Raw genomic sequence first — 56,548 nt, 5'->3', positions numbered from 1 at the left:
TGGTGCTGGATGCGGCCAAGACCGAAATTCGTTACAACTCGGAGTGGTGCGATCCGCTGGGCGCGCGCGGCATGATCCAGCTGTCCTCGCGCTACACCGTGGCGCGCATGATGGAACGTGACGATTTTTCCAAGCGCTTCAAGAACGGCACCCCGATTTCCGTGCATGAGTTCCTGTACCCGCTGATGCAGGGCTACGATTCGGTGGCGCTGAAGGCCGACCTGGAGCTGGGCGGCACCGACCAGAAGTTCAACCTGCTGGTGGGCCGCGAGTTGCAAAAGGATTACGGCCAGGAGCAGCAGTGCATCCTGACCATGCCGCTGCTGGAGGGCCTGGACGGCGTGGAGAAGATGTCCAAGTCGAAGAACAACTATATTGGCATCACCGAGCCGGCCAACACCATGTTCGCCAAGGTGATGTCGATTTCGGACGTGATGATGTGGCGCTACTACGAGCTGCTGTCGTGGCAGTCGGTCGAGCACATCGCGGGCCTGAAGCAGGCGATCGCTGGCGGCGCCAACCCGCGCGATGCCAAGGTGGCGCTGGCGCAGGAAATCGTGGAGCGCTTCCACTCGCGCCAGGCGGCCGAGGATGCGCTGGCCGACTTCGTCAACCGTTCCAAGGGCGGCATTCCGGATGATGTGCCGGAAGTGGCGCTGTCTGGCGCGCCGGTCGGTATCGGGCAGCTGCTGAAGCAGGCCAACCTGTGCGCGTCGACGTCGGAGGCGCTGCGCATGATCGACCAGGGCGGCGTGCGGATCGATGGCACTGTGATCTCGGACAAGGGCCTGAAAGTTGAAGCCGGTACCTTTGTGATGCAAGTGGGCAAGCGCAAGTTCGCGAAAGTGACCCTGTCGGCATGATCGGGCTGCTGCAGCGGGTGACGTCGGCCCAGGTCGTTGTGGATGGCGCAACGACCGGCGCGATCGATGGCGGGCTGATGGTGCTGGTCTGCGCGGAGAAGGGCGATACGGAGAAGGAGGCGGACCAGCTGCTGGCCAAGCTCTTATCGTATCGCGTGTTTTCCGATGATGCTGGCAAAATGAACAAGTCCGTGACGGATGTGGCGGGCGGTTTGTTGCTGGTGCCCCAGTTCACCTTGGCTGCGGATACCAATTCCGGCACGCGGCCGTCGTTCAGTCCGGCTGCCGCGCCGGCCGATGGCAAGCGCTTGTTTGAGTACTTTGTGGCGCAGGCGCGTTCGAAGCATCCGGTCGTTGGCACCGGGGTCTTCGGGGCGGATATGAAGGTGTCGCTGACCAATGATGGGCCGGTGACCTTCTGGTTGCAGGTCAATCCAAAAACTTAGAATGCTGGGGGCGAAGATGAAACTCTGGAGCGATTCCTTCGAAGACGGCGCCGCCATTCCGGGCGACTTCGCCTTCGCCGTGCGCGACGCGGCCACGAAAGTGCGCCTGTCCGCCAACAAGAACCCGCACCTGGCCTGGTCCGAAGTCCCAAGCGGCACCGCATCCCTGGTCCTGCTCTGCATCGACGGCGACGCCCCCACCGACGGCACCAACGTCAACAAGGAGGGCGCCACCCTGCCAGCGAGCATGCCGCGCGCCGACTTCTTCCACTGGTCGCTGATCGACATCCCGACCACCCGCAACAGCATCGCCGCCGGCGAGTTCTCGCAAAACGTCACGCCCAAGGGCAAACCAGCCACCCTGCACGCCCCCCTGCGCCACGGCATCAACGACTACACCAGCTGGTTCGCGGGCGACCAGGACATGGCCGGCGACTATTACGGCTACGACGGCCCATGCCCGCCATGGAACGACGAGCGCATCCACCATTACGTTTTCCGCCTGTACGCGCTGGACATCTCGCGCCTGGAGCTGGAAGGCCGCTTCACCTGCCAGGACGTGCTGCAAGCCATGCACGGCCACATCCTCGACGAGGCGCAGGTGATCGGCACGTACTCCTTATTTGAATGACCAGAATCCTCCTGATCCGCCACGGCGAAACCGCGTGGAACGCCGTGCGCCGCCTGCAAGGCCATACCGACATCCCCCTCAGTACCACCGGCGAGCGCCAGGCTGAAGCCCTGGCCCGCGCGCTGGCAAAGGAGCCGCTGGACGCCATCATCTCCAGCGACCTGGGACGCGCCGTGCAGACCGCCCAGGCGGTGGCCGCGCTGCATCCGCAGGTCCCACTGCATACCGACGCCGGCCTGCGCGAGCGCGGCTACGGCGCCTTCGAGGGCCTTTTATATACCGAGATCGCGGAACGCTACCCGATCGAGTTCGCGGAATGGCAGGCGAGGGACGTGGACGCGGTGATGCCGGCCGGCGAACGCGTGGCCGAGAGCTTCCGCCAGTTCTACCAGCGCTGCCAGGAAGGCATCGCGCGCTGGGCCGCCCAATACCCGGACCAGTCCATCCTGATCGTGGCCCACGGCGGCGTGCTGGAATGCGCCTACCGTGCGGCATGTGGCTTGTCGATCGACGGCCCGCGCGATTTCCAGGTGAAGAACGCCAGCATCAACCGATTTGCCTACGGTAACGGGGTGTTATCGCTCGTGCAATGGGGCGAGGTGGCGCACCTGGCGGCGGCGATGGACGACATTATCTAAAAAAGTGCTTAGTTTTTGGGCAGTGGATCGGTTAAAATAGCCCCCTTTCCCAAGTAGCATTACGGATTTTATAAGTGAAAATCGGACCCCACGAGCTCCGCAACAACGTCTTTGTCGCGCCTATGGCAGGTGTGACGGACCGCCCGTTCCGCCAATTGTGCAAGGAACTGGGCGCGGGCTACGCCGTGTCCGAGATGGCCGCTTCCAACCCGCGCCTGTGGGCCAGCGAGAAGTCCTCGCGCCGCACCGACCACACCGGCGAAATGGAGCCGAAAGCGGTGCAGATCGCCGGCGCGGTGCCGGAAGAACTGGCCGATTGCGCCAAGTTCAACGTCGACCGCGGCGCCCAGATCATTGATATCAATATGGGCTGCCCGGTGAAAAAGGTGTGCAACAACTGGTGCGGTTCCGCCCTGTTGCAGCACGAAGACCTGGTGCAGCGCATCCTGGAAGCGGTGGTGCCGGCCGTGAACGTGCCGGTCACCCTGAAATTCCGCACCGGCTGGGACCGCGAGAACAAGAACGCCCTGCGCATCGCCCGCATCGCCGAACAGGCCGGCATCCAGATGCTGACCTTGCACGGCCGCACCCGCGCCGACGGCTACACCGGCGACGCCGAATACGACACCATTGCCGCCGTCAAAGCGGCAGTGACCATCCCGGTGGTCGCCAACGGCGACATCACCACCCCTGAGAAAGCGCGTTTCGTGCTCGATAAGACCGGCGCCGACGCCGTGATGATCGGCCGCGCCGCCCAGGGACGACCATGGATCTTCCGCGAAATCGACCATTTCCTGCGCACCGGCGAGCATATGCCGGCGCCGCTGGTGGCCGAGGTGCGCAAGCTGATGGACGAACATTTGCAGGCCCACTACGCCTTCTACGGCGAATTCCTGGGCGTGCGCACCGCGCGCAAGCATATCGGCTGGTATGTGCGCGACCTCCCGGGCGGGGAGGAATTCCGGCAGGAGATGAACCGCCTCGAGTCGACCGCAGAACAACTGCGCGCAGTCGACAGCTTCTTCGAATCCCAATGGAAGTACGGCGAGCGGTTACAATACCGCCTCGCCGCAGAACCGCTGGCTGCGTAACACGCGCCGGCGTTGGCAAAAATTTAGCAAGATCGATAATAAAATGAGCAAAGAAAGCATTCAGGAAGTAGTCCAGAAAAGCCTGGAGGACTACTTCAACGACCTGGGCGAGCAGCAAGCATCGAACGTGTACGACATGGTAGTGATGACCGTTGAGCGTCCTATCCTGGAAGTGGTGATGGGCCGCGCCGACGGCAACCAGTCGCACGCCGCCCAGATGCTGGGTATCAACCGCAATACTTTGCGCAAGAAATTACAGGAACACGGCCTGCTCTGAGGCTGATTCCGCGTCCCGGTCCCTATTGGCCGCGACGGGCCGTGGGGCCGGTGGGTTTTGTACAGATTTCAACAACCTTCCCCCCATAGCTATGATCAAACAAGCTCTCATCTCCGTTTCCGACAAGACCGGCGTGCTGGATTTCGCCAAGGCCCTGTCGGCCATGGGCGTCAACATCCTGTCCACCGGCGGTACTGCGAAACTGCTGGCCGATAACGGCGTGCCGGTCACTGAAGTGGCCGACTACACCGGCTTCCCGGAAATGCTGGATGGCCGCGTGAAGACGCTGCACCCGAAAGTCCACGGCGGCATCCTGGCCCGCCGCGACTTCCCTGAGCACGTCGCCAAGCTGGAAGAGCACAGCATCCCGACCATCGACATGGTGGTGGTGAACCTGTACCCGTTCCAGGCGACCGTGGCCAAGGCCGAATGCTCGCTGGAAGACGCGATCGAGAACATCGACATCGGCGGCCCGGCCATGCTGCGCTCCGCTGCCAAGAACCACAAAGACGTGGTGGTGATCTGCGACCCGACCGACTACGGCGTGGTGCTGGCGGAAATGAAGGGCACCGACAACGCCCCAGGCTACGTGTCCTACGAAACCCGCTTCAACCTGGCCAAGAAGGTGTACGCGCACACCGCGCAGTATGACGGCGCCATCACCAACTACTTCTCCAGCCTGGGCCCGGACCGCAAGCACGAAACCCGCTCCGCCTACCCGGCAACCCTGAACGTGGCCTTCGAAAAAGTGCAGGACATGCGCTACGGTGAAAACCCGCACCAGTCGGCTGCCTTCTACCGCGACCTGGCGCCAGTGGCCGGCGCGCTGGCCAACTACCGCCAGCTGCAGGGCAAGGAACTGTCGTTCAACAACATCGCCGACGCTGATGCAGCGTGGGAATGCGTGAAGTCCATGGGCTCCACCGCCTGCGTGATCATCAAGCACGCCAACCCATGCGGCGTGGCCCTGGGCGCGAACGCACTGGAAGCCTACCAGCGCGCGCTGAAAACCGACCCGACCTCCGCCTTCGGCGGCATCATCGCCTTCAACGTGGAAGTGGACGGCGCGGCCGCCACCGAACTGGCCAAGCTGTTCGTGGAAGTGCTGATTGCTCCTTCCTTCACCGCCGAAGCGCGCCAGATCATGTCGGCCAAGCAGAACGTGCGCCTGCTGGAAATCCCGCTGGGCGACGGCGTGAACCCGATGGACTTCAAGCGCGTTGGCGGCGGCCTGCTGGTGCAGTCGGCCGACTCCAAGAACGTGCTGCAGTCGGAACTGCGCGTGGTGACCAAGCTGCAGCCTACCCAGCAGCAGCTGGCGGACCTGATGTTCGCATGGCGCGTAGCCAAGTACGTCAAGTCGAACGCCATCGTCTTCTGCGGCGGCAATATGACCCTGGGCGTGGGCGCGGGCCAGATGTCCCGTATCGACTCCGCACGCATCGCCTCGATCAAAGCGCAGAACGCCGGCCTGTCGCTGACCGGTTCCGTAGTCGCCTCCGACGCCTTCTTCCCATTCCGCGACGGCCTGGACGTGGTGGTTGATGCAGGCGCCACCTGCGTGATCCAACCAGGCGGCTCCATGCGCGACCAGGAAGTGATCGACGCCGCCGACGAACGCGGCGTAGTCATGCTGTACACCGGCACCCGCCACTTCCGCCACTAAGCACTAAGCACCAAGCAACTTTTGTCCACTATGGGGTCAGGAAGAAAAGTGGACAATTTTTGGTTGTAGGCAAAAAATGTCCACTTTCGTTCCTGACCCCAAAGTGGACATGTACAATCCGGGAATGATTATTCTCGGCATCGACCCTGGCTTACGCACCACTGGGTTTGGCGTTATCCAAAAGGTGGGCAACAAGCTGCGCTACATCGCCTCCGGCACCATCAAGAGCGGCGAGGGCGACCTGCCTGAACGTCTTAAAGTCATCCTCGATGGAGTGGCGCAAGTTGCCGCTACCTATAAGCCCGATTGCGCGGCTATCGAAAAAGTCTTCGTCAACGTCAATCCGCAATCCACGCTGCTGCTGGGCCAGGCCCGCGGCGCCGCGATCTGCGCGCTCGTCACGCACGAACTCAAAGTCGCCGAATACTCGCCGACACAGCTGAAACAAGCCGTGGTCGGCACCGGCCGCGCCACCAAAGCCCAGGTGCAGGACATGGTCGCGCGCCTGCTGGCGCTGCCCGGCCTGCCCGGCAGCGACGCCGCCGACGCCCTCGGCATCGCCATTTGCCACGCCCATAGTCAGGCCACGCTGTCCGTCGTCACCAACGTCCATCCCGCCCTGTCCGGCCTGCGCATGAAACGCGGCCGCCTGGTCGGCTAACCGTCTCCAAAGGAAGAACATGATCGGTCGCCTCACCGGCATCCTGCTTGAAAAGAATCCCCCGCAACTGCTGGTCGACGTACAAGGCGTCGGCTACGAAGTGGACGTGCCCATGTCCACTTTCTATAACCTGCCCGGTGTCGGCGAAAAAGTCAGCCTGTTCACCCACCTGACCATCCGTGAGGACGCGCACCTGCTGTTCGGCTTCGGCAATGCTGAAGAACGCGCCGTGTTCCGCCAACTGATCAAGATCAGCGGCGTCGGCGCGCGCACCGCGCTGTCGATCCTGTCCGGCCTCTCTATCGCCGACCTGGCGCAAGCTGTCACCCTGCAGGAAGCCGGGCGCCTGGTGAAGATTCCCGGTATCGGCAAGAAGACTGCTGAACGCCTGCTGCTGGAACTGAAGGGCAAGCTGGGCGCCGACATTGGCGCGGGCGGCGCACACCCGATCCACGATTCACAGGCCGACATCCTGAACGCACTGCTGGCGCTGGGCTACTCCGACAAGGAAGCCACGCTGGCGCTGAAGTCTGTCCCGGCCGGCGCCACCGTTTCCGATGGCATCAAGCAAGCGTTGAAAGCGCTGTCCAAAGGCTAAACGCCATCGTTCCCAGGCGGGGAGAAACGCGGCGCGGGAAGCGCAACGTGATACATTGCTGCGATCTTGAATGTTCAGGAGGCGATGGTGACAACAAGGTTGGACGAAAATGCATTGTGGACGATTCTCCGCATCGCGCTGGCCGGCTTGATTGCGGCGCACGGTTGGGCGCGTCTCCTGCATGGCGGGGTAGTCCCGTTCGGGGCCTGGCTGGACTCACAAGGCATCCCTTTCGGGGCGCCGATCGCCTGGTCCGTGACGATTATCGAGATGATCGGTCCGTTTCTGTTGATGGTAGGGCGGGGCGTTTTTCCCTTATCCCTCATTTTCTCGACTATTTACCTGGCGGGCATCGTGCTGGTCCATGCCAAGGAGGGCTGGTTCGTCGTTGGCTTGGGTAGAAACGGTGTCGAATACAGCGTGTTGCTGATCGTGGCGCTCTTGTGCGTGGGGCTTCGGCACTTCAACCTGCGCCGTCCCGTGACGAGTCCCTAGAGAATATGCCCATGCCCAACAAACCCTTAATCCTGGGTGCGCTCCTGAGCAGCGCAGCAGCACTCCTGCACGTTGGCTGCATCTATTTCGGCGCTCCCTGGTACCGCTTTTTCGGTGCTGGCGAGGAGATGGCACAGATGGCGGAGGCAGGCAGTTTGGTGCCTGGATTTATCACTGCCGGCATTGCGCTCATTCTGGGCATTTGGGCGCTATATGCGCTTTCAGCGGCCGGCGCCATTCGCCGCCTGCCCTTGCTGCGCACCGGCTTGTGCATCATTACCGGTATTTACTTGTTGCGCGGCCTCGCCGTCCTTCCAATTGCGCTGCTTCAGCCGCAGCACGCCACGGCATTTGCATGGTGGAGTTCTGCCATCTGCCTGGGTTTTGGCGCCATCCATCTGGTCGGCCTGTGGCAGCGCTGGCGGCCGATGTCGATCGCGAGGCATTGACGCATGAAGATAGCAAGGATCTCTGAACAAGACGCCGCCGCATTGGATCGCCTGGAGAATACCTTCACTTGCAACGAAGTCCTGGACATTTCCTTTACCGATGGCGAGTTCCGGCTGGACGTTCGCAGTGTTACACCGTTCTCCAAGTCCTATGATGCCGATGACTCCCTGGACGAGGACGTTGAGGCATACGGGGCATATATGGACGGCACCCTCGTTGGGAAGATTGAACTCACCGCCACCTGGAACGGTCTGGCGTCCATCGAGCACATCGTCGTCGCACGCAGCCAGCGCAAGTCAGGCGTCGCGACCGGATTGATCAACTTCGCAAAAGAATGGGCTGCCAGTAAACAGCTCAAGGGCATTCGACTGGAAACTCAAACCCATAATGTGCCTGCCTGCAGGCTCTATCTGCGCAACGGCTTCAAAGTAGGGGGAATGGACAGCTTCGTCTATCGCACGCAACCCGAGGTGGCGCATGAAACGGCGCTTTACATGTACTGGATTCCTGAGTAAAGCGTCGCCGATAGGGGAGGTTGGTTACAATGGCGTGGCTAATTAATCAACTGTTTGAGTGCAGCCAACCTGCATGTTTTTCTGCACATCCCCGCTCGCGCACTGGACTCTTGTCGTCGGTCGCAAATCAACCTAAAAAGCGAAGGGCGGCCTTAGCGGCACTGTTGTTGAATACTCCAAGCCAGCGAAAGGCGACACGCCTGGCGTGACGTTGATCACCGGGTTCATATCGGGCCTGAGGAGCTGCCTCCAGCGCTGGTGGAGGCAATCACTTCCGGAGCCGCCAGCAAGGACGATATGGGGCATTACGCCGACATGGCGCGGCGCTTGGGTATGGAGGGTGGGGCAAATGGGTGAGAACAAAACCAGGGCTACAGAGGCCAGCGTTGCGGAATACATCGCCTCGCGCGCGAACGGGCCGCAGCAGGCCGACTGCCAGGAGCTGATCGCGTTGTTCGGCAGGCTGACCGACGAGCCGGCGAAGATGTGGGGGCCAAGCATTGTCGGCTTCGGCGTCTACCGTTACACCTACGAGAGCGGGCGTAGCGGCGAGGCGCCGCTGGCGGGCTTCGCGGTCCGCGGCCGCGAGCTGGTGGTCTACCTGTTCTGCGAGGGCGAGGCACAGCAGGCTTTGCTGGCCCGTATCGGCAAACACAAGATGACCAAGTCCTGCCTGTACTTCAAGCGGCTGGACGATCTTGACCGCGTGGTGCTGGAGCAACTGGTCGTCAACTCCATCGCGGAGACGCGGGCGCGCTACGGCTAGCACTCTATAATGGCGCCACATTAAATAACAGGAACGTCGAATGTCCGTTGCCCCACAGGCGCTGTCCACGCACTCCCTCGCCACGCCACCGAATATCCTCCGCCGCCAGACCTTGGCACTGGTCATGCTGGTGATTTGCGGCGTCATCAACTACCTGGACCGGGCCACGCTGGCGGTGGCGAACGAATACATCCGCGCCGACCTGGGTTTGTCGCTGGGTGAGATGGGCGTGCTGCTGTCGGCGTTTTCGTGGAGCTATGCACTGTGCCAGCTGCCGGTGGGCGCGCTGGTGGACAAGATCGGGCCGCGCTGGCTGCTGGGCGCGGGGCTGGTGATCTGGTCGCTGGCGCAGGCGGCGGGCGGTTTTGCGGCGACCTTCGGCTATTTCGTGGTGGCGCGCATCGTGCTGGGCATCGGCGAGGCGCCGCAATTCCCGTCGGCGGCGCGCGTGGTGAGCAACTGGTTCCCGCTGCGTTCGCGCGGTACGCCGACCGGCGTGTATAACTCAGCCTCGCCGCTGGGCGTGGCGCTGGCGCCCTTGCTGCTGCCGCCGCTGATTGCGGCCACCAGCTGGCATTGGGCCTTCTTCGTGACCGGTGCCATGGGCCTGGTGGCGGCGGTCATGTGGGTGGCGTTGTACCGCGATCCAGTCAAGGAGCAGATGACGCCGCAGGAGCGCGCCTACCTGGAGGAGGGCGAGGGCAGCGAGGCGGCGCCCAAGACCAGCTTCGCGGCCTGGTGCGCCTTGTTCCGCTATCGCGTTACCTGGGGCATGATGCTGGGCTTCTTCGGCTCCGTGTACCTGAACTGGGTGTACCTGACCTGGCTGCCGGGCTACCTGCGCACCGAGCGCAAGATGGACCTGGCCGCGGCCGGCCTGGCCTCTGCGGTACCTTTCCTGTGCGGCTTTGCCGGCGCGCTGATCGCTGGCTGGGCTTCCGACCGCATTACGCGCCATGCGGCTTCGCCGATTTCCGGCCGCCGCAACGCGGTGGTTATCGCCACGCTGGGCATGGTGGCGTTCACCATTCCGGCGGCGCTGGTGCAGAGCAATGTCGCGGCGGTGGCCTGCATCTCGGTCGTGATTTTCCTGGCCAATGCGTCGTCGGCCTGCGCCTGGTCGCTGGCGACGGTGGCGGCGCCGCGCAGCCGCATCGCGTCGCTGGGCGCGATCCAGAATTTCGGTGGTTTCCTGGGCGGCGCCTTGGCGCCTATCCTGACCGGTTATATCGCGCAAAGCTGGTCGTTCGCGCCGGCCTTGCTGACCGGGGCTGGCATCGCTTTTGTCGGCGCCATGTCCTACCTCTTCCTGGTCAAGCAGCCGATCCCGGAAGCGTAATTTTTCGTGAGAATTGGGCCGGGGCCTGGCGGGTAGAATGCTGCTCGCTATGCATATCCGACCTTACCAAACCACAGACTGGCAGGCCATCTGCCGCGTCCACGACGCCGCCCGTGTTTACGAACTGGAAGCCAGTGGCCTTGCCGATGCTTTCCTGCCGCTGGAAGAAACCGGCGCGCAGGAGGGCTTGTTCGACGCCACCTTGCTGGTGGCGGAAATCGACGGTGCGGTGGCCGGTTTCGCCGGCTATACCGACGAAGAGCTGACCTGGCTCTACGTCGATCCCGTCCGTTTCCGCCAGGGCATCGGCCGCGCGCTGGTGATGGCGGTGCTGCGCGATGCGGGCAAGCCGCTGGCGCTTGACGTTCTCACCGGGAACGCGGCGGCACTGGCCCTCTACCTCTCGGCCGGCTTCACTATTATCGACACCATCAGCGGCAAGCTGGCCGGCAATGAGCAGTTCGCTGCGTCGGCGCACGTGCTGCGCTCCGCCTGATCTCACCTTTTAGGATTCACCTTGCTGGAAAAATCGCATTACCTGGTCAAAGAACACGTCGGCGTCCTCAAATTCTCCGGTACCTACGACATCATCGATCCCGAAACCCAGGCGCCTATCGGCGTTGCGCAGGAGCGCCTCGGCTTCCTGACCCATGCCTTGCGCCTGGTGATCGACAAGCGCATCCTGCCGACCACGGTGGCTATTGCCGAACAGGAGGACGGACCGGCCGTGCTGACCATACAGCGCGGCTTTACTTTGCTGCGTTCGCGCATCGATATCCTGGATCGCTCCGGCCAGGCCATCGGCTATTTCAAGTCCAAGCTGTTCAGCCTGGGCGGCGGCTTCCATGTCTATGACACGCGCGACCAACTGGTGGCGGAAGTGAAGGGCGACTGGAAAGGCTGGAACTTCAAGTTCATCGATGCCAACGGCAGCGAAGTCGGGACCGTTACCAAGAAATGGGCAGGCCTGGGCAAGGAGCTGTTCACTTCCGCCGACACGTATATGATTTCAATCGGCCAGGAATTCAAAGGCAAGGCCGGCTTGCTGCTGGCGGCCGGCCTGGCGATCGATATCGTGTTCAAGGAAGGCTAAGCATCAGCCGGGCCGCAGGATCACCTTGCGGCACTCCTCCTCCTTGCGGTCGAAGAGGCGGTAACCCTCGGCGGCCTGTTCCAGCGGCAGGCGGTGACTGATGATCGCGTTCGGGTGCAGCTTGCCCTGGCCGATGAACTCCAGCAGTTCGGGCATGAAGCGCTGCACGTGGGTCTGGCCCATCTTGAAGCTGATGCCCTTGTCGAAAGCGTCGCCGAACAGGAAGCCGTGGATAAAGCCGCTGTACACGCCCGGCACGCTGACCGTGCCGCCGCGCCTTACGGCCGCGATGCATTGGCGCAGGGCGGCGCCGCTGCTGCCTTCCAGCTTGATGGCGGTGAGCGCGGTTTCCAGTGCGCTGCCTTTGGCTTCGAAGCCGACCGCGTCGATCACGGCATCCACCCCGCGCGCGGCCGTGTTGTCGATGATGTACTCGGCCGGATCGACATGGTCGAAGTTGACCGGGATTGCGCCGTAGGCCTGGCGCGCAAAGTCGAGTCGGTAGCCGTTGTGGTCGACCATGAAGATGGTGTCCACGCCCAGCATGCGGGCGCAGGCGGCGGCCATCAGGCCGACCGGGCCGGCGCCGTAAATCGCCAGGCTGTCGCCTTGGCCGACGCCGGCATTCAGCACGGCCTGGTAGCCGGTGGGCAGGATATCGCTCAGGAACAGCACCTGCTCATCTTCCAGCGCGTCCGGAATGCGGATCGGGCCGACGTTGGCCTTGGGCACGCGCACGTATTCGGCCTGCCCGCCCGGCACGCCGCCGTACAGGTGGGAAAAGCCGAACAGGGCGGCCCCCGGGCGCAGGTTTTTCTTGTTCATGATGGCGCCGCGGTCGGGATTGGTGGTTTCGCAGGCGGAGAACAGCTGGCGCTCGCAGAAGAAGCACTGGCCGCAGGCGATGACGAAGGGCACCACCACGCGGTCGCCGCGCGCCAGGGTGGTGACGCCGGGTCCGGCATCCTCCACGATGCCCATGAATTCGTGGCCGAGGATATCGCCTTGCTTCATGGCCGGCACTTTGCCGCGGTACAAGTGCAGGTCGGAGCCGCAGATGGCGGTGGCGGTGATGCGCAGGATGACGTCGTCGGCGTCCTGCAGGATGGGATCGGGCACGGTGTCGACCTGGACCTCGTGCGCGGAATGGTAGGTAAGTGCGCGCATGAAAACCTCCTTGGGGTGGCATGGCGCCAGTATGGCGGCCTGCAGCGCCGGGGCTAGCGGCGCACGCGCCGTGAAGTCATGCGCGAATGTCCTACAACACGCGGCCGTGAGCGTGCTATTGTTGGACGGCTAACACGGGAAAGGTGGGTCGTATGCGCAAACTCGCTGGCATCTTTGGCGGGCCGGACGGCGCGGGCTGCAACAGCGGGCCGACGTTCCGGTACCGCCGGCGGGCCCCGGCATGAACCGGCGCCGGCTCCTGCTCGGCGCCGCCACGCATCTGCTGGCCTTGGGTGCCGGCTTTGCGCTGGGCGTCTACCTGCTGCCCATACTGATCGCACCCGCCGCGCCCAGCCCGGCGGCGGCGCGCAGCGAGGCGGCGGCGGCCCGCTTCAGCGGCATCTTCCGCCGCGACCTGGCGGACAGCGATGCGCTGCACTGGGGGGAGGGCAAGGTGTCGCTGACCGGGCGCGCGGTGGTGCTGGAGGGCGAGCTGGCGCCCGGGCCGGACTACAAGCTGTACTTGTCACCCGTCTACCTGGAAACCGAGGCCGACTTCCAGCGCCACAAGGCCAGCATGGTGCGGGTGGGAGAGGTGAGAACGTTCAAGAACTTCGTGGTGCCGCTGCCGCCCGGCGTCGACCCGGCTGGCTACACGACGGTGATTGTCTGGTGTGAAACTTTCAGCCAATTCATCACGGCCGCGCGATACCGCTAGCGGCCGCGCCAGCAGGTACAATGCTGGCATGAGCATCCAGACCGACAATTTCAGCGAACAGCGCATTATTGATGCGGCACCCTCCTCCCCCAACGAGGAGGCGATCGAGCGCGCCTTGCGCCCCAAGCACCTGGATGAATATGTCGGCCAGGCCAAGATCCGCAGCCAGCTGGAAATCTTCATTTCCGCCGCGCGCAAGCGGAGCGAGGCGCTCGACCATACCTTGCTGTTTGGCCCGCCGGGCCTGGGCAAGACCACGCTGGCCAACATCATCGCGCGCGAGATGGGCGTGAATATGCGCCAGACTTCCGGCCCGGTGCTGGAGCGCCCGGGCGACCTGGCGGCGATCCTGACCAACCTGGAGGCGAACGACGTCCTGTTCATCGACGAGATCCACCGCCTGTCGCCGGTGGTCGAGGAGATCCTGTATCCGGCGCTGGAGGACTATCAGATCGACATCATGATCGGCGAGGGCCCGGCGGCGCGCAGCGTCAAGCTGGACCTGCAGCCCTTCACCCTGGTCGGCGCCACCACGCGCGCCGGCATGCTGACCAACCCGCTGCGCGACCGCTTCGGCATCGTGGCGCGGCTGGAGTTCTACACCACCGAGGAACTGGCGAAGATCGTGACCCGCAGCGCCGCTTTGCTGAAGGCGAATATCGACGACGGCGGGGCGCTGGAAATCGCGCGCCGCGCGCGCGGCACGCCGCGTATCGCCAACCGCCTGCTGCGCCGCGTGCGCGATTACGCGGAGGTGAAGGGCAACGGCGACATCACGCGCGAGCTGGCCGATGCGGCGCTGCGCATGCTGGACGTGGACCACGCCGGCTTTGACGTGATGGACCGCAAGCTGCTGGAGGCGGTGCTGTACAAATTCGGCGGCGGCCCGGTCGGCATCGGCAACCTGGCGGCGGCCATCGGCGAGGCGGCCGACACCATCGAGGACGTGCTGGAGCCTTACCTGATCCAGCAGGGCTTCCTGCAGCGCACGCCGCGCGGGCGGGTGGCCACGGCCCAGGCCTACCAGCATTTCGGCGTGAACCCGCCGCGCACCAGCGCCACCGGGGATTTGTGGGATGCGTAAGGCGGCGGCGCTCGGCGTAGCGGCACTGGCGCTGGCGGCGCAATGCGCGGCGGCTGCGGTGCCGGTGCAGGGGTACGCCATCAAGGCGACCTACCCGCACGACCCGCAAGCCTTCACCCAGGGTTTGTTCTTCAAGGACGGCTTCCTGTGGGAGAGCACCGGCCAGTACGGTGCCTCCTCGGTGCGCAAGGTGGAGCTGGCGACCGGCAAGGTGCTGCAAAAGCGCGCGCTGCCGGAGAAGGTGTTCGGCGAAGGTATTGCGCCGCACGGCGACAGCATCGTCGGCATCACCTGGATGAACCAGGCCGGCTTCGTGATGGACCAGGGCAGCCTGTCGATCAAGGGCACTTTCAACTACATGGGCGAGGGCTGGGGCCTGACCAGCGACGGCGAGCGCCTGTACATGAGCGACGGCACGCCGGAAATCCGTGTTCTCGATCCCAAATCCTTCGGCGAGCAACGCCGCATCAAGGTCACCGTGGACGGCCAGCCGCTGGCCAAAATCAATGAGCTGGAGTGGGTGGAAGGACAGATTTATGCCAATGTCTGGCAGTCCGACCGCATTGCCCGCATCGACCCGTTCAGCGGCCGGGTGCTGGGCTGGATCGACCTGTCAGGCCTGGCGGCCACCGCCAAGGCGGGCAAGGATATCGACAACGTCCTGAACGGCATCGCCTACGATGCCAAAACGCGCCGTCTGTTCGTGACCGGCAAGCGCTGGCCCAAACTGTTCGAGATCGAACTGCGCCCCGCTAAAAAGTAGTAACTCTCGGTAGGCTTGCCTCATGCAGTTTTCCGCGCAAGAATAGGGTCAAACCCCGGGGCAAACCCCGTCTTTGCGGAGACTCGCCTTGCTTGCACGCTCCAGCAGCCTGTTCTGGAAACTGTTCCTGCCCATTGGCGTGTTGCTGGTCCTGTGTGGCGTGGTCGTTTCGGCATTATTGCCGGTCCTGATCAGGGGGAATGCCGAGCGTGACGCGGTGGACGCGGCGCAGGCCACGGTGCGCCAGTTCCTGGTGCTGCGCAAATACTACACGGAGAATGTGGCGGCGCGCGTGCTGGCACGGTCCGACCTGCTGGTCGATCCGGATTACCGCAACAAGGACAATGCGATCCCGCTGCCGGCCACCATGATCCACGACCTGAGCGCGCTGATGCAGGGCAGCGGCACGTCGGTCAAGCTGTACAGCCCCTATCCCTTCCCGCAGCGGCGCGAACGCGTCAGCGACCGGTTCGCGCAGGATGCCTGGAACTACCTGCAAAAAACGCCGCAAGGCGTGTTCTCCCGCACCGAAACCATTGATGGCAAGACCACCGTGCGCGTGGCGCTGGCCGACCGCATGAGCGCGCAGGCGTGCGTGGCCTGCCATAACAGCCATCCGCAAAGCCCCAGGACGGACTGGAAGCTGGGCGATGTGCGCGGCGTACTGGAAGTGAATTCGACGCGCGAGGCGGCCAGCGCGGCGCGCATCGCGAGCTGGGTGGTGATTGCGCTGGGGGCGATCCTGGTGCTGCTGGCGGTGGCGCTGCGCGTGTTCTACCAGCGCAATGTGGCGCGGCCGCTGCACCGTGCGCTCGATGCGGCGCGGGCGCTGGCCGCTTCGCGCGCCGGCCATGTGGCAGCGGTGCAGGCGGTGGCGGGCGGCAACCTGGAGCACGGCTTCACGCCGGCGCCCCTGCCGCCGCTGGACCTGCAAGGGGTGGCGCATGACGAGGCGGGCGACCTGCTGCATTCCGTGGCGGCGCTGGCGGAGGCGCAGCGCAGCTTCGACCAGGCCTTCGCGCAGATGACGCAGGCCCTGCGCGACAGCAACCTGGCCGAGCGCGAACGCGATTGGCTCAAGTCGAGCCAGAATGAATTGAACACGGTGATGCGCGGCGAGCAGGAGCTGGCCGCGATGGGGCAGCGTATCCTGACGTTTGTGGCGGAGCGGCTGGGGGCGCGCGTCGGCGCGCTGTATGCGGACGAGGGGCAGGGGCAGGGCATGCGGCTGCTGGCAGGCTATGGCCTGGCGCAAGGGCAGCATCCGGCGCTGGTGGTGCCGGGCGAGGGCCTGGCGGGGCAGGCCGTGCGCGATGGCCGGCGCATGCTGGTGGCGGAGGCGCCGCCGGGTTACCTGTCGATAGCGTCGGCGCTGGGCAGCGCGGGGCCGTCGGCGGTGCTGGTGCTGCCGCTGCAGCACGGGCGCAATATGGTGGGGGTGATGGAGCTGGGCGCTTTCCGCGCCTTCAGCGAAGTGGAGCTGGCCTTCGTCGACCTGTGCGCGGAGGCGATGGCGATCGGGCTGGAAGTGAACATCACGCGTCAGCGCACGCGTGCTTTGCTGGCGGAGACGGCGCAGCAGGCGGAGGAGCTGCGGGTGCAGCAGGAGGAACTGCAGCAGTCGAATGCGGAGCTGGAGGAGCGCGCTGACCAGCTGGAGCGGCAGCGCGAGGAGACCCAGCGGGTCAGCGCCTACAAGAGCGAGTTCATGGCGAATATGTCGCATGAGCTGCGCACGCCCTTGAATTCGATGCTGATCCTGTCCTCGCTGCTGAAGGAGAACAAAGGGCATAACCTGAGCGAGCGCCAGCTGGAGTACGCCGGTACGATCCACAACGCGGGGCGCGACCTGCTCAACCTGATCAACGATATCCTGGACCTGGCCAAGATGGAGGCGGGCAAGGTGGACCTGCATATCGAGCCGGTACCGCTGGCCGGCCTGTGCGACGAGCTGGCGGCGCAGTTCGCGCCGCAGGCGGAGCAGAAGGGGCTGGCCTTTTCGGTGGAGCGCTTGCCGGGCACGCCGGAGGTGGTGCCGATGGATGGGCAGCGGGTGCAGCAGGTGCTGCGCAACCTGCTTGCCAATGCGCTCAAGTTCACCCACGCGGGGAACGTGGCGCTGCGCGTGTCGGTGGTGGGGGAGCAGTTGTCGTTTGCCGTCAGCGACACCGGGATCGGGGTGGCGGCGGACAAGCAGGTCTCGATCTTCGAGGCGTTCCGCCAGGCCGATGGCAGTATCAGCCGGCATTACGGGGGAACGGGCCTGGGCTTGTCGATCTCGCTGCAGCTGGCGCGCAAGATGGGCGGGGCGCTGCATTTGCATAGCAGGGAGGGGGAGGGCAGTACCTTCACCTTCATGCTGCCGCTGCAGCCGGTGGTCGATGGCGCGGCCTGGCAGGATGGCGCGGCGTCCGACGGCGCGCGGCTTGCGGGCGGCTCGGGCGGCGCGAGCGCGCCGGCGGCCGGCGATGCGGCGGTGGGAGCGGGCATGGCGGGCCGGCGCATCCTGGTGGTGGAGGACGACCCCTTCTTCGCCCAGGTGCTGGCCGACTTTGTGCTTTCGCGTGGCTACCAGCCCATGGTGGCGAGCGATGGCGTGCAGGGCCTGGAGCTGGCGCGGCACGAGGCGCCGCACGCGGTGCTGCTGGACGTGATGATGGCGCGCATGGACGGTTGGGAAGTGATGCGCCAGCTGCGCGAAGACCCGCGCACCAGCCACCTGCCGGTGCATTTCATCACCTGCCTGGACGAGCTGCAGCGGGCGCGCGACCTGGGCGCGCTCGGCCTGCTGACCAAGCCGGCCAGCGTGGAGCAGCTGGCGGCGGTGTTCGACAGCATCGAGCAGGCTTGGGCGGCCACGCTGAAGCGGGTGCTGGTGGTGGAGGACGATGAGGGCCAGTTGAGCAGCCTGGCGGCGCTGCTGGCGGCGCGCGACGTGGAGGTGGTGCGCTGCCGGGGCGGCAAGGAGGCGCTGCAGCAGCTGCAGCACGGGCACTTCGACTGCATGGTGTTGGACCTGGGCCTGCAGGACATGAGCGGCTACCAGGTGCTGGAAGAATTGCACGCCCAGCCGCAGCTGCGCCAGCTGCCGGTGGTGATCCATTCCGGCCAGGACCTGGGGCGCGAGCAGCTGCGCCTGTTGAACCGCTACGCGCGCAGCGTCATCGTCAAGGGCAGCAAGAGCCCGGAACGCCTGCTGGGTGAAGTGCAGCTGTTCCTGCACAGCGTGGAGCAGGGCGGGCGCGCGGTGCAGCAGGAAGCGGCCGCGCTGGCCGGCAGCAAGGTGCTGGTGGTGGATGACGATATGCGCAACCTGTTCTCCCTGGCCAGCCTGCTGGGCGAGCGCGGCGTGCAGGTGGTGGAGGCGGAAAACGGCCTGGAAGCGCTGGAGAAGCTCAACGGCGAAGAGCGCTTCGACGTGGTGCTGATGGATATAATGATGCCGCAGATGAATGGTTATGAAGCAATGCGCCGCATCCGTGCCGAGCCGCGCTTCAAGGACCTGCCCATTATTGCGATGACCGCCAAGGCCATGCCCGGCGACCATCAGAAATGCCTGGAGGCGGGTGCCAGCGACTACCTCGCCAAGCCGATCGACACCACGCAGCTGCTGTCGCTGCTGCGGGTCTGGATAAGACGCCAAGGGGAAGCATGAACAGGACCATTCCAGTGCTGATGGTGGACGACCGCCAGGAAAACCTGACCGCGCTGGAGGCGCTGCTGGAGGATATGCCGCAGCCGCTGGAACTGGTGCCGGCCTTGTCCGGGCAGGAGGCCTTGCGCCAGTCGCTCAAGCGCGATTTCGCGGTGGTGCTGCTGGACGTGCAGATGCCCGACATGGACGGCATGGAAACCGCCGAACTGCTGCGCGCCAACCCGCGCACGCGCCACCTGCCCATCATCTTCATCACCGCCGGCCTGCACGACCGCGTGCGCCAGTTCGAGGGCTACGGCATGGGCGCGGTCGACTTCCTCACCAAGCCGATCGAGCCGGCCGTGCTGCGCAACAAGGTGGCGGTGCTGTGCGAGCTGTACGCCAAGGTGCAGGAGCGTACCCAGGCCCTGCACGAATCGGAGCGCCGCCTGCGCATGGTGATCGACAGTGCCAGCGAAGCCTTCATCGCCACCGATGCCAACGGCATCGTCACCGACTGGAACCACGCGGCGGAGCACCTGTTCGGCTGGCGCCGCGACGAGATGCTGGGCCAGCCGGCCGGCCGCGTGCTGTTGCCGGTGCGCGACGCCTGCAGCCAGCGCGCGCGCCATCGCAACGGGCGCGAGTTCGATGTCGAGCTGTCGCAATGGCAGGTGCCGCAATCGCAGCCGCCGACCTTCGCCGCGCTGGTGCGCGACATCACCCGGCGCAAGGAGGCGGAGGAGGCGCGCAGCTGCGAGCTGCGGCAAGCCTTGCAGCAGATCGTGGAGCAGGAAAAGATGGTGGCGCTGGGCGGCATCGTGGCCGGTGTGGCGCACGAGCTGAATACCCCGGTGGGCAACCTGGTGCTGCTGGCCACCGCCCTGCGCGACCGCGTGGTGGAACTGGCCGACAGCGCGCTGGCGGGCAAGCTGACGCGCTCCGGCCTGGTGGCCTCGGCCACCGAATGCCGCGCCGCCAGCGAAGTGCTGGTGCGCAGCGCCGACAAGGCGCGCGAGCTGATCGAGAGTTTCAAGAATGTGGCGGTGGACCAGACCAGCCAGCGCCGCCGCCAGTTCGACCTGCACACCTGCCTGCACGATATCCTGGTCACGCTGGGGCGCATGCTGCGCCAGGCCAATGTGGCGGTGGAGATGCAGGTGCCGCCCGGGGTGCTGATGGATTCCTATCCCGGCCACCTGGAGCAGATCCTCAATAACCTGATCGTCAACTCCATCCTGCACGGCTTCGAGGGGCGCGGCTGCGGCAAGGTGTCGCTCGCCGCCAGCGTGGACGGCGATCATGTGCGCCTGGTGTACAGCGACGACGGCGTCGGCATCGCGCCGGAGCTGCAACAGAAAATCTTCGAACCCTTCTTCTCCACCAAGATCGGCGCCGGCGGCTCGGGGCTGGGCATGTACATCGTGAACAACCTGGTGTGCGGCGCGCTGCAAGGCAGCATCAGCCTGGCAAGCGCGCCCGGGCAGGGCGTGCGCTTCGAGCTGCTTCTGCCGCTGACGGCCGCCTCAGGCGGCGCTGACCGGGAGCAGGGCGCCGTTGACGGCGCGGGCGGCGTCTGACAGCAGGAACAGCACCACCTGGGCCAGCGCCGGCGGGGCGACCCAGCGGCTGGTATCGGCATCCGGCATGGCGCTGCGGTTGGCCGGCGTGTCGATGATGCTGGGCAGGATGGCATTGACGCGGATGCCCTGGCCGTGGAGTTCCTCCGCCAGCGCTTCGGTCAGGCGCGCCACGCCGGATTTGGCGGCGGCGTAGGCGCCCATGCCGGCCTGCGCGCGCCCGGCGGCCATGGCGCCCACGTTGACGATGCTGGCGCGCCCCTGGCGCCGCAGGTACGGCAGGGCGGCCTGCGATGCCAGCAGGGCGGTGCGCACATTCATCGCGTACATGCGGTCCCAGGTGGCGATGTCGCCGTCGGCACTGTACTCCCAGGCGAAGCCGCCCGCCACGTTGACCAAACCATCCACGCCGCCGAAGTGCCCGGCCACGCGCTCCAGGCAGTGGCGCGCGGCCAGCGGGTCGTTCAGGTCGACGCCGCCGCAGGCCAGCACGCCTGGCGCCAGGCCGTCGGGCGCGGGCGCCTGGTCGACCAGCGCGACCCGGGCCCCGGCCGCCAGCAAGGCGTCGCCCACGGCGCGGCCCAGGGCGCCGAAGCCGCCCGTCACCACAATCCTCGGCTTATTCATCGCTATAGATCTTTCCGCCGAATTTCAGGGCAGTGTATTCGCGCTGCGATTGCAGCAGGGGATAGAACATCTGCTTGTCCCAGCGTTCTTCGCCGAACAGCTGGTCGTCGCGCAGCCCGACTTCGGCCGGGTAGCGGCGCGTGATGTGGGCGGTGCCGAACAGGATGTCCCAGAAGAACAGCAGGTTGCCGAAGTTGCCCTTGTAGTGGCCGATGCCGTCGGCGTTGGTCAGGGCGTGGTGGGCGCGGTGGGTGGCGGGCGTGGAGATGGTGCGCTCCACGATCCACATCAACGGCCGCAGGGCGCGCATGCGGTACAGCGGCTCGTCCCAGGCCCAGGCGCAATGCGCGCCCAGGATCACGGTCTGCTTCAGGGCGACATAGGCGAAATACTCCCAGCCGCAGCCCAGGTAGACCATGAAGCCGCTGAACCACAGGCCCGGCATCATCAGGTAGTAAAAGAAGTTGTTGCGATAGGTGATGCGGATGCTCATGTAGGCGGCCGAGTGGTGTGCGCGGTGCAGGGGCCACAGCAGCGGCGAGTGCGAAATGCGGTGCCACCAGTACTGGGTCATGTCGTCGCCCACCAGCAGCAGCAGGCCCCAGGCCCACCAGGGCAGTCCGGCCCAGGCGTCGCGCAGGCCGGGCGCCAGCCATTGGCCCAGGGCGTCGGTGGCCAGCAGCAGCACGGGCTGGGTCACCACCAGCAGGCTGATGGTCATCAGCAATTCCAGCGTTGTATCATTGGCGCTGGCGCGCACCGTGTCGCGATAGCGGCGGCTGGCGATTTCCGCTGTGGCCAGGCCGGCGATCACCATCGCCAGCAGCGCATACATCATGGTCTTGTCCATCGTTCGGGTCTCCTTTGCAGCCATGATGCAACGCCCGGCCCGGCAAGATTGTTCAATTTCGTGCAATTCAGGATCTTTCGCATGCATGTGTTTCAAAACAACCCGTGGTTCGCGGGCCTGCCAGCGGCGCAGGCGCAGGCCTTGCTGGCGCTGACCCGCCCGGTGCGCTTGGCGGCGGGCGAACCGTTGTACGTGCAGGGCTCTTTTTCCGGCACGGCGGACGACGGCTTCTGGGGCGTGCTGCGCGGCTCGCTGCGCCTGTCGGTGATGCATGAAAACGGCAACGAGGCGATCCTGGCCATGGCGGAACCGGGCAACTGGTTCGGCGAGACGGGGCTGCTGGAGGGTTCCGGCCGCACCGCCACGGCGACGGCGCAGGAGGAGACCGAGCTGCTGGTGGTCAGCGCCGAGCGTTTTGCGCTGCTGATGCAGGATGTGGTGTTCGCCAATGCGATTGCGCGGCTGGAGGCGCAGCGCTTGCGCGCGGCGCTGGGCATGATCGCCGACATGGCCTTGCATGGCACGCGGGCGCGCCTGGCGCGGCGCCTGCTGATGATGGCGCGCGGCGACCTGACCCTGGCCCCCAGCGCGCGCAGCGTCATCACCGCGTCGCAGGACCACATCGCCATGATGCTCGGCCTGGGGCGCACCACCTTGAACAAGGAACTGCGCGCGCTGGCGCGGGCCGGCGCGATCACCCTGCGCTACGGGCAGATCGAGGTGCGCGACCTGCAGGCGCTGCGCGCCGCCGCCAGCGCGGACTGAGGGCGGTGCGCCGGCCGGCGCGGCACTATTGGCGCGGCATCTCGGTGCCGGCCAGCTGCGACAGCACGGCGCGCGCCGTCTGCAGCACGCGCTGGGCGCCGGGCGACAGGGTGCGGCCGCGCAGGCGGATGGTGGCGATATCGGCCCACAGCGGCGGCAGGGCCACCGGCACCTGCACCAGGCGTCCCAGTTCGGCCGCCTCGGCCAGCGCGGCGTGGCTGGAAATCAGCAGCAGGTCGCATTCGGCCACCACGTCCACCAGGGTATGCACGCTGTCGCAGCTGAGCACCACCGGCAGGTCGCGCCCGGGCGGCAGGCGGAACAGCTTGTTCATCTGCACCATCAGCACGTCCGGGATGGTGGGCGCCGCCATGCCATAGGGCAGCAGCTCGGGCGGCGTGATATCGGGCCGCGCCAGCAGCGGGTGGCCGGGGCGGCAGTAGATGCCGCCGTACTGGCGGCACTCGTGGGTGATGATCAGATCCTCCGCCGCCTCAATCAGGCGCACGTCGGACATGAAGAACTCCATGTCCTCGGCGCGCAGGTGGTCCAGCAGGTAATTCGAGTTGTTGATCGAGACCGACATGATGATGCCCGGCTGTTCGGCGCGCACCTGGCGCAGCATGCGCGGCAGCAGCGCGCCCGAATGCAGGGGGCCGATGCCGAAGGCGACGCGGCCACTGTCTCCATTTCGCAACATATCCAGGTCGTGTTCCATATTGCGCACATCAAACAGCAGGCGCCGCGCGTGGTTGAAAAAGGCGGCCCCCGCCACCGTCACCGCCACATTGCGGTTGCCGCGGTCGAACAGCAGGAAACCCAGCTCCTCCTCCAGCGCCTGCACGGCGCGCGACAAGGCCGGCTGGCTGATGCTGACGCGCTCGGCAGCGCGCACGAAATTGCCCTCGTCGGCCACGGCCAGGGCATAGCGCAAGCGTTTGAAATCCATCGAACTCCTCTGGTATGCAAATTATGCATTTGACCGATACAAACAATGCATTGGACGAATAGTAGTGCCAAACACATACTCGTTTCAACGACAGCGTTATTAAAACGCGGCGCAATCTGGAGACACTGTGATGCAGGTTCAGAAATTCGACTATGTTGTCGTAGGGACGGACTCGGCCGGACGCGTTGCGGCGGCCGAGGTGCTGGACATCCAGCGCGCGGCCTTTGCGGCCGACATGCTGCCTTCCGCCGCCAGCCGGCGCGAGCGGCTGGACCGGCTGTACGCCCTGGTGGCAGACAACGAGCAGGCCATCCTGGACGCGATCAGCGCCGATTTCGGCGGACGCGCGCGGCAGGAGATGGTGCTGACCGAACTCTTCATCGTGCTGTCGGCGGTGCGCCAGCAGCGCCGCAAGCTGGGGCGCTGGATGCGCCCGCGCCGCGTGGCGACCCCCTTGCACATGCTGCCCGGCAGCAGCGAGCTGATGCCGCAGCCGCTGGGCGTGGTGGGCAATATCGTGCCCTGGAATTACCCCTGCCAGCTGGCGCTGCTGCCGGCGGCGGCCGCGCTGGCGGCCGGCAACCGGGTCATGATCAAGCCGAGCGAACTGACGCCGGCCTTTTCGCACCTGCTGGCGCAGCTGGCGGCGCAATATTTCAACCCGGCGGAACTGGCGGTGATCGAGGGCGGGGTGGAGGAAAGCCGCGCCTTCGCCGCGCTGCCTTTCGACCACCTGGTGTTCACCGGCTCCACCACCGTGGGCCGGCAGGTGGCGATCGCGGCGGCGCACAACCTGACGCCGGTGACCCTGGAGCTGGGCGGCAAATCGCCCGCCATCATCGATGAAAGCTGCGACCTGGCGGAGTCCGCGCCGCGCCTGGCCTTCGGTAAATTATTCAATGCGGGGCAGACCTGCGTGGCGCCCGATTACGCGCTGGTGCCGCGCGCGCGGGTGGCCGATTTCGTGCGCGAAGTCAGCGCGGCGGCGCTGGCCATGTATCCGCAATTCGCCGGCAACCAGCAATACACCAGCATCATCAGCGAACGCCATTACGCGCGCCTGCAGCAGCTGGTGCGCGACGCGCAGGAGCAGGGCGCCACCGTGGTGCGCCTGGGCGCCGAAGCGGAGCGCCCGCACGACGGCGAGCGGCGCATGGCGCCGGTGCTGCTGCTGGACGTGACGCCGGACATGGCCGTGATGCGCGAGGAAATCTTCGGCCCGCTGCTGCCGGTGCTGCCGTATGACACGCTGCAGCAAGCCATTGCCTTCATCAACGAACGCGAACGCCCGCTGGCGCTGTACTGGTTCGGGCGCGACCGCCGCAACTGCCAGCAGGTGCTGGGCTCCACCATTTCCGGCGGCGTCACCGTGAACGACGCGCTGTGGCATGCGGCGCAGGAGAACCTGCCCTTTGGCGGCGTGGGCGCGAGCGGCACCGGCGCCTACCACGGCGAGCATGGCTTCCTGGCTTTCTCCAAGCAAAAGCCGATCTACCGCCAGGCGCGGCTGAACGGCTTTGGCTTGTTCCGCCCGCCGTATGGCCGCGTGTTCGACACGCTGGCGGACTTCCTGAAGCGCCACATGTAATGGATAGCGCCATGCAAGGCTTGATGCAAGACCAGCCGCTGTTGATCTCCTCCCTGCTCGAGCACGCGGTGCGCGTGCACCCGCGCGCCGAGATCGTGTCGCGCCTGTGCGAAGGCACGCTGCACCGCAGCAGCTACGGCGCAGTGGCGCGCCGCGCCAAGCGCCTGGCCAACGCGCTGCAGGCGCTGGGCGTGGAGATGGGCGCCCGGGTCGGCACCCTGGCCTGGAACACGCACCGCCATATGGAGCTGTACTTCGCCGTGTCCGGCAAGGGTGCGGTGCTCAATACCATCAACCCGCGCCTGTTCCCGGAGCAGATCGAGTACATCGTGCAGCACGCGCAGGACCAGGTGCTGTTCTTCGACCTCAGCTTCGCGCCGCTGGTGGCGGCGCTGGCGCCGCGCCTGGCCTGCGTGCGCGCCTTGGTCTGCATGACGGATCGGGCCCATATGCCGCAAGGGCTGCCGCCCGGCACCCTGTGCTACGAGGAGCTGCTGGAAGGCGCCAGCGAGCACTATGACTGGCCGCAGTTCGACGAGCGCAGCGCCTCGGCCCTGTGCTACACCTCCGGCACCACCGGCAATCCGAAGGGCGTGCTGTACTCGCACCGCTCGACCTACCTGCACGCCATGGGCCTGTGCCTGGCCGGCACCGCCGCCATCTCGCAGCGCGACAGCTGCCTGGTGGTGGTGCCGCTGTTCCATGTGAACGCCTGGGGCATGCCTTACGCCGGCGCGCTGAGCGGCGCCAAGCTGGTCCTGCCCGGCCCGGCGCTGGACGGCGCCAGCATCTACGCCTTGCTGCGCGACGAGCGCGTGACCATGGCGCTGGGCGTGCCGACCGTGTGGCTAGGCCTGCTCAACCATGTGGAGGGCGAAGCGCGCCCGGCGCGGCAGGAGCTCTGTCTGGAGCGCCTGCTGTGCGGCGGCTCGGCGATCCCGCCGGTGATGTTCACGCGCTGCAGCAAAACCTTGGGCGCGACTTTAATGCAGGCATGGGGCATGACGGAGATGTCGCCGCTCGGCACCGTGTGCTCTTTGTTGCAATCACACGACAACGCCAGCGACGAAGAAAAGCTGCGCGTGCAGGCGCGCCAGGGCCGTCCGGTGTGCGGCGTGGAGCTGGCGCTGAAGGACGAAGACGGCAAGCGCCTGCCGCACGATGGCGTGACGGCGGGCCGCCTGATGGTGCGCGGACCGTGGATTTTGTCGGCCTATTACGGCAGCGATGCGCCGGTGCTGGACGAGGAGGGCTTCTTCGACACGGGCGATATCGCCAATATCGATGCCGACGGCTACCTGCAGATCACCGACCGCGCGAAGGACGTGATCAAGTCCGGCGGCGAATGGATTTCGTCGATCGATGTCGAGAACGCGGTGCTGGGCCACCCCGCTATTGCGGCCGCCGCGGTGATCGGCGTGGCGCATGAAAAATGGCAGGAACGCCCGCTGCTGGTGGTTGTCGCGCGTGAAGGTTGTTCCCCCACGCGCGATGAAGTGTTAGGCTACCTTGCCAGCCGCGTAGCTAAATGGTGGTTGCCGGACGATGTGGTGTTCGTCAGCGAATTGCCTTATTCCGCCAACGGCAAAGTGCAGAAGATGAAGTTGCGTGAGTTGTTTAAGCAGTATAAGAAAGCAGAATACAAAGCTGTACATAAACCAAAGGAGACACAAGGATGACGAGGAAGTACAACCGAACCATGGCCCTGGCTGTGGCGGCGGCGCTGGCAACCCCACTGGCGCACGCAGATACCTTCACCACCGACAACGGCCTGGAAGGGCGCTGGTCGCTCAGCGCTTCGGTCGGCACCAGCATCCGCATGAAGGATGCGGACAAGAACCTGATTTCCGTGGTCAACGGCGGCACGGCCGGCGCCGGCGCCGATGACGGTAACCTGAACTTCAAAAAGCATGACGCCTACTCCACCGTCGGCAAGCTGACCGGCGAGTTCGAGCTGAAAGGCGAGACCTACGGCCTGTTCATGCGCGGCTTCGCCTGGTATGACTACACGCTGAAGAGCCACAACATGCCGCACGGGAACTTCAACAACGGCTTCACCCCGGGCGCCAACCTGGACGACAGCAAGTTCGACAAGCTGTCCACCTTCGACGGCGCGGCCCTGGCCGACGCCTACGTGTTCGCCAACTACGACCTGGGCGGCAAGCCGGTCAGCGTCAAGCTGGGCAACCAGGTGATCAACTGGGGCGAGAGCCTGTTCGTGCCGGGCGTGAACGCCATGGGTGCCTTCGACACCAGCGCGGCGCGCCGTCCCGGCGCCCAGGTGAAAGAGATCCTGCGTCCGCAGCCGGCGCTGATGGCCAATATCGGCCTGGGTAACGGCATCTCGCTGGAAGCCTTCTACAACCTGCGCTGGCGCCAGAACGTGGTGGACGGCTGCGGCACCTACTGGTCGGCCGCCGACTCCCTGAACTGCAACAACGGCACCGTGCTGTTTGGCGACGCCACCAAGCTGAACGACCGTGGCCAGTACAACGGCGCGCCGTTCCTGGCCGCGCTGCCGGCCGCGCTCGATCCGGTGCTGGCTTCGCTCGGCCTGGCGCGCAATATGCCGCTCAACTTCCGCATGACCACCGCGCAGAAGATCGAGCCGAAGAAGTCCGGCCAGTTCGGCCTGTCGAGCCATTATTTCGCCGACTCCATCGCCACCGACTTCGGCATCTACTTCGCGCGCTTCCACAGCCACTCGCCGATCGTCTCGGTAGTCAAGCAGCCGTCGGCCCTGCCGTCGGTCTGGTCCGGCAAACTGGCGCAGCTGGTGAAAGCGGTGCCGCAGCTGGCGGCTTCGCTGGGCACCCTGGGCGTGCTGCCGGCGGGTAATATCGTGTGGGACTACAGCGGCGAGAACGTGAAAACCCTGGGCCTGTCGGCCGCGACCGAGTTGGGCGGCTTCTCGCTGTTCGGCGAAATCTCGCGCACCAAGGACATTCCGGTGCAGATCAACGCCATCGACATGCTGGTGGGCACCGCGCTCGGCATCGGCCCGCAGGCGCACTGGGGCGCCATCGCGCGCGACCCGAGCAAGCCGACCGGCTATGTGCTGCACGGTTACGACCGCAAGGACAAGACCCAGGCGCAAGTGTCGTTCATCCGCCAGTTCCCGCAAGTGCTGGGCGCCGACTCGCTCACCCTGCTGGGTGAAGTGGCCGGCCAGAAGTGGAGCGGCATCGGCGACCCGAACACCAGCACCCGCTACGTGCGCGGCTTCGGCTACAACTTCGGCCCGACCGCCGCGCTGAAAGGCACCTGCGGCCCGGCCGGCATCCAGCCGAACGCCGCCTACTGCGAGAACGAGGGCTACGCCACCAGCAGCGCCTGGGGCTACCGCCTGTCGGCCGAACTGCTGTTCCCGAACGCGATCGCCGGCGTCAACCTCAAGCCGCGCCTGTTCTTCTCGCATGACGTGAAGGGCTACGCCGCCGACAACCTGTTTGTGGAAGACCGCCAGACCCGCAGCATCGGCCTGCGCGCGGACTACAACCAGCGCTACTACGCCGATATCAGCTACACCAGCTATAACAAGAGCGCCAAGTACGACCAGTTCCACGACCGCGACAATATGTCGTTCGTGATCGGCGCCAACTTCTAACAGAGACATAGGAGACACTGCATGAAAATGATGAAGCAAAGCTTGCTGGCCGCTGCGCTGGCGTGCATCGCCGGCAGCGCCATGGCCGGCCTGTCGCAGGCCGAAGTGGACCGCCTGGGCAAGGACCTGACCCCGGTCGGCGCCGAGAAGGAAGGCAACAAGGCCGGCACCATCCCGGCCTGGACCGGCGGCATCACCAAGGCGCCGGCCGGCTTCGACGCCAAGAACGGCTACCTCGACCCGCTGCCGAACGAAGCGCCGCTGTACACCATCACCGCGGCCAATATGGACAAGTACAAGGACGTGCTGACCCCGGGCCAGATGGAAATGCTGAAGCGCTATCCCAGCTACAAGATGAATGTCTACAAGACCTACCGTACTGCCGGCTATCCGCAGAACGTGTACGACACCGTCAAGAGCGAAGCGTCCAAGGCCGAGCTGACCGGCGGCGGCAACGGCGTGACCGGCATCGCCCGCACCACCGTGCCGTTCCCGATCCCGAAAACCGGCGTCGAGGTGATCTGGAACCACCTGATGCGCTATCGCGGCGGCACCATCGAGCGCCACACCGCCGAATTCCCGGTGCAGACCAACGGCGCCTTCACGCCGGTGACCCGGACCGAGAAGGTCGCCTTTGCGCAGGGCATGGCCAATCCCGAGCCGAACCGCCTGCTGTACTACATGGCGACCCTGACCGGCCCATCGTCGGTGGCGGGCGACGCCCTGCTGGTGGTCGATCCGCTGGACCAGGTCAAGGAATCGCGCCTGGCGTGGACCTACAACCCAGGCCAGCGCCGCGTGCTGCGCGCGCCGAACGTGGCGTATGACTCGCCGGGCCAGGGCTCGGACGGCCTGCGCACCACCGACGACTACGACGGTTTCAACGGCGCGCCGGACCGCTACGACTGGAAGCTGGTGGGCAAGAAGGAGATGCTGATCTCCTACAACAACTACAAGCTGACCAACAAGGCCAACAAGTACGCCGACATCGTGCGCCCCGGCCACATGAACCAGGACCTGGTGCGCTATGAACTGCACCGCGTGTGGGTGGTGGAAGCGACCCTGAAAAAGGACAAGCGCCACATCTACGCCAAGCGCGTGTTCTACGTGGACGAGGACAGCTGGCAGGTTGCCCACACCGATGCCTATGACGGCCGCGGCGAACTGTGGCGCGTGCACGAAATCGGCGGCATCCAGTACTACGACGCGCAAGCCCATTACTTCGCCAACGAAGTGTTCTATGACCTGCAGGCCCGCCGCTACCTGCTGTCCGGCATCTCCAACCAGGAGAAGCCGATGAAATTTGGCGTGAAGCTCGACCCGTCGAACTTCACGCCAGATACGCTGCGCCGCTCTTCCAACTAAGAGCGGTGTAGCGGGTTTGGGGGTGTCTCTTTGGGCGCACGTCTTTGACCAGGCTGTGCGCCCTTTTTTTCGCAGGAAGAGCATGAATAAAGTTCTGATACAAGCCGGTGCCGCCTTGCTGGGCGCGCTGGTGGTTTTGCCGGCCGTGGCGCGCGACCCGCTGCAGACGCCGGCCCGCATGTCGGCGCGCGCGCCGAAGGCGATGCTGACGGCGATGGCGCTGGCCGGCCAGCGCACGGTGGCCGTCGGCGAGCGCGGCATCATCCTGGTGCGCGACGGTAACGAGAAGGCGGCCTGGGCCCAGGCCAAGGTGCCGGTGTCGGTCACGCTGACCGATGTGACGTTTGCCAACGGGCGTGACGGCTGGGCCGTCGGCCACGATGGCGTGATTCTTTCCACCAATGACGGCGGGGCGCAGTGGACGACCCGCTTTGACGGCAACAAAGCAAACACCCTGATGCTGGCGGACGCCAAGGCAGCGGTGGCGAAGGCGCAGGCGGCCGGCGGCGACACGCTGATGGACGCCGAGAACGCGCTCGGTGATATCGAAGCGGCGGCCAAATTCGGTCCGTCGCGCCCCTTGCTGGGCGTATGGTTCCGCGATGCCAAGACCGGCTACGCGGTGGGCGCATACGGCCAGGCCTTCCGTACCACGGACGGCGGCATCAACTGGACATCCATGGGCGCCGGCCTGCCGAACCCGGAAGGCCTGCACTACAACGCCATTGCGGGCGGCCCGGGCAACCTGCTGGCCATTGCCGGCGAGGGCGGCTACATCTACCGTTCACTGGACGGCGGCAACGCCTGGCAGCGCATTGAAACCGGTTACAGCGGCCAGCTGTACGGCATCCTCTTCACCGGCCGCAGCATGCTGGCCTACGGCTTTGGCGGCCACGTGTTCCGCAGCGAAGACGGCGGCGCCACCTGGCGCGAAACGCCGGCGGTGACGAAGAAGAGCCTGGTGGGCGGCGCTCTGCGCGGCACTTCCATCGTGCTGGCGGCGCAGGACGGCGCGCTGCTGCAAAGCGACGACGACGGCGCCAGCTTCCGCCTGGTGCGCCAGGGCGACGCCGTGGCCACGGCCGGCATGCTGGCCCTGAACGGCACGGTGCTGCTGTCGGGCGTGGGCGGCGTGCGCGCGGCCAAACTGGAGGGCGCGCAATGACCCGCGAGAACGACAAAACCTGCAAGATAGCGGAGGAGGGCCACCAGCGCTTCACCTCGATCGAGCATTGGCTGGAGCCGCGCCTGTTCCAGTACCGCTTTATCATCATGATCGCCTTCCTGGTCGTCTCGGCGGTCTTTGCCTGGCAGGCGGCGCTCCTGAAGCCGGACGCCAGCTTCCAGAAGATGGTGCCGGCGACCCATCCCTTCATCGCCAACTACCTGAAATACGAGAACGAGTTGCGCCCGCTGGGCAACAATATCCGTATCGCGGTGGAGGCGAAGAATGGCGACATCTACTCGAAAGAGTACCTGGACACGCTGAAGGCGGTGACCGACGAGGTGTTCTACATCCCGGGCGTGGACCGCGGCAACCTGAAGTCGCTGTGGACCCCGAACGTGCAGTGGATGGAGGTGACCGAGACGGGCCTGAACAGCGGCCAGATCATCCCGCAGGGCTTCGACGGCTCGCCGGCCATGCTGGACGAGGTGCGCGCCAACATCGCCCGTTCGGGCCGCATCGGCAGCCTGGTGGCGGCGGACCAGAAGTCCACCATCGTCCAGGTGCCGCTCTTGGAGATCGACCCGGACAAGGGCACCAAGCTCGATTACGGCGAGTTCTCCGAGCGCCTGGAGAAGCTGGTGCGCGACAAGTACGAGGCGCAGGGCGTGAAGATCCACATCGTCGGCTTTGCCAAGGTGGTGGGTGACCTGATCCACGGCGCCAAGGCGATCGGCATGTTCTTCGCCATCACCTTCGTCATGACCGTGGTGCTGCTGCTGTGGTACTCGCGCTGCTGGAAATCGACACTGGTGACGGTGTTCTGCTGCTCGCTGGCGGTGATCTGGCAGCTCGGCATCGTGCGCCTGCTGGGCTTTGGCCTGGACCCGTACTCGATCCTGGTGCCGTTCCTGACCTTCGCCATCGGCGTCTCGCACGCGGTGCAGAACATCAACACCATGGCCGCCGAGCGCCTGTCCGGCAAGTCCGACATGGAGACCGCCAAGCTGACCTTCCGCCAGCTGTTCATCCCGGGCACCATCGCGCTGTTGTGCGACGCGGTCGGTTTCTCGACCCTGCTGGTGATCGAGATCGGCGTGATCCGCGAGCTGGCCATTTCGGCCTCGGTCGGCGTGGCGGTGATCGTGCTGACCAAGATGTTTCTGCTGCCGATCCTGATGTCGTACGTGGGCGTGACCGACGCCTGCCTGCGGCACCAGGCCAAGAAGGCGCAGAGCGACCACCGCGTCATGCGCATGCTGTCGCGCTTTGCCGAGCCGAAGTTCGCCAAGTTCGCGGTGCTGGGCGCGCTGGCGGTGTTCGCCACCGCCTTCGCCCTGAACCGCGACCTGAAGATCGGCGACCTCGATCCGGGCGCGCCGGAACTGCGCGCCGACTCGCGCTATAACCGCGACAACGCCTACATCACCAGCCACTACTCGACCAGCTCGGACGTGTTCGTGGTGATGGTGAAGACGCCGGCCGGCGAGTGCGGCGCCTATCCGACGGCGGAAGTGGTGGACCGCTTCCAGTGGGAGATGGAGAACGTGCCGGGGGTGGAGTCCAGCACCTCGCTGTTCACCATCCAGAAGCGCATCATCGCCAACGTCAACGGCGGCAGCCTGAAATGGCAGGCGCTGTCGCGCAACCGCTTCGTGTCGAACTCGGCGCAGCGCATGATCCCGTCCGAGCTGTATAGCAACGACTGCTCGATGCTGCCGGTGCTGCTGTTCCTGACCGACCACAAGGCCGACACCTTGACCCGCGTGGTGCAGGCGGCGCAAGCCTTCGCCAAGGAAAACAACACGCCGCAGGCGGAGTTCATCCTGGCAGCCGGCAACTCGGGCATCGAAGCGGCCACCAACATCGTCATCAAACAGGCCGAACCGATGATGCTGGCGCTGGTGTACGCGATTGTGGCGCTGCTGGTGTGGTGGGAATTCCGCTCGCTGCGCGTGACCATCTGCATCATGGTGCCGCTGTACATCACCTCCGCGCTGTGCGAAGCCATCATGGCCCAGCTGGGGCTGGGCGTGAAGGTGGCGACCCTGCCGGTGATTGCGCTCGGTATCGGTATCGGTGTCGACTATGGCATCTATATCTACAACCGCCTGCAATGCTTCCTGGATCGCGGCATGGCGTTGAAGGAAGCCTACTTCGAAACGCTGAAGACCACCGGCGTTGCCGTGGCCCTGACTGGCGTGACGCTGGCGCTGGGCGTGCTGACCTGGGTCTGGTCCGACATCAAATTCCAGGCCGACATGGGCCTGCTGCTGATGTTCATGTTCCTGTGGAATATGGTGGGCGCGATCATCATGATCCCGGCCCTGGCCTCGCTGCTGCTGCCGCAGAAAAAGGCGGCCTAAAAAGAAACGCGGCGCCTGAAAAGGCGCCGCGTTTTTTTGGGGGGAGGGTGTCTGACCCTGCGGGTCAGACACCGGGGTACCGGTTTAATCCTGCCTTACCCAAGTCTGCGAACGACCCAGCAACGGCACGCCAATATACCCGCGCACCTCCAGCTTCTTGCCGCCATCCGCCAGTTTCAGCTTGCTCTTATAGACCTTGCCGTTATCCGGATCGAGAATCTCGCCGCCGGCATACTCCTTACCGTCCTTTTTCAGTCCGCTCATGAACACCATGCCGATAATCGGCTGGTTCTTACGCGCATCGGTGCACTTATCGCACACAGGGTTTTGCTCTTCGCCAGCGGCGCGGAACAGTTTTTCGATTTTCCCCTGCACCACGCCGTTTTCCTCGGTGATGCGGATTAGGGCCTTTGGTTTGCCGGTCACGTCGTCAATGTTTTTCCACAGGCCGACCGGGGAGGATTCTTGGGCAAAAGCCGGTGCGGCAGCCATCAAGGCTGCCGCGGCCAGCGCCACTGTGCGGGTTAAGCGCATAGGGGTGTCTCTTTTTTAGTTTGAGGGTGAACCAGTGTAGCGCAGCTTCCAGCGCGAAAGCGCACGGTCATGCGTTTTTTGAGGGTTGCCTCTAATTTGAGCGCCGGGACGAAAAAATGGGGACGTACCCCATTTTTCGCGCAGCGAAAAAGGGGTACGTCCCCATTTTTTGAGGAAGAGCTTAGGCGGGCAGCTTGGCCAGCTGTTCCTGCATCTTGGCCAGGGTGGCGCCGAAGTTGGCGACGCGTTCCTTTTCCTGCGCGACCACGGCGGCCGGGGCGCGGGCGACGAAGCTCTCCGAGGACAGCTTGCCGTTGGCCTTGGCGATCTCGCCTTCCAGGCGGGCGATCTCTTTCGACAGGCGCTCGCGTTCGGCCTTGACGTCGATCTCGACCTTCAGCATCAGCTTGGTGGTGCCGACCACGGAGACGGCGGCCGGCGATTCCGGCAGCGCGTCCACGATCTGCACTTCCGACAGCTTGCCCAGCATCTGGATGTAGGGCGCGAAGGCGGCCATCTTGTCCTTGTCGGCGCCGCTCGCTTCCACGATCAGCGGCACGCGCACGGACGGCGCCAGCTTCATTTCGCCGCGCAGGTTGCGGGCGGCGTCGGTCAGGCCTTTCAGCTCGCCCACCCAGGCTTCGGCGTCGGCGCTGATGGCCGCTTCGTTCGGCAGCGGGTAAGGCTGGGTCATGATGGACTGGCCTGCGCCGCCTTTGCCGGCCAGCGGCGCAACGGTCTGCCACAGCTGCTCGGTGACGAACGGGATGATCGGATGCGCCATGCGCAGGATCACTTCCAGCACGCGCAGCAGGGTGTGGCGGGTGGCTTGCTGCTGGCCCGGGGTGCCTTGCTGCACCTGGACTTTTGCCAGCTCCAGGTACCAGTCGCAGTACTCGTACCACACGAACTGGTAGATGGTGGAGGCGATATTGTCGAAGCGGTAGTCGGCAAAGCCTTTATGCACTTCCTGTTCGGCGCGGTTGAGGGCGGAGATGATCCACTTGTCGGCGGCCGACAGGTCGGCGTCGTTGGCGGAGCAGTCGTGGCCTTCGGTGTTCATCAGCACAAAGCGGGTGGCGTTCCACAGCTTGTTGCCGAAGTTGCGGTAGCCTTCGCAGCGGCCCAGGTCGAAGTTGATGTTGCGGCCCAGCGAGGCGTAGGACGCCATGGTGAAGCGCACGGCGTCGGTGCCGTAGGCCGGGATGCCGTCCGGGAATTCCTTGCGCGTCGCCTTTTCGATCTTGGCCGCGTCTTTCGGGTTCATCAAGCCGGTGGTGCGCTTGGCGACCAGGGCGTCCAGGCCGATGCCGTCGATCAGGTCGATCGGGTCCAGGGTGTTGCCCTTGGACTTGGACATCTTCTGGCCTTGCGAGTCGCGCACCAGGCCGTGCACGTACACGGTGTTGAACGGCACCTTGTTGGTGAAGTGGCTGGTCATGATGACCATGCGCGCGACCCAGAAGAAGATGATGTCAAAACCGGTGACCAACACCGACGATGGCAGGAAGGCCTTCAGGTCCGGCGTTTCGTTCGGCCAGCCGAGGGTGGAGAACGGCACCAGCGCGGACGAGAACCAGGTGTCCAGCACGTCGTTGTCGCGGGTCAGCGCGCCGCTCACGCCGCGCGCTGCGGCTTGCGCCTTGGCGTCTTCCTCGCTGCGGGCGACGTAGACGTTGCCTTGCTCGTCGTACCAGGCCGGAATCTGGTGGCCCCACCACAGCTGGCGCGAAATACACCAGTCCTGGATGTTGTTCAGCCACTGGTTGTAAGTGGTGCTCCAGTTTTCAGGGACGAACTTGATCTCGCCGCTGGCGACTTTTTCCAGCGCCACTTCGGTGATCGATTTGCCCGGGTTGAAGGTGCCTTCCGGCGCCGGCTTGCTCATGGCGACGAACCACTGGTCGGTCAGCATCGGTTCGATCACCACGCCGGTACGGTCGCCGCGCGGCACCATCAGCTTGTGCGGCTTGACTTCCACCAGGAAGCCTTGCGCGTCCAGGTCGGCCACGATCTGCTTGCGGGCGGCGAAGCGGTCCATGCCCTGGTAGGCGGCAGGGCCGTTCTCGTTGATCTTGGCGTCCAGGGTCAGGATGGACGGCATGTCCAGTTTGTGGCGCTGGCCCACGGCGTAGTCGTTGAAGTCGTGCGCCGGGGTGATCTTCACGCAGCCGGTGCCGAATTCCTTGTCGACGTATTCGTCGGCGATGACCGGGATCTCGCGGCCGACCAGCGGCAGCTTGAGCATCTTGCCCACCAGCGCGGTGTAGCGCTCGTCGGTCGGGTCCACCGCCACGGCGACGTCGCCCAGCATGGTTTCAGGACGGGTGGTGGCAACCACCAGGTGGCCGCTGCCGTCGGCCAGCGGGTATTTGATGTGCCACATGGAGCCGTCTTCTTCTTCCGACACCACTTCCAGGTCGGAGACGGCGGTGCCCAGCACCGGGTCCCAGTTGACCAGGCGCTTGCCGCGGTAGATCAGGCCTTGTTCAAACAGGCGCACGAACACTTCGCTCACCACTTGCGAGCGTTCGGCGTCCATGGTGAAGTATTCACGCTTCCAGTCGGGCGAGGTGCCCATGCGGCGCATCTGGCCGGTGATGGTGGAGCCGGATTTCTCTTTCCACTCCCAGACTTTTTCGACGAATTTTTCGCGGCCCAGGTCATGGCGCGACACCTTCTGCGCGTCCAGCTGGCGCTCCACCACGATCTGGGTGGCGATGCCGGCGTGGTCGGTGCCCGGGATCCAGGCGGTGTTGTGGCCCAGCATGCGGTGGTAGCGGGTCAGGCCATCCATGATGGTCTGGTTGAAGGCGTGGCCCATGTGCAGCGTGCCGGTGACGTTCGGCGGCGGCAGCTGGATGCTGAAGGACGGCTTGCTCAGGTCGAGGGAGGCTGCGTAGTAACCGCGCTTTTCCCACTCGCTGCGCCAGAACTGTTCAATGTCGGCAGGCTCGAAAGACTTGGCTAATTCCATGATTTGGGCTGTAAATTTGGCGAAAACTTTCATTATAAGGTAGATTGCCAGGGACATGAGTACCCGCACCGACCCATCCCCGCCAGCCGCGCCGCGCCGCCGCGGCCGTCCCGCCCGGGGCGAATCCGATAGCTTGAAGCCGCTGCTTATTGCCGTTTCGGCAAGGTTGTTCCGCGAACGGGGTTTTGACAACACCACGGTGCGCGATATCGCCGCCGCCGCCGGGGTGCAGGCGGGGTCGTGGTTCTATCACTTCAAGTCCAAGCAGGACATCCTGCAGGCGGTGATCGAGCAGGGCATGCAGCAGGCTTTGTCGCGCATCGAGCAGATTGCCGCGCAGGGCCTGGCGCCGCGCGATGCCTTGCGCGCCATGGTGCATGCGCATCTGGAGACCTTGCTGTCGCCGGGGCAGGATTTCGTGCACGTCATGTTGTATGAGTGGCGCGCCCTCGACGCGCAGGCGCAGCTGCGCATCGTGGCGGCCAAGGACCGCTATGAGGCCTTGTGGGACGCCGTGCTGCGTGAACTGCAGGCGTCCGGTGAATGGCCGGCGCCGGGCAAGCTGGACCGGCTGTGGCTGTTCGGCGCGCTGAACTGGTCGGCCCAATGGTACCGGCGCGAGGCCGGTGTCAGCATTGATGAACTGGCCGAGTCCGCACTCGGCTTCCTGCTCCGCTAGTCTTTCGCACTGCGTCTGCGGGAGGTGCTGAAAGTGGTGTTGCAAGGTGCTGAAAAGTGCTGAAATTTTGCGGCCAGCGCGGCTTCTCCCTCTGGGGGATATTTAAGCGCGCGCAATTTCAGCACTCGGGGATAAACGAAACTTTATTCGGTCGCTATCCTGGGCCGAACTTGCGGCATTGAAATGTTCTAAGTTTCGTTTGTTCTGAGGTGCTGAAATGGTGTTGCAAAGTGCTGAAAAGTGCTGAAATTTGAACTTGCGCTGAAAATCTCCCTCTAAGGGATTTTCACTCTCGGAGATTTCAGCATGTTCAGCCGACATTCTTTGGCGGTCACCCTGCCAACCCCACCAGCTTGCGCTACCTTGTCGAGATGCAGGCGCAAGCTGGGGCAGCGGGGCTAGCGGTAAAGGGCCTGGTGGTTAGCGCGCAGCACGTGCTTCTGGATCTTGCCGGTGGAAGTCATTGGCAGGGTCTCGACGATGGCGATGTGCTTGGGGATTTCGAAGCCGGCCAGGGTGGCGCGGCAATGCTCCTGCAGCGCGCCGGCATCGGCGCTCTGGCCCGGCTTCAGGCAGACGAAGGCCGTCACCGCTTCGATCCATTCGCTATGCGGCAGGCCGACCACGGCGGCCACGGCGACCGCCGGGTGGCCGAGCAGCGCTTCCTCCACGCGGATGGCGGGCACGTTCTCGCCGCCGGTCTTGATCAAGTCTTTCAGGCGGCCTTTGAAGTGCAGGAAGCCGTCTTCATCCCACATGCCAAGGTCGCCCGTGTGGTGCCAGCCGAAGCGGCGCGCGGCCGCCGTGGCCTCGGGGTCCTTGAAGTAGCCCAGCATGGCATTGGCGCCCCGGTGCACGATCTCGCCCACCTGGCCGGGGCCAAGCAGCGCGCCGTCGGCATCCATGAGCGCGGTGTCGTTGACCGGCGTGCTCTGGCCCCAGCAATTGCCGGTGCGCTGCAGTTGCTGCTCGGGGGGGAAGTAGACCGTCATCGGGAACATCTCGGTCTGGCCGCTGCCCAGGGCGAAGCGCGGGCAGAACTCCTGCATCAGGCGGCGTAGCAGTTCGGGCGCCATCGGGGCCATGGCGTAGATGGCCAGGCGCAGCGTGGACAGGTCGTGCTGCGCGCGCGCCGGATGCTGCAGCAGGGCGCCATACATGGCAGGCAGGGCGGCTATCACGCTGACCTTGTCGCGCGCCAGCGTCGCCAGTACGGCGGCCGGGTCGAAGCCGCGCGCGATCGAGATCGCAGCGCCGCACGCCAGGCCGGCGGCGGACATGCTGAACTGCGCGCAGTGGAATAGCGGGAGGATGGCCGACAGCACGTCCTGCGGCACGACGGAGATGGTCACCGCGTTCGACATGACAGCCGCCAGCACCGAGCGGTGCGAGTGCATGGCGCCCTTCGGGTTGCCGGTGGTGCCGCTGGTGTACATGATCAGTGCCAGGGCGTTCTCGTCGATCTCCAGCGCGGGCGGGCTTGGCGGCTGGCCGGCAAGGGCCTGGGCCAGCGTGCCCGCGCCTTCCGCGCCGGGGCCGCAGCGCACCAGCGGCACGCCCAGCGCAGGCAATGCGGCGCTCCATGCAGGATGGGCGCCAAGCTGCGCGTCCACCACCAGCAGGCGCGCTTCGGCGTGCTGCACGATGTAGGCCACTTCCGGCGGCGACAGCATGGCATTGACCGGCACCCATACCAGGCCGGCTTTCAGGATGCCGAAAGCCGCCACCATGAACTCCATGGAATTGGGGCTCAGCATGGCCACCTTGTCGCCGGGCTGCAGGCCGCTGGCGAGCAGGTGCTGCGCGAAGCGGTTGCTGTCCTCGTCCAGTTGGGCGTAGGACATGCTGCGGCCGTTCTCCAGCAGGGCCGGCGCGGATCCGTTGCGGCGCGCGCTACGGGAAACCAGCGTGCCCAGGGTGTCCTGCATGCGCTCAGTCATGGCCGGCCTCCACGAACAGGTCGATCATCGGTTCCACGCCGGGCGTCACCTGGTATCGGGAAAAGTCGGTGATGCCGCTGTCGCGTAATACATCTTCGTCGATGAAGAAGTTGCCGTTGGTGGCGCTGCTTTTCCTGGTCAGGATCAGATGGGCGGCATCGGCCATGATCTCCGGCGTGCGGCCGAACTGCGCGCCGCCGGGCAGGGCGACATTGAGGGCGGCCGTTGCGATGATGGTGCGCGGCCACAAGGCGTTCACGCCGACTCCGTCCTCCGCCAGCTGGGCCGCCAGGCCCTGCACGATCATGCTCATCGCGTACTTCGAGGTGGTGTAGGCGGCGTGGCGGGCGAACCATTTCGGGTTCAGGTCGATCGGTGGCGACAGCGTCAGGATGTGCGGGTTGCTGGCCTGCAGAAGATGCGGCAGGCAGTGCTTGGCGCAGGTGAAGGTGCCGCGCACGTTGATATCCATCATCAGGTCGAAGCGCTTCATCGAGGTGCTTTGCACGTTCGTGAGGCTGATGGCGCTGGCGTTGTTGACCAGTATGTCGATGCCGCCAAACTCGGCGACGCCCTTCTCGATGGCGGCGATGACTTGCTCGTCCTCCCGGATGTCGACTTGCAGCGGCAGCGCCTTGCCGCCGGCGGCGCGGATCTCCTCGGCGGCGGAATAGATGGTGCCCGGCAGGCGCGGATCGGGTTCGGTGGTTTTGGCGGCGATGATCACGTTGGCGCCATCGCGCGCCGCGCGCAAGGCGATCGCCTTGCCAATGCCCCGGCTGGCGCCGGTGATGAACAGGGTCTTGCCTTGCAGCGTAGTCATGGATGCTCCGTCAGGGGGTAATTTCCAGCAGCAGTTGTCCGGTCGCCACTTGCGCGCCGAGGGCCGTGGCGAGCGAGGATATTCTCCCGTCGCGCGTGGCAAGCATATTGTGTTCCATTTTCATCGCCTCCAACGCCAGCAACGGTTGGCCGCTGCTGACCTGGTCGCCGTCCCGCACGTGCAGCGCCACCACGCGGCCGTTCATGGGCGCGGCGATGCGGCCGTCGGCGGCGCCGTTGCCCGCTACGCGCGGCGGCGCGTCGCCCAGGTCGTCCAGCGCATGGTCGACGCCGTCCAGCAGGAAGAACAGGCGCTTGCCATCGGCGGCCCAATGCACGGTCGCCGGTTCGCCGTCGAGCGCCAGGCGCAGGTTTCCCGCGCCCGCGTCGCGCACCGCGTCGATTATCTCGGCGCGCACGGGCGCCGCTGCATTGGCGCAGGTAACGCGCCAGGTGTCGCGGCCGTCGGCGCTGGCGCGCGCCTGCTGTGCGGCGCCATCCAGCGTAAAGCGCAAAGGCACGGCCAGCGCGTGGCTGGAGCTCCAGCCTTGCAGCTCCTCCGGGTAGCGGCGCGCGTGGCGCTGCGATCGGTGCCAGGCCAGCAGCGCGGCTGCCGCCGGCAAGCTGCGCTCCGTCGCGGCGGCGTTGCAGCGCCGCTCGCGCGGCAGGTGCTCCGCGATGAAGCCGGTGGTGGCGCCGCCGGCGTCGAACACCGGGTGCGCCAGGCATTGCGCCAGGAAGGCGCGGTTGTTGGGCAGGCCCAGCAGCACGCATTCATCCAGTGCGCGCCGCAACTGGCGCAGGGCGTCTGCGCGGTCGCGGCCATGCGCCACCAGCTTGGCCAGCATCGAGTCGTAGTAGGGCGGCACTTGCACGCCATCGGCCAGCGCGTGGTCGCAGCGCACGCCGTTCGGCGCCTGCCAGCGTCGCACAGTGCCGCTTTGCGGCAGGAAGTCCTGCTGCGGGTCTTCCGCGCACAGGCGCACTTCGATCGCGTGCCCACCGGCCGCGCGGCGCGCGTCAAGTCCGGCCTGGCTCAGCGGCAGCGGCGCGCCGGCGGCGACCAGCAACTGCCACTCCACCAGGTCGATGCCGGTGATCGCCTCCGTCACCGCATGCTCGACCTGCAGGCGGGTGTTCATCTCCATGAAGTAGAACTGGCCGTCGCGGTCGAGTAGGAACTCCAGGGTGCCTGCGCCGACGTAGCCGATGGCGCGCGCCGCCGCCACCGCCACCGCGCCCATGCGTTGGCGCAGCTCTGGGCTGACGGCGGGTGACGGCGATTCCTCGATCAGCTTCTGGTGCCGGCGCTGCACCGAGCAATCGCGTTCGCCCAGATGGACCACGTTGCCGTGGCTGTCGGCAAAGACCTGGATCTCGATATGGCGCGGCTCGACCAGGGCGCGCTCCAGGATTACTTGGGCGCTGCCGAAAGCATGCTGCGCCTCGGAGCGCGCGGCCGCCAGTGCGGCGCCAAAGGCGGCCGCCTCGTTCACCCGCCGCATGCCGCGCCCGCCGCCGCCGGCGGCGGCCTTGATCATCACCGGATAGCCGATGCGCTCCGCCTCCTGTGCCATGCGCGCGTCGGACTGGTCGTCGCCCTGGTAGCCCGGCACGCAGGGCACGCCGGCATCCAGCATCAGGCGTTTGGCGCCGGCCTTGTTGCCCATGGCCGCGATGGCGGCGGCGGGCGGCCCGATGAAGGTCAGCCCGGCGTCGGCGCAGGCTTGCGCGAAGTCGGCGCGTTCGGCCAGGAAGCCGTAGCCGGGATGCACGGCCCTGGCGCCGGCTGCGCGCGCGGCGGCCACGAGGGCCGGGATGTTCAGGTAGGAGTCGGCCGGCGCCGGGCCGCCGAGGCGCAGCGCGCTGTCGGCCAGGCGCGTGTGCGGGGCGCCGCAGTCGGCGTCGGAGTAGACGGCAACGCAGCGGTAGCCCATGCGCCGCGCGGTGCGCATGACGCGCAGCGCGATTTCGCCCCGGTTGGCCACCAGGATGGTGTCGAAGCCGGTCACGCTTGGCGCCCCGGCAGGATGTCCATGTACTTGCAGATAATGCCCAGCATGACCTCGTCCGCGCCGCCGCCGATGGAGGTCAGGCGCGCGTCGCGGTAGAACTGCGACACCGGGTTCTCCAGCGTAAAGCCCATGCCGCCCCAGAACTGCAGGCAGCCGTCGGTGATCACGCGCGACAGGCGGCCCGCTTTCAGCTTGGCCATGGAGGCCAGCTCGGTCACGTCGGTGCCGCCGATATACATGCCGCAGGCGCGGTAGGTCAGGGCGCGCAGCGATTCGAGCTCGGTCTGCATTTCGGCCAGCTTGAAGTGCACCCACTGGTTATCCAGCACGCTGCCGTTGAAGATCTTGCGCTCGCGCGCGTAGGCGATGGTGGCGTCGATGCAGTTCTGCATCTGCTGCACGATATTGGCCGCGCACCACAGGCGCTCCTCCTGGAACTGCAGCATCTGGTAGGTGAAGCCCTTGCCCTCCTCGCCGATCAGGAAGCGCTGCGGCACGCGCACCTCGTCGAAGTGGATCAGGCCCGTGTCGGAGGAGTTCATGCCGATCTTGCGGATCTTCTTGCCCACGCTGACGCCCGGCGTATCCATCGGCACGATGATCAGCGATTTGTTGCGGTGCGCCGGACCCTCGCCGGTGTTGGCCAGGAGGCACATCCAGTCCGCCTGCAGGCTGTTGGTGATCCACATCTTGCTGCCGCTGATGACATAGTCGCCGCCGTCGCGGCGCGCCGTGGTGCGCACCGCCGCCACGTCGGAACCGGCGCCCGGCTCCGACACGCCGACGCAGGCCACCGCCTCGCCGCTGATGGCCGGCGCCAGGAACTCGCGCCGCAATTCGTCCGAACCGAAGCGCGCCAGCGCCGGCGTCGCCATATCGGTCTGCACCCCGATCGCCATCGGCACCCCGCCGCAGCGGATATGCCCGAGCGCCTCGGCCATCGCCATCGAGTACGAATAGTCCAGCCCCAGGCCGCCGTACGCCACCGGCTTGGACACGCCCAGCATGCCCAGCGCGCCCAGCTTGAGGAACACTTCCTTGGCCGGGAAGATCTCGGCCGCCTCCCATTCGTCCACATAAGGATTGATGTCGCTCTCGATGAAGCGCTTCAGGTTGCGCTGCAATTCCAGGTGTTCGTGGCTGTATTCCATGGGGTCTCCAGAGTTTGTTATGGGCGCGCCACGCCGAACTGCACCGGGTGCAGCGCGCGGCGGCGCGCCTCGTCGCACACGGCCAGCACGCAGGCCAGCACGGCGCGCGTGTCGCGCGGATCGATGACGCCGTCATCCAGCAGGCGTCCGGAAGTAAAGAAGGCGTCGGTCTGGCGCTCGAAGGTCTCTACCACGCGCGCGCGCATGGCGGCAATCGCAGCGTGGTCGACCTCCTGTCCCTTGCGCCGCATGCTGCCTTCCATCACGATGGCCATAGTGCCGGCGGCCTGCTCGGCACCCATCACGGCGGTGCGCGCATTGGGCCAGCTGAAACAGAAGTCGGGCATGAAGCCGCGCCCCGACATGCCGTAGTTGCCGGCGCCGAAGGAGGCGCCGCAATGCACGGTAATGCGCGGCACGTTGGCATTGGCCAGGGCCTGGATCATTTTCGAACCGTGCTTGATCATGCCGGCCTGCTCGTAGGCCTTGCCGACCATGAAGCCGGTGGTGTTCTGCAGGAACAGCAGCGGCGTGCCGGACTGGCAGCACAGCTGGATGAAGTGGGCCGCCTTGGTGGCGCCGGCCGGGTCGAGCGGGCCGTTGTTGGTGAGGATGCCGACCGGCTGGCCGCAAAGCGCGGCGTGGCCGGTCACGGTGGCGCTGCCGTAGCCGGGTTTGAATTCGAGGAAGGCCGAATCGTCCACGATGCGCGCGATCACCTCGCGCATATCGAGCGGCTTGCGCTGCTCGACCGGCGCCAGGCCGAGCAAGTCTTCTTGCGGAAAGCGCGGCGGCGCGTAGGCGGCGGCGCCGGCGGCCGGCAGCGCGGCGTTCCAGCCCAGGCTCGCCACCAGCTCGCGCGTGATGCGCAGCGCGTCGGCGTCATCTTCGGCCAGGTATTCGGCCAGGCCCGACACGGCGGCGTGCATTTCGGCCCCGCCCAGCTCCTCCTCGCTGGAGACTTCGCCGGTGGCCGCCTTCAGCAGCGGCGGCCCGGCCAGGAAAGCCTTGGCGCGCTCGCGCACCATCACCACATAATCCGACAGGCCCGGCATATAGGCGCCGCCCGCCGTGCTGGAACCGTGCACCACGCTGATCACCGGCAGCCCCGCCGCCGACAGGCGCGCCAGCCAGTAAAAGCCGCTGCCGCCGTGGATGAAGGTCTCCACCTTGTAGTCCAGCAGGTTGGCGCCGGCGCATTCCACCAGGTGGATGAAGGGCAGCTTCTGCGCCAGCGCCACCTGCTGCAGGCGCTGGAACTTCTCGATGCCCATCGGCTGCACCGCGCCTGCATCGATGCCCGAATCGTCCGCTACCACCATGCAGCGCACGCCGCTGACAAAGCCGATGCCGCCCAGCAGGCCGGCGCCCGGCACTGAGCGCTCCGGGTCGGGATGGTCCAGGCAATAGCCGGCCAGGGTCGCCAGTTCCAGGAACGGCGCGCCCGGATCGAGCAGGGCGGCCAGCCGTTCGCGCGGCAGCAATTGGCCACGCTTCGCGAACAGAGGCGCTGCGGCCGCCGACTTGTCGCGCGTGCGCGCCTCCAGCGCCCGCAGGCGTGCCAGCTGCGCCTCCAATGCAGTGCGGTTGGCGGCGAATGCCTCGCCTTGCGGCGCGACGCGGCTCTCCAGCGCCGGCATTACTCGTCCTCCAGCACGCGTGGCGTGGCCGCCAGGTGGAAGCCATTGAAGGCGGCGGTGGCGCCGGGCGCCTGCGGCCGCGGCATCGGCATGCCCGGCCGCACATTGGGCCGCCCGCCATCGACGCGCAAGGTGGTGCCGGTGATGAAGGCCGCCGCCTCCGACAGCAGGAAGCAGATGGCCGCCGCCACTTCCGACTCGGTGCCGAAACGGTGCAGCGGCACCGTGCGCGGGAAGGCGCGGATGGTGTCGCGCATGGCGGGCGGGTACTGGTCCATGCCGGAGGAGGCGATATAGCCCGGCGCCACCGCATTCACGCGCACCCCGTACTGCGCCCACTCGAAGGCCGCGGTCTCGGTCAGGCTCACCATGCCGGCGCGCGCCGCGCCCGAATGACCCATGTTCGGCATGCTGCCGAACATGTCGGCCACGATGTTGACGATGGCGCCGCCGTGCGCCGCCATGCTTTGCTCCAGGCACTCGCGCGCCAGCAGGAAGCCGCCGGTCAGGTTGGTCTGCAGCACCGCCTCCCAGCCTTTCTGCGAAATCTCGCGCAGCGGCGCCGGGAACTGGCCGCCGGCGTTGTTGACCAGGCCGTGCAGCGGCCCGTGCTCGGCCACCGCCCGCACCACCATGGCGCGCACCGCCTCCTCGCTGCGGATATTGCAGCTGTAGCTGTGCGCGGCGCCGCCGGCGGCCGCGATCTCGGCCTGCACGGCGGCCAGCTTGGCCTCGTCGCGCCCCACCAGCAGCACGCGCGCGCCCAGCGCCGCCAGCTCGTGCGCCGTGCAGCGCCCGATGCCGCTGCCGCCGCCCGTCAGCAGCACGGTGCGGCCGGCGAACAGGCCCGGTTTGAAAATGGATTGGTACATCGCGCTTCCTTTCAATGCCAGCCGAGCTGGCGCGCGGCCAGGTCGTTGAGGATTTCTTCGGCGCCGCCGCCGATCATGTAGACCTTGACGTCGCGGTAGACGCGCTCCGCCACCGTGCCGCGCATGCAGCCCATGCCGCCCAGTATCTGCACCGCGTGGTCGGCGCAAACCTGCATGGTCTGCGCCGCGAAATTTTTCAGCATGCACACCTGCGCCACCAGTTCCGCATCCGCGCCGCCGCCGCCATCCAGGCGCGCCACGATGCTGTCGATGAAGGCGCGCGTGGCTGCGATGCGGGTCGCCATCGCCACCAGCTTATGGCGCACCGCCTGGTGCTGCACCAGTGCCTTGCCGAAGGTCTTGCGCTGCAAGGCCCATTCGGAGGCCTCGTCCAGCGCCGCCTGCGCCAGGTAGCAGGCATGCATGGCCAGCATCAGGCGCTCGTCGTTGAAGTTGCGCATGAGGAGGGCGAAGCCCGCGTTCTCCGCGCCTAGCAGGTTAGCGGCGGGCACGCGGCACTGGTCGAAGTGCAGTTGCGCCGTGTCCGAGCACCACCAGCCCATCTTGCGCAGCGGCGTGCGCGTCAGGCCCGGTGTGTCGCCCGCTACCAGCAGCGCCGACACCCCGCCCGCGCCCGGACCGCCGCTGCGCACTGCGACCGTGATCCAGTCGGCGCGCATGCCGGAGGTGATGAAGGTCTTGCTGCCGTTGACGATGTAGTGGTCGCCGTCGCGTACGGCGCTGGTGGCCAAGTTGGCCACATCCGAACCGCCGCCAGGCTCGGTCACCGCCAGCGCGCTGACAGCCTGCCCGGCGTAAATCGCCGGCAGCACGCGCGCGCGCAATGCGGCCGAGCCGCCATGCACGATGGGCGGCGCGCCGATGCGGTGGCTGAACAGGGAAGCCAGCAGCCCGCCGCAGCCGGTGCGGCACAGCTCCTCGTTCAGCGCCCGCAACTGCGCGTAGCTGGCCGGCAGGCCGCCATCCTGTTCGGGAAAGCCGAGCGCCAGCAGGCCCAGTTCGCCCGCCTGGCGGTACAGCGCGCGCGGGAAGCTGCCCGCTTCCTCCCACTCGTTGACGTGCGGGCGCAGCGCCTTCTCGACGAAGCGGCGCACGCTCGCGCGCAAGGCTTCGGTATCGTCTTGCATCACATCCTCCGGCTGGTGAAATCGGGCGGCACGGCGATCGGCATGGCCAGCAGCCACTGCGCCATGCCCTTGCCGAGCGGATCATGGCGCAGCGACGCCATGCCGCCGCCGCCCAGCGCCTGCTCGCAGACAAAGTTAAAGGCATGGATGCCCGGCAGTTCATAGCGCGTCACCGCGCCCTGCACATACTCGCGCAGGTGGGCCGCCACCGCCTCCGCCGTCAGCTGCTGCTGCATCAGCGGCACGTCATCCGGATGGCGCGCGATGACGCCGATATTCGAGGTGTCCCCCTTATCCCCGCTGCGCGCCCAAGCCAGTTCGATCAGCGGCAACGTCCGCCGCGCGTTGCGCTCCGGGGGGCGCTCCTGGGGCGGGCATGCGGGCGGCATGGCGGGACCCGGGGGGGCAGCGGCGGCAGCGCTCGACACGGGCTGGACGGTGCTGCCGTCGGGGAGGTGGACTTGGGGCTGCACGCGCTGTTTGTCGAGCAGGAAGGCGTGCTGCTTGATGGCGGGCGTGACCGCCGGGCGGCCGCCGAAGCCGGTGGTGCCGGGGGCCCAGGAGGTGGCGGCGGGGGCGATCTCGCGGGCGAAAATCTCGAGCGCGGCGCGCTGCGGGTGGGCGACGGCCAGCCACAGCACGGCGCGCCCGAAGCCTTGCGCGTCGCCCAGCACGTCGATGTGGCTGGCGCTGTAGTCGGCCAGGCCGGCGCGGGCGAACATGGCGCGCGTGCGTTCGAGGATGGCATCGGCCGTGCGCCGCGCTTTGCGGCCGGCGTCGTGGCCCACGATGGTCAGCTGGGCGGCGCTGCGGAAGCCGTCGGCGTAGGTGGCGCTGACCTTGTAAGTGGGCGTGGGGGCGCTGCCGCGCGCGCCTTGCAGCAGCACGCGCTGCGGGCCGCTGGCTGTGATCGTGACGTGGCGGAAGTCGCACACGACATCGGGCAGCACATAGCGTGCCGGGTCGCCGATTTCGTACAGCAACTGCTCAGCGGCGCTGGCCGGGCAGACCAGGCCGCCCGTGCCGTCCGGCTTGCCAAGCTCGAAGCTGCCGTCGGCGCGGCAGTCGACGATGGGGTAGCCGCTGTTGGCCCAGTCGGGCACCGCTTCCCAGTCGGTGAACAGGCCGCCGGCGCCCTGGCAGCCGCATTCGATCATGTGGCCGGCCAGGCTGCCGCCAGCCAGGCGGTCGTAGTCGTCCGCGGCCCAGCCGAATTCGTGCAGCAGGGGGCCAAGGGTCACGGCGCTGTCGACGCAGCGGCCGGTGATGACCACGTCGGCGCCGCCCGCCAGCGCGGCTCGGATGGGCTGGGCGCCCAGGTAGGCGTTGGCGCTCAGCACGTTGGCGGGCAGCGCCTGGCCTGCGGCGCGCAGGGCCGGCAATTGAGACATGACGTCGTCGCCTTCCACCACGGCGATGCGCGGTGCCAGCCCCTGTTCGGCGGCCAGGGCGCGCAGGGCGGCGGCGCAGCCATGCGGGTTGATGCCGCCGGCATTGGCGACCACGCGCACGCCGCGCGCCAGGGCGTCGCCCAGCACGTCGCGCATGACGTCGATGAAGTCGGTGGCGTAGCCCAGCTCGGGCTGCTTGCGGCGGGCGCCGGCCAGCAAGGACATGGTGAGCTCGGCCAGGTAGTCGAAGACCAGGTAATCCAGGGCGCCGCCGTCCAGCAACTGGCGTGCGCCGAGCGCGCTGTCGCCCCAGAATCCTGCCGCGCCGCCGATGCGGACCGTCTGCCTGCCTTCGCGCAAAGCGCTCTCCCGGATAAATTAAATCAGTTGATTGAATAATTAAGGGTAACAGCGCCTTGGTGGCGCACGCAAGGGGCGTTGTGGCGGCGCGACGCTATCAGTTAGGAAGCAATTTGAAAGTCATTGTGTGCTAATGAAACTGCCGCTACATTGCCAATTTGTTAAAAACAGCGCTGGGCGTTTCCGGCCCCCCGGCGCTGCTGTGCGTGGCCGGTTTTCAGTCGATGGAGGAGCTATGGAACAAGTCGAACGCATCCTGGCGCAAGTGGTGGGCGAGGAGATCAGCGCGGAAGAACTGGAGGTGGTGGCGGGCGGCGACGAGAACTGGTGCACCCAGGCCGGCGGCTACTTGACGCAGGGCGCCAGCGCTTACGGCGATTACTGCGACTACGCTTGAGCGCGGAGCGCGCTGCGCCTGCCGCCCCGAACTGGGGGGGGCAGGCGCCGGCTGGGTGGCTTACGGCACCAGGGTGAAGTTGATGCCGGTAGCGTCGGTGGAGCTGATGTTGACCGCCGCGCTAGTCTGGGCGGCATAGCCGGTGGCGGCGGCGTGCACCAGGTAGCTGCCGCCGGTCGGCGTGGTAAGGGCCGGCGTGAACGTCAGCGGCAGCGCGCTGCTGTAGGCCACGTATTGCGGCGCTTGCAGGGGCAGCTTGCTGATGCTGTAGGCACCGCTACTGAGGTCGGCGTTGGCATAGCGCAGGGTTACCGTCGGGCCGCCATTGATGGCCTGGCGCGCCGAGAGGTAGGCCACCTCGGTGGTGCTGGCTGGCAGCAGGGCGGCGGTGCCGCTGATGTTGCCTTGCAGGCTGGGCTCGCCCAGGCCGAAAGGGGCCAGGGTGGTACTGAGTTGCACCATGCTGGTGGTCGAGGTGACCGGCACGGCGCCAATCACGTGGGCGGCGCGGTTGTCGGCCATGATCACCACGTCATAGTTACCCAGCGGCAGGCGCGACAGGACGAATTCGCCGCTGGCCGAGGGTACGGTGGCGGCCACGATAGTGCCGTTCTGCTGCGCGGTGACGGCGACATTGCTGCCGGCGAGGCCGGTGCTGACGTAGCCATTGATGCCGTTGAGCGCGGTCGGCACGACCTTGATCACGGGCTTCAGCGCGTATTTGCCGTTGCCCTTGGTGACAATCGATTTGCAGGCGTCAAAGTCCATCACCAGGTCGTAGCGGCCGCCGGCCGGGACATTGAAATTGGCGTTGAGCTTGATGCCGCTCTGGGCCGCGCTCGGCGTTTCCAGCGCGGTTTCGCTGCCGCCGGTCGGCACCACCGAGTTATTGTTATTGGTGCTTGGCTCCAGCAGCAGGCGCGCCTGGGTGTAGGTGCCCGATGGCAGCGATACCTGCCCCAGCGATTCCAGCACGCCGTTGGTCAGGTTGAGCAGATTGATCTTGCGCGCGGGCGATACGTTGAGGTCGGTCCAGCCGCTGTCGTTGTCGTTGGCGGTGGCGCTCTGGTGGACACGCACTTTGGAGATGGTGACGTTGACGGCGTCGAAGCCGCAGGCGGGGGCGTCGGTCAGCGAGACGCCCAGGATGCCGGCGGTCTGCGCCGGCGGTGGCGGCGTGGTGTCGCCGCTGCTGCCACCGCCGCCGCCACAGGCAGCGAGTAGGAGGGTGGAGGAGAGAAGGGAGAACCAGGAGACTGTCTTTTTCATGATGGGCCTCTCGTGTTATTTGTGCCCTTCCATTATGCGTTCCGGCTGGAAAAAATCTATGTGCGCTAGCGTACAGAGTTGCTAGCTTTTGGCAAGGAAGGTGGGGCGGGAAACCGGTTTCCCGGTTTCCCCGCTTATTACGGTTTCCCGCAAGCCACCCCTTGCAAGCGCTGATACGCCGCCAGCGCCTGCACCAGCCCATAGCCGAACCTCTCGTCACGCCCCTTGGCGCCGAGATCGAGCGCACTGCCCCCGAGCGCGCTGCGCACGTCCGCCTGGGTGCACTTCGGGAAGTGGCTCCACACCATGGCCGCCACCGCTGAGACGTGCGGGGTCGCCATCGAGGTGCCGTCATAGTAAGCATAGCTGTAAGGATCCACCGCCACTGCAGCTGTCTGCCCCAGCTTGCCCAGCAGCACAGTGCCATCGCTGTCGGACACGCTGACCGCCGGGATCTTGCTGGCCGTCGTGCCCAGGGTGCCGGAGAAGGCACCCGCGACGTTGTTGTAAATCACCGCGCCCAGGCCGCCGCTCTTTTCGCAGTTGGCCACCTTGACCCCGAAATCAATCGCGCCGCGCTGGATCAGGCACACCTTGCCCGCCACGCTGGTATTGATGGTGTCGCCGATGCCGAAGTTGGCCAGCGGCGCGCTGGCGCTGGCCTGGGCCGAGCCGTCCATGGCGCCGGCGGCAAAGGGGCTGCCGCCCACCGTCAGGCTGGGCCGGGCGCCGCTGCCCATCGGCACGGTGGACAGGACACCGACGCCGGGTGCGGCGATTTCCACTTTCTTGTTGTACTGCGAGAAGGTGGCCCAGGCCTTGTTGGCGTCGAGCGCGGCGACCGACATGACCGAGGCGTAGCCGGCCGGGTAAGACTGGGTGCGGTTGCCGTCGTTGCCGGCGGCGGCGATCGACAGCACGCCTTGTTGCGCCAGCTTGGCGAAGGCGGCGTCCTCGGTGCGGCTGGCGCGCGCGCCGCCGAGCGACATGCTGATGACGCTGGCGCCCTGGGCGCCGCACTGGTTGGCGGCGGCCGCCAGGGTGGACGAGTAAGCCCAGCCGTCGGCGCCGAACACTTTCACGATATGCAGCGGCAGCTTGCCCGCGCTGGACACGCCCAGCACGCCCTTGTTGTTGCTGAGGGCGGCGATGGTGCCGGCGACGTGGGTGCCGTGGTGGTTTTCATCGGTGTCCCAGCGCCCGGTGCCGGCGTCGTTCAGGCCGGCCATGCTGTTGCCGGACAGGTCTTCGTGCTGCGCATCGATGCCGGAGTCGATGATGCACACTTTGCGTCCCGTCGCCCCCTGCGGCAGGGCGGGCAACTGGTCGGCCTGCACCATGGGGATGCCGTACGGGATCATCTGCCCGGCATGCGCGGCGTCGGCGCTGGCCAGGGCGGTGGCCAGCGGATAGCGTTTGACGTCTTCCTCCACGTACAGGAAGTGCGGACTGTGCTGCAAGCCTTTCAGCGCGCGCGCCGGGATGGTCATGGCAGCCGCGTTCATGCCGAAGATGAAACGCGTGTCCTCGCCTTGGGCGGCGGCAATCGCGGCCTTGGCCTTGTCGCTCATCTTGGCGTCGAAGGCGACGATGACGCGGATCTTTTCGGGCGCGGCGGCCAGGGCCGGAACCGCCGCGCTGGCGGTGACGGTGGCGAGGATGGCGCTGCGCAAAATGGCGTTGCTCAGATGCATGATTGGCTCTCCCGGAAAAAGATGGCTGACCTCAGCCAGCGTAGGAGAAGGTCCGGCACGCCGCAATCGAATTATGCAAGTCGCGCGCGACTATCTGAGCAGCGTTGTATTTCGGGGCAGTTTACATTCTACGTTGCAAGAAAGTTGCCTACGGGCTGCAGCTGACGTTCCACGGCACGAAGTCGGTGCGCGCCGGCCGCACCGACAGGCGCAGCTCGCCGCCGATATCGCTGTGGTACACCAGCAGCGGCAGCTGGTCGCTGCCGCGCCCCAGCGCCGCCATGGCGAACTGGCGCGCGCGCATCGGTGCGCAACTGGTGTTGCCGGCCATGAGCAGGCGTGCGCGCTGCAGCATCTCGCCCTGCGCGGTGAGCAGCTTGAGCACTTCGATCTCGGCCAGGTTGGCGCGCAGTTCCACCATGCCCGCGGGCGGCATGCCGCAGCTGGTGGTGTGGTGCACCCACACGTGCTGGCTGCGGTCGACGCGCCAGCTGTCGTTGGCCTGCTGCGTGTAGCGCGTGCGCTCGACGCGGCACAGCGGCAGCACCAGGCGGATCGGCGGCGCGTCGCTGTTGGCGGTGGCGGCCAGCACGCTGGCGCCGGGGGCGCGCTCCATGCGCAGCGGCGGCGCCGGCGTGCCGGGCGCGCTGCGCTGCCAGAACTGCTCGAAGGAACGCTGCTCGGCCAAGGTCGGCGCGCGTACGCCGCCGGCCGGTGCTGCTGCCGCCGCTGTGGCGTGTGCAACAGCGGCCGCCAGGAATACTGCATATCTCATCCACTCTCCTTTCAATGCGCAACGATTATAGATATAATCCGCTCGCTACCGAAAGGTGGCACACGCTAGGGGTCCTGCGCGCTCAGTTTCATATGTGCGGCGCGGGTGAGAAATACCCTCCGAACCTGATCTGGATAATGCCAGCGAAGGGAAGCTTCAGGATACGCACGGCCGCGCCAGCACGGCGCCGCCGCGGCGCAACCTAACCTCCTTTGCTGGCTCCTGCGCCAACCAAGGAGCCAAATGAACGCCAATCCCAAATTCCTCGCCGAACAGGCCGAGGTAGATTCCGCAGCAGTCGCACCGCTGCCCAACTCCCGAAAAATCTACGTCACCGGCAGCCGCCCGGACTTGCGCGTGCCGATGCGTGAAATCAGCCTGCATGGCGAAAACGCGCCCGTTACCGTGTACGACTGCTCCGGCGCCTACACCGACCCGGACGCCAAGATCGATATCCGCTCCGGCCTGGGCACGCCGCGCGCAGCCTGGATCGCCGAACGCAATGACACCGAGTTGCTGGACGGCCCGAGCTCCGACTATGGCCGCCAGCGCCTGGCCGACGCCGAACTCGATGCGCTGCGCTTCAAGCTGCACCGCAAGCCGCGCCGCGCACTGGCCGGCCGCAACGTGACGCAGATGCACTACGCGCGCCAGGGCATCATCACGCCGGAAATGGAATACGTGGCGATCCGCGAAAACCTGCGCCGCAAGGAGTACCTGGCCAGCCTGCGCGCGCAAGGCGAGAAGGGCGCGCGCATGGCCGACCTGCTGGGCCGCCAGCACCGCGGCGAATCCTTCGGCGCGTCGATCCCCGACGAGATCACGCCGGAGTTCGTGCGCGACGAGATTGCGCGCGGGCGCGCCATCATCCCGGCCAATATCAACCACCCGGAGCTGGAGCCGATGATCATCGGCCGCAACTTCCTGGTCAAGGTGAACGCCAATATCGGCAACTCCGCCGTCACTTCCTCCATTGGCGAGGAGGTGGAGAAGATGACCTGGGCCATCCGCTGGGGCGGCGACACCGTGATGGACCTCTCCACCGGCAAGCATATCCACGAAACGCGCGAATGGATCGTGCGTAACTCGCCGGTACCGATCGGCACCGTGCCGATCTACCAGGCGTTGGAAAAGGTGAACGGCAAGGCCGAGGACCTGACCTGGGAAATCTTCCGCGACACCCTGATCGAACAGGCGGAGCAGGGCGTCGACTACTTCACCATCCACGCCGGCGTGCTGCTGCGCTACGTGCCGCTGACGGCCAACCGCATGACCGGCATCGTCTCGCGCGGCGGCTCGATCATGGCCAAGTGGTGCCTGGCGCACCACCAGGAGAACTTCCTGTACACGCACTTCGAAGACATCTGCCAGATCATGAAGGCCTACGACGTGAGCTTCTCGCTGGGCGATGGCCTGCGCCCGGGCTCGGTGTGGGACGCCAACGACGCGGCCCAGCTGGGCGAGCTGAAAACCCTGGGCGAGCTGACGCAAATCGCCTGGAAGCACGACGTGCAGGTGATGATCGAAGGCCCGGGCCACGTGCCGATGCAGCTGATCAAGGAGAACATGGACCTGCAGCTGGAGCAGTGCAGCGAGGCGCCGTTCTACACCCTGGGCCCCTTGACCACCGATATCGCGCCCGGCTACGACCACATCACCTCCGGCATCGGCGCGGCGCAGATCGGCTGGTACGGCACCGCCATGCTGTGCTACGTGACGCCGAAGGAGCACCTGGGCCTGCCCAACAAGGCCGACGTCAAGGAAGGCATCATCACCTACAAGATCGCGGCGCACGCGGCCGACCTGGCCAAGGGCCACCCGGGCGCGCAGATCCGCGACAACGCGCTGTCGCTGGCGCGCTTCGAGTTCCGCTGGGAAGACCAGTTCAACCTGGGCCTGGACCCGGACCGTGCGCGCGAGTACCACGACGAGACCTTGCCCAAGGACTCGGCCAAGGTGGCGCACTTCTGCTCCATGTGCGGCCCGCATTTCTGCTCGATGAAGATCACGCAGGAGGTGCGCGAATACGCCGCCAAGGGGATGCAGGAAAAGTCGATCGAGTTCGTCAAGAACGGCGCGCAGATCTACCGCGAGCAGCAGCCATGATCGAGATTGAACTGAACGGCGCGCCGCGCGCGGTGCCGCCGCAGCAGACGCTGGACGCGCTGGTGGCGTCGCTGCAGCTGGAAGGGCAGGCGCTGGCGCTGGCGGTCAACCGCCAGGTGGTGCCGCGCCAGCGCTGGCCGCAGGTGGCGCTGGCCCCGAATGACAAAGTAGATATCGTCCGCGCCATCGGCGGCGGCTGAAAGGATAACCATGCAGGACAAACCACTCATCATCGCAGGCACGGCATACCAATCGCGCCTGCTGGTCGGCAGCGGCAAGTACAAGGACCTGCCGCAAACGCGCGAAGCCACGCTGGCGGCGGGCGCGGAAATCATCACCGTGGCGATCCGCCGCGTGAATATCGGCCAGGACCCGAAGGCCCCCAGCCTGCTCGATTATGTGCCGCCGCATGAATTCACCATCCTGCCCAATACCGCCGGCTGCTACACGGCGAAGGACGCGGTGTACACGCTGCAGATGGCGCGCGAGCTGCTGAACGGCCACAAATTGGTCAAGCTGGAAGTGCTGGGCGACGAGAAGACCCTGTTCCCGAACATGCCGGAAACCCTGGTCGCCGCGCGCGAGCTGGTCAAGGACGGCTTCGACGTCATGGTGTACTGCAGCGACGACCCGATCCAGGCGCGCATGCTGGAAGACATCGGTTGCTGCGCGGTGATGCCGCTGGCCTCCCTGATCGGCTCGGGCATGGGCATCCTCAACCCCTGGAACCTGTCGCTGATCATCGAGCAGGCGAAAGTGCCGGTGCTGGTCGATGCCGGCGTGGGCACCGCCTCCGACGCGGCCATCGCCATGGAGCTCGGTTGCGACGGGGTGCTGATGAACACCGCCATCGCCGCCGCCGGCGACCCGGTGCGCATGGCGCGCGCCATGAAATTGGGTGTGCAGGCCGGGCGCGAAGCCTTCCTGGCCGGCCGCATGGCGCGCCGCTTCGCCGCGTCCCCTTCCTCGCCGATGGCCGGGAGGATCGCATGAGCGACCGGCCTTGCGTGCTGGTGTTCTC

General features: G+C 66.2%; 51 protein-coding genes and 1 riboswitch (2 of these 52 running past the window's edge). Of the genes, 34 read left to right on the top strand and 17 right to left on the bottom strand.

Features of this window, described 5'->3' with window-relative positions; genetic code table 11:
• From tyrS to GTP41_RS15960, 16 genes are all read left to right on the top strand, one after another.
• A protein-coding gene (tyrS, locus tag GTP41_RS16035) for a tyrosine--tRNA ligase (protein WP_161026575.1) crosses the window boundary here: on the top strand, positions 1–863 show its 3' portion. It extends 370 nt beyond the left edge of the window; the window shows 863 of its 1,233 coding nt (coding positions 371–1,233); its start codon lies off the left edge, out of view; the stop codon is at positions 861–863.
• A complete protein-coding gene (gene dtd / locus GTP41_RS16030; protein WP_161026574.1) occupies positions 860–1,309 on the top strand; it encodes a D-aminoacyl-tRNA deacylase in 450 nt (149 codons plus the stop codon). Before tyrS ends, dtd begins: the two co-directional genes overlap by 4 nt.
• A gap of 16 nt (positions 1,310–1,325) precedes the next feature.
• Positions 1,326–1,940: a YbhB/YbcL family Raf kinase inhibitor-like protein gene (locus GTP41_RS16025; protein WP_202419757.1), complete on the top strand. Its 615-nt coding sequence runs from the start codon at positions 1,326–1,328 to the stop codon at positions 1,938–1,940.
• Positions 1,937–2,578 carry a histidine phosphatase family protein gene (locus GTP41_RS16020; RefSeq protein ID WP_202419756.1) on the top strand — a complete coding sequence of 214 codons (642 nt, stop codon included), beginning with the start codon at positions 1,937–1,939 and terminating at the stop codon, positions 2,576–2,578. Before GTP41_RS16025 ends, GTP41_RS16020 begins: the two co-directional genes overlap by 4 nt.
• A gap of 74 nt (positions 2,579–2,652) precedes the next feature.
• On the top strand, positions 2,653–3,669 hold the full coding sequence (dusB, locus tag GTP41_RS16015; protein ID WP_161026573.1) for a tRNA dihydrouridine synthase DusB: 1,017 nt from the start codon (positions 2,653–2,655) through the stop codon (positions 3,667–3,669).
• Between the two features lie 43 nt (positions 3,670–3,712).
• Positions 3,713–3,946, top strand: coding sequence for a helix-turn-helix domain-containing protein (locus GTP41_RS16010; RefSeq protein ID WP_028102293.1), 234 nt, complete (start codon positions 3,713–3,715; stop codon positions 3,944–3,946).
• Between the two features lie 91 nt (positions 3,947–4,037).
• On the top strand, positions 4,038–5,612 hold the full coding sequence (purH, locus tag GTP41_RS16005; RefSeq protein WP_161026572.1) for a bifunctional phosphoribosylaminoimidazolecarboxamide formyltransferase/IMP cyclohydrolase: 1,575 nt from the start codon (positions 4,038–4,040) through the stop codon (positions 5,610–5,612).
• A 124-nt stretch (positions 5,613–5,736) separates the two neighbouring features.
• Entirely contained in the window at positions 5,737–6,273 is a 537-nt protein-coding gene (ruvC, locus tag GTP41_RS16000) for a crossover junction endodeoxyribonuclease RuvC (RefSeq protein WP_161026571.1), read from the top strand.
• 19 nt (positions 6,274–6,292) lie between these two features.
• Entirely contained in the window at positions 6,293–6,871 is a 579-nt protein-coding gene (ruvA, locus tag GTP41_RS15995; protein ID WP_161026570.1) for a Holliday junction branch migration protein RuvA, read from the top strand.
• A 66-nt stretch (positions 6,872–6,937) separates the two neighbouring features.
• A complete protein-coding gene (locus GTP41_RS15990) occupies positions 6,938–7,366 on the top strand; it encodes a DoxX family protein (protein WP_161026569.1) in 429 nt (142 codons plus the stop codon).
• Between the two features lie 11 nt (positions 7,367–7,377).
• On the top strand, positions 7,378–7,815 hold the full coding sequence (locus GTP41_RS15985) for a hypothetical protein (RefSeq protein ID WP_161026568.1): 438 nt from the start codon (positions 7,378–7,380) through the stop codon (positions 7,813–7,815).
• A gap of 3 nt (positions 7,816–7,818) precedes the next feature.
• Entirely contained in the window at positions 7,819–8,331 is a 513-nt protein-coding gene (locus GTP41_RS15980; RefSeq protein WP_161026567.1) for a GNAT family N-acetyltransferase, read from the top strand.
• A 349-nt stretch (positions 8,332–8,680) separates the two neighbouring features.
• On the top strand, positions 8,681–9,097 hold the full coding sequence (locus GTP41_RS15975) for a DUF1801 domain-containing protein (protein ID WP_161026566.1): 417 nt from the start codon (positions 8,681–8,683) through the stop codon (positions 9,095–9,097).
• Between the two features lie 40 nt (positions 9,098–9,137).
• Positions 9,138–10,436, top strand: a complete 1,299-nt coding sequence (locus tag GTP41_RS15970; RefSeq protein WP_161026565.1) for an MFS transporter — start codon at positions 9,138–9,140, stop codon at positions 10,434–10,436.
• Positions 10,437–10,473: 37 nt separating this feature from the next.
• Positions 10,474–10,932 carry a GNAT family N-acetyltransferase gene (locus GTP41_RS15965; protein WP_202419754.1) on the top strand — a complete coding sequence of 153 codons (459 nt, stop codon included), beginning with the start codon at positions 10,474–10,476 and terminating at the stop codon, positions 10,930–10,932.
• Between the two features lie 21 nt (positions 10,933–10,953).
• The gene (locus GTP41_RS15960) at positions 10,954–11,529 is read left to right on the top strand and encodes an LURP-one-related family protein (protein ID WP_161026564.1); all 576 of its coding nucleotides are present in this window, start codon (positions 10,954–10,956) and stop codon (positions 11,527–11,529) included.
• A gap of 3 nt (positions 11,530–11,532) precedes the next feature.
• On the opposite strand, the gene GTP41_RS15955 is transcribed toward GTP41_RS15960, so the two are convergent.
• On the bottom strand, positions 11,533–12,696 hold the full coding sequence (locus tag GTP41_RS15955; protein ID WP_161026563.1) for a zinc-dependent alcohol dehydrogenase: 1,164 nt from the start codon (positions 12,694–12,696) through the stop codon (positions 11,533–11,535).
• A gap of 241 nt (positions 12,697–12,937) precedes the next feature.
• On the opposite strand from GTP41_RS15955, the gene GTP41_RS15950 reads away from it, so the two are divergent.
• The 5 genes from GTP41_RS15950 to GTP41_RS15930 all read left to right on the top strand — a co-directional run bounded on the left by GTP41_RS15950 (position 12,938) and on the right by GTP41_RS15930 (position 20,475).
• A complete protein-coding gene (locus tag GTP41_RS15950) occupies positions 12,938–13,414 on the top strand; it encodes a DM13 domain-containing protein (protein ID WP_161026562.1) in 477 nt (158 codons plus the stop codon).
• Between the two features lie 28 nt (positions 13,415–13,442).
• Positions 13,443–14,498 (top strand): Holliday junction branch migration DNA helicase RuvB, encoded by a 1,056-nt coding sequence (gene ruvB, locus GTP41_RS15945; protein WP_161026561.1) that lies wholly within the window; start codon positions 13,443–13,445, stop codon positions 14,496–14,498.
• Positions 14,491–15,261, top strand: a complete 771-nt coding sequence (locus GTP41_RS15940) for a glutaminyl-peptide cyclotransferase (RefSeq protein ID WP_161026560.1) — start codon at positions 14,491–14,493, stop codon at positions 15,259–15,261. Before ruvB ends, GTP41_RS15940 begins: the two co-directional genes overlap by 8 nt.
• An 88-nt stretch (positions 15,262–15,349) precedes the next feature.
• The gene (locus tag GTP41_RS15935; RefSeq protein WP_161026559.1) at positions 15,350–18,916 is read left to right on the top strand and encodes a response regulator; all 3,567 of its coding nucleotides are present in this window, start codon (positions 15,350–15,352) and stop codon (positions 18,914–18,916) included.
• Complete coding sequence (locus tag GTP41_RS15930; RefSeq protein ID WP_161026558.1) at positions 18,913–20,475, top strand: sensor histidine kinase; 1,563 nt, start codon at positions 18,913–18,915, stop codon at positions 20,473–20,475. The genes GTP41_RS15935 and GTP41_RS15930 overlap by 4 nt, the downstream gene beginning before the upstream one ends.
• On the opposite strand, the gene GTP41_RS15925 is transcribed toward GTP41_RS15930, so the two are convergent.
• The gene (locus GTP41_RS15925) at positions 20,422–21,102 is read right to left on the bottom strand and encodes an SDR family NAD(P)-dependent oxidoreductase (RefSeq protein WP_161026557.1); all 681 of its coding nucleotides are present in this window, start codon (positions 21,100–21,102) and stop codon (positions 20,422–20,424) included. The genes GTP41_RS15930 and GTP41_RS15925 overlap by 54 nt on opposite strands.
• Entirely contained in the window at positions 21,095–21,952 is an 858-nt protein-coding gene (locus GTP41_RS15920) for a sterol desaturase family protein (protein WP_161026556.1), read from the bottom strand. Before GTP41_RS15920 ends, GTP41_RS15925 begins: the two co-directional genes overlap by 8 nt.
• An 81-nt stretch (positions 21,953–22,033) precedes the next feature.
• Between GTP41_RS15920 and GTP41_RS15915 the strand changes: the two genes are divergently transcribed.
• The gene (locus GTP41_RS15915; protein WP_161026555.1) at positions 22,034–22,717 is read left to right on the top strand and encodes a Crp/Fnr family transcriptional regulator; all 684 of its coding nucleotides are present in this window, start codon (positions 22,034–22,036) and stop codon (positions 22,715–22,717) included.
• Between the two features lie 25 nt (positions 22,718–22,742).
• Here the strand turns inward: GTP41_RS15915 and GTP41_RS15910 are convergent, their stop codons facing one another.
• The gene (locus GTP41_RS15910; RefSeq protein ID WP_161026554.1) at positions 22,743–23,666 is read right to left on the bottom strand and encodes a LysR family transcriptional regulator; all 924 of its coding nucleotides are present in this window, start codon (positions 23,664–23,666) and stop codon (positions 22,743–22,745) included.
• A 130-nt stretch (positions 23,667–23,796) separates the two neighbouring features.
• Here GTP41_RS15910 and GTP41_RS15905 point away from each other — a divergent pair, with 130 nt between their 5' ends.
• The 6 genes from GTP41_RS15905 to GTP41_RS15880 all read left to right on the top strand — a co-directional run bounded on the left by GTP41_RS15905 (position 23,797) and on the right by GTP41_RS15880 (position 33,757).
• Positions 23,797–25,254, top strand: coding sequence for a coniferyl aldehyde dehydrogenase (locus GTP41_RS15905; RefSeq protein WP_161026553.1), 1,458 nt, complete (start codon positions 23,797–23,799; stop codon positions 25,252–25,254).
• Positions 25,255–25,265: 11 nt separating this feature from the next.
• On the top strand, positions 25,266–26,933 hold the full coding sequence (locus tag GTP41_RS15900) for a long-chain-fatty-acid--CoA ligase (protein WP_161026552.1): 1,668 nt from the start codon (positions 25,266–25,268) through the stop codon (positions 26,931–26,933).
• Positions 26,930–28,861, top strand: a complete 1,932-nt coding sequence (locus GTP41_RS15895) for a DUF1302 domain-containing protein (RefSeq protein WP_161026551.1) — start codon at positions 26,930–26,932, stop codon at positions 28,859–28,861. The genes GTP41_RS15900 and GTP41_RS15895 overlap by 4 nt, the downstream gene beginning before the upstream one ends.
• A 21-nt stretch (positions 28,862–28,882) precedes the next feature.
• Positions 28,883–30,226, top strand: coding sequence for a DUF1329 domain-containing protein (locus GTP41_RS15890; protein WP_202419753.1), 1,344 nt, complete (start codon positions 28,883–28,885; stop codon positions 30,224–30,226).
• 82 nt (positions 30,227–30,308) lie between these two features.
• Complete coding sequence (locus GTP41_RS15885) at positions 30,309–31,391, top strand: WD40/YVTN/BNR-like repeat-containing protein (protein ID WP_161026550.1); 1,083 nt, start codon at positions 30,309–30,311, stop codon at positions 31,389–31,391.
• Entirely contained in the window at positions 31,388–33,757 is a 2,370-nt protein-coding gene (locus GTP41_RS15880; RefSeq protein ID WP_161026549.1) for an efflux RND transporter permease subunit, read from the top strand. The genes GTP41_RS15885 and GTP41_RS15880 overlap by 4 nt, the downstream gene beginning before the upstream one ends.
• An 84-nt stretch (positions 33,758–33,841) precedes the next feature.
• On the opposite strand, the gene GTP41_RS15875 is transcribed toward GTP41_RS15880, so the two are convergent.
• Together GTP41_RS15875 and GTP41_RS15870 are read right to left on the bottom strand one after the other, a co-directional pair.
• Positions 33,842–34,291 (bottom strand): DUF2147 domain-containing protein, encoded by a 450-nt coding sequence (locus GTP41_RS15875; RefSeq protein WP_161026548.1) that lies wholly within the window; start codon positions 34,289–34,291, stop codon positions 33,842–33,844.
• Positions 34,292–34,472: 181 nt separating this feature from the next.
• Complete coding sequence (locus GTP41_RS15870; protein WP_161026547.1) at positions 34,473–37,268, bottom strand: valine--tRNA ligase; 2,796 nt, start codon at positions 37,266–37,268, stop codon at positions 34,473–34,475.
• Between the two features lie 55 nt (positions 37,269–37,323).
• Here GTP41_RS15870 and GTP41_RS15865 point away from each other — a divergent pair, with 55 nt between their 5' ends.
• Complete coding sequence (locus tag GTP41_RS15865; protein ID WP_161026546.1) at positions 37,324–37,947, top strand: TetR/AcrR family transcriptional regulator; 624 nt, start codon at positions 37,324–37,326, stop codon at positions 37,945–37,947.
• A 398-nt stretch (positions 37,948–38,345) separates the two neighbouring features.
• On the opposite strand, the gene GTP41_RS15860 is transcribed toward GTP41_RS15865, so the two are convergent.
• Genes GTP41_RS15860 through GTP41_RS15825 form a run of 8 tightly spaced genes read right to left on the bottom strand, consistent with a single transcriptional unit; the run spans position 38,346 to position 49,286 of the window.
• Entirely contained in the window at positions 38,346–39,887 is a 1,542-nt protein-coding gene (locus tag GTP41_RS15860) for a class I adenylate-forming enzyme family protein (RefSeq protein ID WP_161026545.1), read from the bottom strand.
• The gene (locus GTP41_RS15855) at positions 39,880–40,710 is read right to left on the bottom strand and encodes an SDR family oxidoreductase (protein WP_161026544.1); all 831 of its coding nucleotides are present in this window, start codon (positions 40,708–40,710) and stop codon (positions 39,880–39,882) included. Before GTP41_RS15855 ends, GTP41_RS15860 begins: the two co-directional genes overlap by 8 nt.
• A gap of 10 nt (positions 40,711–40,720) precedes the next feature.
• Complete coding sequence (locus GTP41_RS15850; protein WP_229502910.1) at positions 40,721–42,664, bottom strand: acetyl/propionyl/methylcrotonyl-CoA carboxylase subunit alpha; 1,944 nt, start codon at positions 42,662–42,664, stop codon at positions 40,721–40,723.
• 53 nt (positions 42,665–42,717) lie between these two features.
• The gene (locus tag GTP41_RS15845; RefSeq protein WP_161026543.1) at positions 42,718–43,875 is read right to left on the bottom strand and encodes an acyl-CoA dehydrogenase family protein; all 1,158 of its coding nucleotides are present in this window, start codon (positions 43,873–43,875) and stop codon (positions 42,718–42,720) included.
• A 17-nt stretch (positions 43,876–43,892) separates the two neighbouring features.
• On the bottom strand, positions 43,893–45,515 hold the full coding sequence (locus tag GTP41_RS15840) for an acyl-CoA carboxylase subunit beta (protein ID WP_161026542.1): 1,623 nt from the start codon (positions 45,513–45,515) through the stop codon (positions 43,893–43,895).
• Positions 45,515–46,387: an SDR family oxidoreductase gene (locus tag GTP41_RS15835; protein WP_161026541.1), complete on the bottom strand. Its 873-nt coding sequence runs from the start codon at positions 46,385–46,387 to the stop codon at positions 45,515–45,517. Before GTP41_RS15835 ends, GTP41_RS15840 begins: the two co-directional genes overlap by 1 nt.
• Before the next feature lie 11 nt (positions 46,388–46,398).
• Positions 46,399–47,535 (bottom strand): acyl-CoA dehydrogenase family protein, encoded by a 1,137-nt coding sequence (locus tag GTP41_RS15830; protein WP_161026540.1) that lies wholly within the window; start codon positions 47,533–47,535, stop codon positions 46,399–46,401.
• The gene (locus GTP41_RS15825; protein ID WP_161026539.1) at positions 47,535–49,286 is read right to left on the bottom strand and encodes an acyclic terpene utilization AtuA family protein; all 1,752 of its coding nucleotides are present in this window, start codon (positions 49,284–49,286) and stop codon (positions 47,535–47,537) included. Before GTP41_RS15825 ends, GTP41_RS15830 begins: the two co-directional genes overlap by 1 nt.
• A gap of 235 nt (positions 49,287–49,521) precedes the next feature.
• Between GTP41_RS15825 and GTP41_RS15820 the strand changes: the two genes are divergently transcribed.
• Positions 49,522–49,683 (top strand): hypothetical protein, encoded by a 162-nt coding sequence (locus GTP41_RS15820; protein ID WP_161026538.1) that lies wholly within the window; start codon positions 49,522–49,524, stop codon positions 49,681–49,683.
• A 60-nt stretch (positions 49,684–49,743) separates the two neighbouring features.
• Here the strand turns inward: GTP41_RS15820 and GTP41_RS15815 are convergent, their stop codons facing one another.
• The 3 genes from GTP41_RS15815 to GTP41_RS15805 form a co-directional block, all read right to left on the bottom strand.
• Positions 49,744–50,952: a DUF4382 domain-containing protein gene (locus GTP41_RS15815; RefSeq protein ID WP_161026537.1), complete on the bottom strand. Its 1,209-nt coding sequence runs from the start codon at positions 50,950–50,952 to the stop codon at positions 49,744–49,746.
• Between the two features lie 137 nt (positions 50,953–51,089).
• A complete protein-coding gene (locus GTP41_RS15810) occupies positions 51,090–52,646 on the bottom strand; it encodes a S8 family serine peptidase (protein ID WP_161026536.1) in 1,557 nt (518 codons plus the stop codon).
• Between the two features lie 148 nt (positions 52,647–52,794).
• A complete protein-coding gene (locus GTP41_RS15805) occupies positions 52,795–53,421 on the bottom strand; it encodes a hypothetical protein (protein ID WP_161026535.1) in 627 nt (208 codons plus the stop codon).
• A 57-nt stretch (positions 53,422–53,478) separates the two neighbouring features.
• Positions 53,479–53,590, top strand: a riboswitch (TPP riboswitch).
• 74 nt (positions 53,591–53,664) lie between these two features.
• Here GTP41_RS15805 and thiC point away from each other — a divergent pair.
• The 4 genes in view from thiC to thiD are tightly spaced (at most 10 nt apart) and all read left to right on the top strand, a layout consistent with a single transcriptional unit that may run on beyond the window.
• Positions 53,665–55,527 carry a phosphomethylpyrimidine synthase ThiC gene (gene thiC / locus GTP41_RS15800; protein ID WP_161026534.1) on the top strand — a complete coding sequence of 621 codons (1,863 nt, stop codon included), beginning with the start codon at positions 53,665–53,667 and terminating at the stop codon, positions 55,525–55,527.
• Positions 55,524–55,727, top strand: coding sequence for a sulfur carrier protein ThiS (gene thiS / locus GTP41_RS15795; RefSeq protein WP_161026533.1), 204 nt, complete (start codon positions 55,524–55,526; stop codon positions 55,725–55,727). Before thiC ends, thiS begins: the two co-directional genes overlap by 4 nt.
• Positions 55,728–55,737: 10 nt before the next feature.
• A complete protein-coding gene (locus GTP41_RS15790; RefSeq protein ID WP_161026532.1) occupies positions 55,738–56,520 on the top strand; it encodes a thiazole synthase in 783 nt (260 codons plus the stop codon).
• Positions 56,517–56,548, top strand: partial view of a bifunctional hydroxymethylpyrimidine kinase/phosphomethylpyrimidine kinase gene (thiD, locus tag GTP41_RS15785; RefSeq protein WP_161026531.1) — the 5' end (the start) only. Its footprint extends 805 nt past the window's final position; the window shows 32 of its 837 coding nt (coding positions 1–32); the start codon lies at positions 56,517–56,519; its stop codon lies off the right edge, out of view. Before GTP41_RS15790 ends, thiD begins: the two co-directional genes overlap by 4 nt.

The organism is Pseudoduganella guangdongensis (genome assembly GCF_009857475.1).
GTDB lineage: Bacteria > Pseudomonadota > Gammaproteobacteria > Burkholderiales > Burkholderiaceae_D > Rugamonas > Rugamonas guangdongensis.
The sequence above is the reverse complement of the archived record's forward strand: the minus strand, read 5'-3'. Positions and strand labels throughout refer to the sequence as shown.

What these genes read in the sequence shown, in the direction of transcription:
- dtd (WP_161026574.1), top strand. Translation starts at nt 860, where the DNA reads ATGATCGGGCTGCTGCAGCGGGTGACGTCGGCCCAGGTCGTTGTGGAT.
- GTP41_RS16025 (WP_202419757.1), top strand. Translation starts at nt 1,326, where the DNA reads ATGAAACTCTGGAGCGATTCCTTCGAAGACGGCGCCGCCATTCCGGGC.
- GTP41_RS16020 (WP_202419756.1), top strand. Translation starts at nt 1,937, where the DNA reads ATGACCAGAATCCTCCTGATCCGCCACGGCGAAACCGCGTGGAACGCC.
- GTP41_RS16010 (WP_028102293.1), top strand. Translation starts at nt 3,713, where the DNA reads ATGAGCAAAGAAAGCATTCAGGAAGTAGTCCAGAAAAGCCTGGAGGAC.
- purH (WP_161026572.1), top strand. Translation starts at nt 4,038, where the DNA reads ATGATCAAACAAGCTCTCATCTCCGTTTCCGACAAGACCGGCGTGCTG.
- ruvC (WP_161026571.1), top strand. Translation starts at nt 5,737, where the DNA reads ATGATTATTCTCGGCATCGACCCTGGCTTACGCACCACTGGGTTTGGC.
- ruvA (WP_161026570.1), top strand. Translation starts at nt 6,293, where the DNA reads ATGATCGGTCGCCTCACCGGCATCCTGCTTGAAAAGAATCCCCCGCAA.
- GTP41_RS15985 (WP_161026568.1), top strand. Translation starts at nt 7,378, where the DNA reads ATGCCCAACAAACCCTTAATCCTGGGTGCGCTCCTGAGCAGCGCAGCA.
- GTP41_RS15980 (WP_161026567.1), top strand. Translation starts at nt 7,819, where the DNA reads ATGAAGATAGCAAGGATCTCTGAACAAGACGCCGCCGCATTGGATCGC.
- GTP41_RS15975 (WP_161026566.1), top strand. Translation starts at nt 8,681, where the DNA reads ATGGGTGAGAACAAAACCAGGGCTACAGAGGCCAGCGTTGCGGAATAC.
- GTP41_RS15970 (WP_161026565.1), top strand. Translation starts at nt 9,138, where the DNA reads ATGTCCGTTGCCCCACAGGCGCTGTCCACGCACTCCCTCGCCACGCCA.
- GTP41_RS15965 (WP_202419754.1), top strand. Translation starts at nt 10,474, where the DNA reads ATGCTGCTCGCTATGCATATCCGACCTTACCAAACCACAGACTGGCAG.
- GTP41_RS15955 (WP_161026563.1), bottom strand. Translation starts at nt 12,696, where the DNA reads ATGCGCGCACTTACCTACCATTCCGCGCACGAGGTCCAGGTCGACACC.
- GTP41_RS15950 (WP_161026562.1), top strand. Translation starts at nt 12,938, where the DNA reads ATGAACCGGCGCCGGCTCCTGCTCGGCGCCGCCACGCATCTGCTGGCC.
- ruvB (WP_161026561.1), top strand. Translation starts at nt 13,443, where the DNA reads ATGAGCATCCAGACCGACAATTTCAGCGAACAGCGCATTATTGATGCG.
- GTP41_RS15940 (WP_161026560.1), top strand. Translation starts at nt 14,491, where the DNA reads ATGCGTAAGGCGGCGGCGCTCGGCGTAGCGGCACTGGCGCTGGCGGCG.
- GTP41_RS15930 (WP_161026558.1), top strand. Translation starts at nt 18,913, where the DNA reads ATGAACAGGACCATTCCAGTGCTGATGGTGGACGACCGCCAGGAAAAC.
- GTP41_RS15925 (WP_161026557.1), bottom strand. Translation starts at nt 21,102, where the DNA reads ATGAATAAGCCGAGGATTGTGGTGACGGGCGGCTTCGGCGCCCTGGGC.
- GTP41_RS15920 (WP_161026556.1), bottom strand. Translation starts at nt 21,952, where the DNA reads ATGGACAAGACCATGATGTATGCGCTGCTGGCGATGGTGATCGCCGGC.
- GTP41_RS15915 (WP_161026555.1), top strand. Translation starts at nt 22,034, where the DNA reads ATGCATGTGTTTCAAAACAACCCGTGGTTCGCGGGCCTGCCAGCGGCG.
- GTP41_RS15910 (WP_161026554.1), bottom strand. Translation starts at nt 23,666, where the DNA reads ATGGATTTCAAACGCTTGCGCTATGCCCTGGCCGTGGCCGACGAGGGC.
- GTP41_RS15905 (WP_161026553.1), top strand. Translation starts at nt 23,797, where the DNA reads ATGCAGGTTCAGAAATTCGACTATGTTGTCGTAGGGACGGACTCGGCC.
- GTP41_RS15900 (WP_161026552.1), top strand. Translation starts at nt 25,266, where the DNA reads ATGCAAGGCTTGATGCAAGACCAGCCGCTGTTGATCTCCTCCCTGCTC.
- GTP41_RS15895 (WP_161026551.1), top strand. Translation starts at nt 26,930, where the DNA reads ATGACGAGGAAGTACAACCGAACCATGGCCCTGGCTGTGGCGGCGGCG.
- GTP41_RS15890 (WP_202419753.1), top strand. Translation starts at nt 28,883, where the DNA reads ATGAAAATGATGAAGCAAAGCTTGCTGGCCGCTGCGCTGGCGTGCATC.
- GTP41_RS15885 (WP_161026550.1), top strand. Translation starts at nt 30,309, where the DNA reads ATGAATAAAGTTCTGATACAAGCCGGTGCCGCCTTGCTGGGCGCGCTG.
- GTP41_RS15880 (WP_161026549.1), top strand. Translation starts at nt 31,388, where the DNA reads ATGACCCGCGAGAACGACAAAACCTGCAAGATAGCGGAGGAGGGCCAC.
- GTP41_RS15875 (WP_161026548.1), bottom strand. Translation starts at nt 34,291, where the DNA reads ATGCGCTTAACCCGCACAGTGGCGCTGGCCGCGGCAGCCTTGATGGCT.
- GTP41_RS15870 (WP_161026547.1), bottom strand. Translation starts at nt 37,268, where the DNA reads ATGGAATTAGCCAAGTCTTTCGAGCCTGCCGACATTGAACAGTTCTGG.
- GTP41_RS15865 (WP_161026546.1), top strand. Translation starts at nt 37,324, where the DNA reads ATGAGTACCCGCACCGACCCATCCCCGCCAGCCGCGCCGCGCCGCCGC.
- GTP41_RS15860 (WP_161026545.1), bottom strand. Translation starts at nt 39,887, where the DNA reads ATGACTGAGCGCATGCAGGACACCCTGGGCACGCTGGTTTCCCGTAGC.
- GTP41_RS15855 (WP_161026544.1), bottom strand. Translation starts at nt 40,710, where the DNA reads ATGACTACGCTGCAAGGCAAGACCCTGTTCATCACCGGCGCCAGCCGG.
- GTP41_RS15850 (WP_229502910.1), bottom strand. Translation starts at nt 42,664, where the DNA reads ATGCGCACCGCGCGGCGCATGGGCTACCGCTGCGTTGCCGTCTACTCC.
- GTP41_RS15845 (WP_161026543.1), bottom strand. Translation starts at nt 43,875, where the DNA reads ATGGAATACAGCCACGAACACCTGGAATTGCAGCGCAACCTGAAGCGC.
- GTP41_RS15840 (WP_161026542.1), bottom strand. Translation starts at nt 45,515, where the DNA reads ATGCCGGCGCTGGAGAGCCGCGTCGCGCCGCAAGGCGAGGCATTCGCC.
- GTP41_RS15835 (WP_161026541.1), bottom strand. Translation starts at nt 46,387, where the DNA reads ATGTACCAATCCATTTTCAAACCGGGCCTGTTCGCCGGCCGCACCGTG.
- GTP41_RS15830 (WP_161026540.1), bottom strand. Translation starts at nt 47,535, where the DNA reads ATGCAAGACGATACCGAAGCCTTGCGCGCGAGCGTGCGCCGCTTCGTC.
- GTP41_RS15820 (WP_161026538.1), top strand. Translation starts at nt 49,522, where the DNA reads ATGGAACAAGTCGAACGCATCCTGGCGCAAGTGGTGGGCGAGGAGATC.
- GTP41_RS15815 (WP_161026537.1), bottom strand. Translation starts at nt 50,952, where the DNA reads ATGAAAAAGACAGTCTCCTGGTTCTCCCTTCTCTCCTCCACCCTCCTA.
- GTP41_RS15810 (WP_161026536.1), bottom strand. Translation starts at nt 52,646, where the DNA reads ATGCATCTGAGCAACGCCATTTTGCGCAGCGCCATCCTCGCCACCGTC.
- GTP41_RS15805 (WP_161026535.1), bottom strand. Translation starts at nt 53,421, where the DNA reads ATGAGATATGCAGTATTCCTGGCGGCCGCTGTTGCACACGCCACAGCG.
- thiC (WP_161026534.1), top strand. Translation starts at nt 53,665, where the DNA reads ATGAACGCCAATCCCAAATTCCTCGCCGAACAGGCCGAGGTAGATTCC.
- thiS (WP_161026533.1), top strand. Translation starts at nt 55,524, where the DNA reads ATGATCGAGATTGAACTGAACGGCGCGCCGCGCGCGGTGCCGCCGCAG.
- GTP41_RS15790 (WP_161026532.1), top strand. Translation starts at nt 55,738, where the DNA reads ATGCAGGACAAACCACTCATCATCGCAGGCACGGCATACCAATCGCGC.